Origin of the sequence: uncultured Plantibacter sp., assembly GCF_963518075.1 — a bacterium.
In the GTDB taxonomy this organism is placed as follows: domain Bacteria; phylum Actinomycetota; class Actinomycetes; order Actinomycetales; family Microbacteriaceae; genus Plantibacter; species Plantibacter flavus_A.
This window is the reverse complement of record NZ_CAUQHZ010000007.1, coordinates 113,255-169,938: the sequence shown is the minus strand read 5'-3', so window position 1 is coordinate 169,938 and position 56,684 is coordinate 113,255. Positions and strand designations below refer to the sequence as shown.

Below are 56,684 nucleotides of genomic sequence, written 5' to 3'. Positions count from 1 at the left end.
CGCCGAGGAGGTCGCCCCCGGCGTGCGGGACGGCTCGCTCCAGGTGACCGTGGTCGGGCAGGAGCCGGTCGACGCGTACAACCGGGTGCTGGTCGCCGATCACGCGGTCGGCTCGACCGGACTCGCCGACCTGACGCTCGTCAGTGCCGAGGACCTCGCCCGGGACGGTATCCGTGTCCTGCGCGGCACGACCGCGATGCAGATCGATCGCGAGACGCGGACCGTCGAACTCGACACCGGGGAGACGCTCCCCTACGACCGCATCGTCCTGGCGACGGGTGCGCGCGCGAACGTTCCGACACTCGACGGCGTCGACCGACGGAAGCGGGACATCCCGGCGCTCGAGAAGTACGGACGGTCGTTGCTGCTGTCCGACCACGACCTCCCCCGCGGCGTCTGCACCCTGCGTGACCTCGCGGACGCCGACGCCGTCGCCGAGGTCGTCCGATCGGGCGGCCGGATCGTCGTCCTGGGTGCCGGCGTCCTGGGACTGGAGCTCGCGCTCTCCGCCGCGCGCGCCGGCGCCGACGTGGTCGTCGTCCACCACGGCCCCACCCCGATGCCGCGGAACCTCGACCGCGGCGGCGGCTCCGTGCTCGCCGCGGCGCTCCGGGCAGCGGGAGTGGAGGTCATCGCACACAGCCGCGCCGAGGCGGTCGGTCATCGGGACGACCCCGCGGGCGGGAAGCACTTCGACGCGCTGATCACCGCTGACGGGAAACGGATCACCGGCGATCTGCTCGTCCTGTCGTGCGGGGTGAGCGCACGCTCCGATCTGGCGATCCTCGCCGGGGTCCGTGTCGGCTCCGGCGTGCTCGTCGGTGAAGACCTCAGCAGCTGGTCGGACGAACGGATCTTCGCCATCGGCGACTGCGCGCACGTGCTGGCGCCGACACCGGACCTGCGCCACGAACGCACCGTCCCCGGCGGCCCGTCGGGGCTCATCGGCCCAGGATGGCGGCAGGCCGAGTGGCTCGCCGCTCGATTCCTCATCGAGGCCGCGGCCGGCGGATCACCGCTCGAGCTGGGTCCACCACCGGTCGAGCGGGCGAGCACCGTCGCACTCAAGGCCGAGCGGGTCGACGTCGTCGCGGTCGGCGATGTCCAGGCCGAGCCCTGGGACGTCGAGCAGACGACCGCTGACGGGTGCAGCGTGCATCCGGCCGCTCCGCGCAGCGTCTCGGTGTGGGCGGACCCCGACCACGGCCGCTACGTCAAGATGATCACCCGTGCCGGGGTCCTGACCGCCTTCGTCTGCGTCGGTATGCCGCGCACTGCGGCCGAGCTGACGCTCCTGTACGACGGGGGCGGCGAACTGCCGGCGGATCGCTCGGTCCTCCTCCGGCTCGACGGGCCGGACGCGATCGGTGGTGTCTCCGCTGATGCGTTCGCCCCCTCGACGACCGTCTGTACGTGCAACGGCGTGACGGTCGGCAGGATCATGGATGCCGCGCAATCGGGCAGTACCACGGTCGCCTGCATTGGCAAGGCGACCCGCGCCGGTACCGGCTGCGGTGGGTGCACCGGCCGGATCGCCGCGGTCCTCAAGCGGGTCGCGGACGGTGATCGTCAGAGCGAGCCAGTGCCGGCGTGATCTGCCGGAGACGACGACGGAGGCGCCGGTTGCACGCAACCGACGCCTCCGTCGTGGGTGTTCCGAGCCGGGAGAACCGACTCGGAACGCGATCTACTGCTCCGGCTGCGACGCTCCGGTGTCGTCCTGAGCCTCGTCGGAGGCCTCGGATTCGACCGGACCGGCCGTCGTCGTCTCGGGGGCGTCGTCGGCCTCCGGGAGTTCCTCGAACAAACCGGTGGGCGGCGTGACCGTGACGATCCCGGCAGCGATGTCGACCGTGGGGACGATCGCCTTCACGAACGGGACCATGACCTCGCCGTCGCCGGTCTTCACGATCAGGAGGTCCTGAGCCGGGAAGTGGTCGACGCGGGCGACGGTACCGACGGCGACGCCGTCTCGGTGCACGGCCAACCCGACGAGCTGGTGGTCGTACCACGCGTCGTCGTCGACCGGCAGCTCGGTGGGGTCCTGCTCGACCCAGAGGATCGCCTTCACGAGGGTCTCCGCCTCACTGCGATCGGAGATGCCGACGAAGAAGGCGACCGGCTGGCTGTTGTACCAGCGCAGTTCGATGAGCTCGAGCGTCTTGCCGCGCCACTTCGATCCCGCAGGGACCTGGAGCGTGAACGTCGCGCCCGGGGTGAACCGGTGCTCCGGCTCATCCGTGTAGAGCTCGACCTTCAGGGCGCCCTTCAGGCCATGGGCTTTCGTGAGCCGACCGACCCGCAACTGGGTCTTCGGCTCCGTCTCGTCCGCCACCTACGCGCTGGCGCCGGAGGCGTCCGTGTCGACCACGTCGACTCGGACCCGCCGACCGTCTGCCAGCGCTGCCACGAGGGTGCGCAGGGCTTTGGCCGTCCGGCCGGCACGACCGATGACCCTGCCGAGGTCCTCGGGGTTCACACGAACCTCGAGGACCTCGCCACGGGCGGAGTTCTGTGCCGTGACGCGAACGTCATCCGGGTGATCGACGATCCCCTTGACGAGATGTTCGAGCGCGGGAGCGAGCAAGACTACGCCTGCTCTGCTTCAGCGGCGTCGGCAGCGGGCGCCTCGGCCTCGGCCGGAGCAGCCTTGGCCGCGGGGGCCTCGGCCTTCGGCTTGAGGACGGGCTTCTTCTTCTCGTCGGCGACGAAGGCGGCCTTCGGCTCCTTGACGCGGACGGTGCTCACGGCGTCCTTGTCGCCCTTGAACTTGCCCCAGTCACCGGTGAGCTTGAGGAGTGCTGCGACCTGCTCGGTCGGCTGGGCGCCGACGCTGAGCCAGTACTGCGCACGCTCGGAGTCGACCTCGATGAACGAGGGCTCCTCGGTGGGGTGGTACTTGCCGATCTCCTCGATGACACGACCGTCGCGCTTCGTGCGCGAGTCTGCGACGACGATGCGGTAGTACGGCGCACGGATCTTGCCGAGACGCTTGAGACGGATTTTGACAGCCACGATTCTCCTGAATGATGTGATGTTTGATGTGCTCGCTGCCGAAAGGTGGGGCCACACGCTCGACGCGAAAACTGTGGTTGCTGCGGGCGTCGGATAGAGGGTCGAACTCCGCGCAGACTCAACTCTCTATTCTGCCAGACATCGGGCGATCTGGGTAATCCGACGACACCGATACCGGATGACCCCTCCACCCCGTGTGAAGATGGGCTGGCGCGCGGCATCCGGCCGCGCCCTGCGGGAGGTCGACGCCAATGCCCATCGAGTTCGCCAGATCCGAGCGTTCGACCGTCGGCCTCGAATGGGAGGTCGCCCTCGTCGACCGCGACACCGGCGATCTCGTCGGCGCAGCGGACACCGTCCTGTCGGAACTCCGCCCGAGCGACGGTTCCGATCATCCGCAGATCACCAACGAGCTGCTCCTCAACACCGTCGAACTCGTCTCGGGTGTCCACCACACGGTCCCCGAGGCGATCGCGGACCTCGAGGGCCAGCTGGCCGAGGTGCGGGCGATCACGGATCCGATGGGCGTCGAGCTCATCTGCAGCGGTTCGCACCCGTTCGGCCAGTGGTACGACCAGCAGGTCACCGACAAGCCCCGGTATCACAAGCTCATCGACCGCACCCAGTGGTGGGGTCGCAACATGATGATCTGGGGTGTGCACGCGCACGTCGGCGTCGAGACGGTCGACAAGGTCCTCCCGATCATGAACGGGCTGCTGACCTATCTGCCCCACCTCCAGGCGCTGTCGGCGTCCAGCCCGTACTGGGGCGGGGTCGACACCGGGTACGCGTCGAACCGCGCGCTCATGTTCCAGCAGCTCCCGACGGCGGGCCTCCCCTACCAGCTCTCCGACTGGGAGCAGTTCGAGGCCTACGTCGACGACATGACGGCGACCGGCATCATCGAGGACCACACCGAGGTCCGCTGGGACGTGCGACCGTCGCCGCAGTGGGGCACGGTGGAGATGCGTGCGTGCGACGGGGCGTCGACCGTCGCGGAGTTCGGCGCCCTCGCCTCGCTCATCCACTGCCTCACCGAGCACCTGTCCGATCGCCTCGACGCCGGAGAGCGCCTGCAGACCCTGCAGCCGTGGTACGTCCGCGAGAACAAGTGGCGCGCGGCCCGCTACGGCCTGGACGCCGAGATCATCCTCGACTCCTCGGGCCACGAGCGCCTCGTGACCGACGACCTGCACGACCTGCTCGACACCCTCGCGCCGGTCGCCCGTCGGCTCGGCTGCGCCGATGAGCTGGCGAGCATCGCCACGATCATCGAGCACGGCGCGAGCTACCAGCGTCAGCTCGCCGTCGCCCACGCGAACGGCGGCAGCCTGCAGGCGGTCGTGAGCTCGCTCGCGAAGGAGTTGCGGCACGGGGTCCAGCCCTCCGCCTGACGAGGCGGCGTCACTCCGCCCGGTCGAGCGTCCCGATCCGCGTGCCGGCGTCGTCGGTCACGGTCAAACGCCCGCCGTCGTCCGAGAGCGTCGCCTGTGCGATCCCCCGCAGCCAGGTGTCGACGCCCGGGCACGCCATCAGGGTGCTCGCGACGTCGGAGACGACGACCGCGTCGTCCTTCGCACGCCAGGATCCGGAGAGACTGTTGCAGCCGTCCGAACCACTCACTCGGCCGTCGTCGGTGAACACCAGGTGCGGATCGGCAGCGCCGGTGCCCTCACCCCAGGCGCCGAGGACGCGTTCGCCCGGTGACGGCGCGGAGCACCCGGCGAGCAAGCCCACGGTCAGGACGACTGCGACGACCGAGGCCGGTGCCCTCAGCGCGCGCATACCGCCTCCGCTCGACTCAGCGACCCAGGAACTTCTGCAGCTCGGCGAGCTCCGCCTCGGTCGGGGCGGCCGATCCCGACGACGAACCGCCGCCGAGGCCGAAGCCAGCGCCCGTGGCGGCAGCCTGCGTCTCGACGGCGCCGGCGTTCTCCGCCGCGCGCTTGGCCGGGTTGCCCGAACGGGAACCCTTCTTCTTGGCCTGCGGCTTCGGTCGGTTCGTCCGCGCACCGGGGACCGGACCCATCCCGGGGATGTTCGGCACGCCACCCTTGGCGACGGTCTTCATCATCTTGGCCGCCTGCTCGAAACGGTTGACGAGGGCGTTGACCTCGGTGACGGTCATGCCGGAACCCTTGGCGATGCGCAGGCGACGGGACCCGTTGAGGATCTTCGGGTTCGTGCGCTCGGCCTTGGTCATCGACTGGATGATGGCCTCGGTCCGGACGATCTCGCGCTCGTCGAAGTTCTGGAGCTGCTCCTTCATCTGCCCCATGCCGGGGAGCATGCCCATCATCTTCTTGATGGAACCCATGCCGCGCAGCTGCTGCATCTGCTTGAGGAAGTCGTCGAGTGTGAAGGAGTCGGTCGCGAACTTCTCCGCGACCTTGCGCGCCTCCTCCTCGTCGAAGTTCTGCTGCGCCTGCTCGATGAGGGTGAGGATGTCACCGAGGTCGAGGATCCGGCTCGCCATGCGGTCGGGGTGGAACGGCTCGAAGTCGTCGAGGCCCTCACCGGTCGACGCGAACATGATGGGGCGTCCGGTGACCGAGGCGATGGAGAGTGCCGCACCACCGCGGGCGTCGCCGTCGAGCTTGGAGAGCACCACGCCGGTGAAGTCGACGCCGTCGAGGAAGGCCTTGGCCGTCGCGACCGCGTCCTGACCGATCATCGCATCGATGACGAAGAGGACCTCGTCGGGATCGACCGCCTTGCGGATGTTCGACGCCTGCTTCATGAGCTCGGCGTCGACGCCGAGTCGTCCGGCGGTGTCGACGATGACGGTGTCGTAGAGCTTCTGCTCGGCGAACCGGACGCCGTCGCGGGCGACCTTGACCGGATCGCCGACCCCGTTGCCGGGCTCGGGAGCGTAGACGGGGACGCCCGCCTGCTCGCCGACGACCTGGAGCTGGTTGACGGCGTTGGGGCGCTGGAGGTCGGACGCGACGAGGAGCGGCGTGTGGCCGTCCTTCTTGAGCCACTTGGCGAGCTTGCCGGCGAGTGTCGTCTTTCCGGCACCCTGGAGTCCGGCGAGCATGATGACGGTCGGCGGCTTCTTCGCGAACTCGAGACGCCGCTGCTGTCCGCCGAGGATCGTGACGAGCTCGTCGTTGACGATCTGGACGACCTGCTGCGCCGGGTTGAGGGCCTTGCTCACCTCGTCGCCGAGGGCGCGTTCGCGCACGCGACCCGTGAAGTCCTTGACGACGTCGAGTGCGACGTCCGCGTCGAGGAGGGCGCGACGGATCTCGCGGACGGTGCCGTCGACATCGGCCGCGGAGAGCTTGCCCTTGGTGCGGAGGTTCTTGAACGTATCCGCGAGGCGGTCAGAGAGTGTGCCGAACGTTGCCATGATCCCTCCAGTTTAGGGCAGACCGCGGGGCGACCCGGTCGATCGCCGCCACGGTCGGAAGATGAGTATTTGGACGGCGTCCAACAATGCTATCGTGGCGGCCATGACACAGCTCCTCATCGCCGGGCTCGCGCCCACGTTCGTCCCGTACCGCGAGGGTTGGGCGCTGCAGCGTCGGGTCCATGAGACGGTCGTCAACGATGACGGGCCGGAGCACCTCATCCTGTGCGAACACGAGCCCGTGTACACGGCGGGCAAGCTGACCCGCCCGCACGAGCGCCCCGACGACGGCACACCGGTCGTCGAGGTCGACCGCGGCGGCCGCATCACCTGGCACGGTCCCGGACAGCTCACCGGCTACCCGATCGTCCGCCTCCCGGAGCCGGTCGACGTCGTGGCGCACGTCCGCCTGCTCGAGGAGGTCATGCTGCAGACGATCACGGAGCTCGGTGTCACCGGCCGCCGCATCGACGGACGGTCGGGTGTCTGGGTCGACCCCGTCGCCGGCGGACCGGCCGCGAAGATCGGCGCCGTCGGTGTCCGGGTGCAGGCGGGCGTCACGCTGCACGGCTTCGCGCTCAACTGCGACAACTCCCTCGAGCCCTTCGGCCACATCGTCGCGTGCGGCATCGCCGATGCCGGCGTCACCACGATCAGCACCGAGCTCGGTCGACGGGTCACGCCGAGCGACGTCGCCGAGCGCGTCTCCGAGATCTTCGAAGCACTCCGGCCCGGCTGGACGGCCGCGTCCGCGACCACGATCGGAGCGGCCGCATGAGCGGCTGCGGCGCACCGGCACCCGCGCCCGCGCCCGCGGCGGACACCGGCGGACGGAAGCTCCTGCGGCTCGAGGTCCGGAACGCGCAGACCCCCATCGAGCGGAAGCCCGACTGGATCAAGACCCGCGCGACGATGGGACCCGAGTACCGACAGCTCCAGGCGCTCGTGCAGGAGGAGGGTCTGCACACGGTGTGCCAGGAAGCCGGCTGCCCGAACATCTTCGAATGCTGGGAGGATCGCGAGGCGACCTTCCTCATCGGCGGATCGCAGTGCACGAGGCGCTGCGACTTCTGCCAGATCGACACCGGCAAGCCGGCCGAGTACGACCGCGACGAGCCACGGCGTGTGGCCGACTCGGTACAGCGGATGCGGCTGCGCTACGCGACCGTCACCGGTGTGGCACGCGACGACCTCCCCGACGAGGGGGCGTGGCTGCACGCCGAGACCGTCCGGCGCATCCACGAGACGAACCCGGGGACGGGGGTCGAGATCCTCGCGACCGACTTCTCCGGCGACCCCGACCTCCTCGGCGAGGTGTTCGCCTCCCGACCGGAGGTGTTCGCACACAACGTCGAGACGGTCCCACGCATCTTCAAGCGGATCAGGCCCGCCTTCCGCTACGAGCGCTCCCTCGACGTCCTGACCCAGGCACGTGCGGCCGGCCTCATCACGAAGTCCAACCTCATCCTCGGGATGGGCGAGGACCGGAGCGAGATCAGTCAGGCGCTCGAGGATCTGCACGAGGCCGGCACGGACATCATCACCGTCACCCAGTACCTCCGACCGACGCCTCGGCACCTCCCCGTGGACCGCTGGGTCAAGCCGCAGGAGTTCCTCGAGATCAAGGAGGAGGCCGAGGAGATCGGGTTCCTCGGCGTGCTCGCCGGACCGCTCGTCAGATCGTCCTACCGCGCCGGACGCCTCTGGGCGCAGTCGATGACGGCGAAGGGCCGCGAGGTCCCTGAGGGACTGCAGCACCTCGCAGACGCCTCACTCGGCTTCGCCCAGGCGGTCTGAGGCCGACGCCTCGACCTGCCGGGCTCAGTCCTCGCTCGTGACCCCGGTGACCTCGCCGTCAGAGCTGTAGGCGACCATGAGCACGCCGTCGAGCTGGTCCGCGTCGAGCGAGTACTCGAAGACCGCGAACGCCTCGTCGCCGTTGTGCTGATGCGGCGCGAACCCGACGCTCAACAGCGTCATCGACCGGATGACGTCGACGTCGCGGTCTCCGGACTCGTCGACCAGGACGTCCGGCAGGGACTCCCCCAGCTCCTCGACGGCCTGGATGATGTACTCGGTCACCTCGGAGGTGCGGTCGTCGACCTCGCTCAGCATCGCCTCACGCGAGCGCAGGTCGAAACCCTCGAGGGCGAGGATCATCGCCGCCGCCAGGTCGAGCGCATCGGCCGGGATGTCGTCCTCGTCTGGGGCGCTCAACGAGATGGAGACGGACTGCTCCCCGACGTCGATGTTGTCGGACCAGTAGACGCCACCACCAGGCTCGGTCGCGATGACACCGAAGTAGTCGTGTTCGATCGCCATCAGTTGCCCACCAGGTTCTGTGCGAAGACGTGCGGTGTGAAGCCGGTGAGGTCGCCGATACCCTCACCCTGGCCGACGAGCTTGATCGGGATACCGGTCTTCTCCTGCACGGCGAGGACGAACCCGCCCTTCGCGGAGCCGTCGAGCTTCGTCAGGACGAGCCCGGTCACCCCGGCGTGCTCGATGAACGCCTGCGCCTGCGACAGACCGTTCTGACCGGTCGTCGCGTCGAGGACGAGGAGGACCTCGGCGATGGGCGCCTGCTTCTCGACGACGCGACGGATCTTGGACAGCTCGTCCATGAGCCCGCCCTTCGTCTGCAACCGACCGGCGGTGTCGATGATGACGATCTCGGTGCCGGTCCGCTTGGCGTACTCGATCGTCTGGAAGGCGACGGAGGCCGGGTCCTGTCCCTGCTGTTGGGGGCGGACGATTTGTGCGCCCGCGCGCTCCGCCCACGTCGCCAGCTGCTCCACGGCAGCGGCACGGAAGGTGTCCGCGGCCCCCACGACGACGGTGCGGTCGTAGTTGCGGAGGAACTTCGCGAACTTGCCGATGGTGGTCGTCTTGCCGACCCCGTTGACGCCGACGACGAGGACGACCGCCGGACGCTCGCTGAGCTTCAGCGTCGTGTCGAACTTCGACAGCCGCTCCTCGACTTCCTCGCGCAGCATGCGCTGGAGGTCGCGCGGGTCGGTGGTGCGGTAGCGGTCGACGGAGGCGTGCAGGCCTGTGACGATCGACTCGGTGACGTCGGGACCGAAGTCGGCGCCGATGAGCGCGTCCTCGAGGTCCTCCCAGGTGGTCTCGTCGATCGTCGGACGTTGGAACATGCCTTTGAGGGCACCGGAGAGTGACCAGGGTGTGCGTGCAGCCATGGTCTCAGCGTAGCCGTCGGCGAGGCGGTGCCGTCGCGTGGGGACGAGACCGGATCAGCTCGCGCGTTCTGCTGCCACGCGCTGACCGACGACGGCCGACACCCCGTCCTGGCGCATCGAGACGCCGTAGAGGGCGTCGGCGATCTCCATGGTGCGCTTCTGATGCGTGATGACGATGAGCTGGCTCGTCTGACGAAGGTCCTCGAAGATGGTGAGGAGCCGCCCGAGGTTCGCGTCGTCGAGGGCCGCCTCCACCTCATCCATGATGTAGAACGGGCTCGGTCGGGCTTTGAAGATGGCGATGAGGAGGGCGACCGCGGCGAGCGAGCGCTCCCCGCCCGACAGCAGCGACAGGCGCTCGATCTTCTTGCCGGCGGGCTTGACCGACACCTCGATGCCCGTGGTGAGCATGTGCTCGGGGTCGGTGAGCGAGATGCTGCCCGTGCCGCCCGGGAACAGGATCGGGAACACCTCGGTGAAGGCGGCTTCGGTGTCGGCGAACGCCGAGGCGAAGATGACCTCCATCTTCCCGTCGATGTCCTCGATGATCGACAGCAGGTCGGCGCGGGTGCTGGTGAGGTCGGCGAGCTGTTCGGTGAGGAAGCGGTGGCGCTGTTCGAGTGCCGCGAACTCCTCGAGCGCGAGCGGGTTGACCCGTCCGAGTTGGGCGTAGGTGCGCTCCGCTGCTGCGAGACGCTTCTGCTGCTCGGCGCGGACGTAGGGCGTCGTCGGCACGTCGTCCGACTCCTCGGTGGGTTCCTCCTCCGGCTCGGCTTCCGGCGTCGCGGGTCCGTCGGCACGTGCCTCGGGCGCCTCGTCCGAGTCGGGCATCGTCGTCTCGGGCGAGACCTCCGGACCGGTCTCGTCGGCCGTTCGCACAGCCGAGCGGGCGGTCGCGCGGGGTGTCGGAGGGTCGACGGGCACCGGAACCTCGGGCCCGTACTCGGCGACGAGCACGTCCTCGACGAGTCCCAGCTCCGACCCGGCGCGCTCGAGCAGACCGGACAGGTGGAGCTTCTTCTCGTAGATCTGGAGTTCGAGACCATGGACGCTCTCGGTGACGACCTGCAGCCGCTGCCGGAGCGTGTGCTCCTCGCCGCGCAGTCGTACGAGCTCGGCGTTCCGGCTGGCCCGCGTCGCCTCGGCTGCCGCGAGCGCGACGCGGGCCTCGGTGACCGACCGGTCGACCGAGTCGAGGACGGGCGGGAGCGCCTCCGTCACAGCGGTGGCGGCCGCGGCCTGGCGCGCACGGATGACCGCTCGCCGAGCCGCTTCCTCAGCCGCGGCCTGGTCGGCCTGCCGCTGCCGCTCGAGGTTCGCGACCGCGAGCTCCTCCGCCCGCACGCGTTCGCGCGCGGTCTCGAGGAGGAGGCGGTGCTGCACTTCGGCCTCGCGCGCCGCGTCCAGTTCGGCGGAGAGCCCGTCGCGTGCCGACACGTCGAGGAGCGGTCGTGGACGCGCGCGAGCGGTGTCGTGGTCCAGCTTGGCCCGCTCCACGGCGGCAGCGGCGTCGGCGACGGCCGCCTCCGCCGTCCCGGCAGCTGCGAGGAGGCGGTCGTGTTCGGCCTGTGCGGATTCGTACCGGACCGTGACCCGGTTCACGCGCTCGGCCTGTGACGCACGGTTGGCGTCGAACTCGCGGAGGGCGCTGAGCGCTGCCTGCGCGGTCTGCTTCGCCTCCTGCAGGATCGTGCGCTGCTCGGCCAGGGCGAAACGCGCCCGTTCGATGAGCGACTCGACCTCGCCGTGTCGATCGGCTGCCGCATCGCGTTCGGCCAGCAGTTCGATGCGGCTCTGCGCTCCGCCGCTCCCCCCGCGGACGATGCTGTCCGTGACGACCGAGCCGTCACGGGTCACGAGGGTGAACGCGCCAAGTGACGAGCCGAGTCGGTCGTACGCCGCGATCGCGTCGTCGAGCGAATCGACGACGAGGACCGAGGCGAGGATCCCCAGCACGCCAGGAGGGGCCTCCACCAGCTCGGCAGCCGAGGTGAACCCGGCGGGCGCGTCCGGGACGTCTCGCGCACCGTCGGCGATGACGATCTCGACCCGGCCGAGATCCTGGTCGGCCGCGTGATCGAGCGCCCGCCGTGCAGCGTGCCGGTCGACGGCGACGGCGGCCTCCGCGAGCGTGCCGAGCGCTGCGGCCACAGCCGACTCGTGGCCGGGTCGGACCTGCACCCGGTCCGCGACGATCCCCTCGATCCCCTCGATCCCGCTCGCAGCGAGTTCGGCCGAACCGGTCTTGAGGTCGAGGGCGCGCGAGAGTGCACTGGTCTTGGCGCCGAGCGAATCGCGTTCACGTTCGAGGGTGTGGAGCTGCTCGCGCAGGCCCTCGATCTCCCCTTCGGCCTCCGCCGCGCCGCGTTGGGCCGCCTCGTAGGCGTCGTCGAGCCCGGAGTCGGCGGCGTCCGCCACGGTCGGGTCCTCCTCGAGCGCCTCGTACTCCAGCCGCGCGGCGTCCAGACGGAGGGCGGCGGCGTCGATCGCGTTCTGCTGGCGCAACGCCTCGCCACGGACCGCGGCGAGTTTGGACCCGGCGGCGTCGACGGCGCCCGCGAGCTTGGAGAGCTCCAGGTCGTGTCGTGACACGAGCGCGCTCTGCGCTGCGATCTCCACGTCCACCGCGTCGAGTGCGGCGCGCTTCGCGCGGGTGTCCGCCTGCGCCTCCTGCAACGCGCGCTCCGCGTCGGCGACCGCCACCCGCAGTCCGTCGATCTCCGCGGTCGCGTCGGCGACCATCTGCTTCGTGATCCGGGGTTCGGCGGCCGTCGTGTCCGTCGACGAACCGAGGAGCGCGAGCCGCTGGTTGGCGAGCGTGTACAGGTTCCGGAGGCGCTCCTGCACGCTCTCGAGCTCGAAGGTGATCCGGCGGGCGTCGTCGACCGCGTCGCCGAGTTGTGCCTGCTCGATCCGGTTGATCCGCAGTTCCGCCTGCTCCAGCTGCTCCTGGAGGACGAGGCGCTCACTGTGGCGCTCGCTCTCCGAGCGGTTGTGCTCGTCGAGGGAGCGCCGGAGGCCCACGACGTCGTCTGCGAGGATCCGGGCGCGGGCATCGCGGACGACCGCGGCGATCGTCTGTGCCTCCCGGGCGATCTCCGCCTGACGACCGAGTGGCTTCAGCTGCCGGCGGATCTCCCCGGCGAGGTCGCTCAACCGCGTGAGGTTGGTCTGCATCGCCTCGAGCTTCCGGAGCGTCTTCTCCTTGCGTCGGCGGTGCTTCAGGATGCCGGCCGCCTCCTCGATGAAGCCGCGGCGCTCCTCGGGCGTCGCCCGCAGCACCGCGTCGAGCTGCCCCTGCCCGACGATGACGTGCATCTCGCGGCCCAGACCGGAGTCGCTGAGGAGCTCCTGGACGTCCAGCAACCGACACGTGTCGCCGTTGATGGCGTACTCGCTCCCGCCGTTGCGGAACAGGGTGCGACTGATCGTCACCTCGGTGTACTCGATGGGCAGCGCGCCGTCGCTGTTGTCGATGGTGAGCGTGACCTCGGCTCGACCGAGCGGTCCCCTGGTCGACGTTCCCGCGAAGATGACGTCCTCCATCTTGCCGCCGCGGAGAGTCTTCGCCCCCTGCTCGCCCATCACCCAGGCGAGCGCGTCGACGACGTTCGACTTGCCGGAGCCGTTGGGACCCACGACGCAGGTGACGCCCTGCTCGAACGCGAAGGTGGTGGGGTGTGCGAAGGACTTGAACCCTTTGAGCGTCAGGCTCTTCAGGTACACGCGCACCTCCTCTCCCGCGTCGCGGATGCTGTGCACTACGGTAGCGAATCCGCGGACGGACGAGGGACACCACGCTGTGCCGGCCCGCCGCGGCGGTCGTAGCATGGACCGCATCACCCAGGACGGTCTGGTGTGGGAGGGAGGCGACGATGCGCGCCACGATCGACGAGGTCGAGATCCCGGCGACCGGGAGCTCAGCGGTGTTCGACGCGGTCCAGGACGTCGCGAACACGCTCGAAGCCGAGATCTGGTCCACCGACGACTTCGCCTTGACCTCCGCGATGGCCCTTCCCGAGTACCGCGACCAGCGGTTCCAGCGACGCGTCCTGCTCGCCGCCGTCCTCGACGGGCGTGTGGTCGGTCGCGGCTGGCTCGGATACGGCACCGAGGCCGACGCGGTGACGGCCTCCCTGAACGTCGGCGTTCTCGCAGAGGAGCGGCGTCGAGGGATCGGCACGGCGCTCCTGCTGGTGTTGGAGCGACGGGCCCTCGCGGCCGGCCGCCCGACGGTGACCGCCTTCACCCAGCACGCCGTCGACGACATCCCGACCGACGAACCACTCCTCGGTGCGAGCGTCGGCGAACGGGCGATCCCCGCGAACGCCGCGGCCAGCCGGTTCATGCTCGATCGTGGATACGCCCTCGCGCAGGTCGAGCGGACCAACCGCTGCGACCTCGCCTCGATGCTCGGGGAGCTGCCTGACATCGTCGAGACGTCGACCGCCCGTGCCGGACACGCGTACCGCCTCGTGCAGTGGGTGGATCACACCCCCGACGAGCTGCTCGGCTCGCTCGCGACGGCCCGCGAACACATGGCGACCGACATCCCGGCCGCCGATCTGGAACTCGACCCCGAGGTCTGGACGCCCGAGCGGGTCCGCGCGCGCGAGGACCAGCTGGCGGCGTCTGGCGACCACGCGATCGTCGCCGCCGCTGTCCACCGCGACAGCAGCGCGGTCGCCGGGTACAGCGAGCTCGTCCTCGGCGAGGGCAAGGAACACGCGGAGCAGTGGGACACGCTCGTGCTCGCCGACCACCGGGGACACGGCCTCGGACTCTGGATGAAGGCGGCGAACCTCATCGCACTCGCCGATCAGGCACCCGAGCGGTCCCGGATCTACACCTGGAACGCCGACGAGAACGCGCACATGCTCGCGATCAACGACCGACTCGGGTTCCGCATCGTCGGCTACTCCGGAGAATGGCAGCGCCGACTCCCCCGCAGCGACTGATCGTCAGGTGCGGCGCTGGCAGACCGGACAGCGGTGCGAGCCGCGGTTCATGAACTGCTCGCGGACGATGAACGTGCCGCAGCGCGCACACGGCTTACCCTGCCTGCCGTAGGCGTTCAGACTGTGCGCGAAGTACCCTGCCTGACCGTTGACGTTCACATACTGGGCGTCGAAGCTCGTCCCGCCCTCCGCCAGGGCCTTCGCGAGCACGGCACGCACCTCATCGAGCAGCCGGCCGGCGCGACCGAGCCCGAGACGGGCGGTCTCCTGCTCGGGGTGGATGCGCGCCGCCCAGAGCGACTCGTCCGCGTAGATGTTGCCGATCCCGCTGACCAGGGTCTGATCGAGGAGCGCCCGCTTCACACCGGTGCGTTTCTCGCGCAGTCGTCGGAGGAAGCCGGCGTCGTCGAAGGCCGGGTCCATCGGGTCGCGGGCGATGTGCGCGACCTGGTCGGGCACCATCGCGACCTCGTCGCCGAACCCACCTGCAGCCCCGTCCGTCGTCGGGACGAGCGCGGTCACCGCCATGGAGCCGAAGATCCGCTGGTCCACGAAGTGCAGCCAGAGCTCGCCGTGCTCGGGATGCTCCAACTGCAAGCGGATGCGCAGGAGGCGGTCGGCGTCGTCACCGGGCGACCGGAGCAGCATCTGCCCGCTCATACCCAGGTGACCGACGATCGCCTCATCGTCGTCGAGGGGGAACCAGAGGAACTTCCCGCGTCGGACGGCCGATCGGATGGTCCGCCCCGTCAGCCGTGCGGTGAAGTCGGCGACACCACTCGCGTGGCGGCGCAGGGAGCGCTCGTCGAAGACCTCGACGCCGGCGATCGTCGCGCCGCTGACGGCGGGCTCCAAGCCGGCGCGGACGACCTCGACCTCAGGGAGTTCCGGCACTGATCCTCGACCAGGCTTCCAGGGCCGCCGCCATCTCGGCGTGCTTCTTGCTCGTACCGGAGCCCGTCGCCGTGACCGCGGTTCCCACGGTCACCGTCGCGACGAACCGCCGGTTGTGGTCGGGGCCGGAGCTGGCGATCTCGTAGACGGGCGCCGGCGCCCCGATGGCCGCAGCGGCCTCCTGGAGGCTCGTCTTCGGGTCCATCGCCGCGCCGAAGCGCTCAGGGTTCTCGAGCAGGGGGTTCACCAGTCGCAGGACGAGTGCCGTCGCCGCGTCGGGGCCGGCCGACAGGTACGTCGCACCGATGACGGCCTCCATCGTGTCGGCCAGGATGGACGCCTTGTCGCGCCCACCGGTCTGGTCCTCGCCCTTGCCGAGCTTGATCCGCTCGCCCAGTCCGATCGAACGTGCGACCTCGGCGAGCGCGATCGTCGAGACGAGGCTCGCACGTCGCTTCGCCAGCTGCCCTTCGTCGAGGTGCGGGAAGTCGCGGTAGAGCATGACGGTGACGGCCTGCCCGAGGATCGAGTCGCCGAGGAACTCGAGGCGCTCGTTGTGCGGGAGTCCACCGTGCTCGTACGCGTACGAGCGGTGCGTCAGCGCCAGGTCGAGCAGCTCGTACGAGACGTCGACACCCAGTTGCCGTGCGAAAACGACCACACCGGGATCGGTCTCCGATACGGAGCCGATTCCGGTGTGGTCGGAATGATTCGTGTTCACGCTGTTCGAACGCGGACGTTCAACGCGCGGATCAGACGTCTGCGACCTTGCGGCCCTTGTACTCGAGGTACAGGGCGGTGCCCTGCGAGTCCTCGACGACCTTGGCGCGGTGCGGCAGGCTGTACGTGACGCGGCCGTTCTCCACCGTCTTCACGAGCGTCGGCACGGCGGCCTTCCACTGCGAGCGACGCGAGCGGGTGTTCGAGCGCGAGACCTTCCGCTTCGGGGGGTTTCCAGCCATGATCTATCTCTCTTCTGTGTCTGCAGCGGCGCGCTGGGCGCTGCTGGCGTCTGTGTCAAGTACGGAGTCTGAGGACAAGCCCGCGAGCGCAGACCAGCGAGGATCTGCGACGTCGTGAGGGTGTCGTTCCGGACGTTCGGCCAGCCGCTCACCGGTCTCGGGGTCGAGTCCGGGGCAATCCGGCTGGCACACCGGCTGAAACGGTAATGCGAGAACTACCGCATCTCTGACCAGAGGTTCAAGATCCACGTGGTCGTCGTGAACCTCGAAGTCAGACGCTTCCGAATCAGGATACGCGAAAAGTTCCTGAATCTCGACTTCGACAGGCAGTTCGATGTCGCGGAGGCAGCGTCCGCACTCGCCGGTCGCCAGTGCGTCGACGTCGACGGTCACGAGGATCCCCTCGTGCACGGACTCGAGACGCACCTGCTCGGAGAGCGTCGTGCCCTCCTGGACGGCGACCAGACCCTCGCCCCAGCGCTCGGCGAGCACCACCTCGAGGTCGTGCTCGCGCATCTCCCCGGGACGGTTCACCAGATCGCGCACGTTGACGCTGAACGGCGAATTGTTCGTTCTCTTCCTAGTCACGATCGACGATTCTACGCCGAACCCGACCGGGAGGACGCCCTAGCCCTCCTGGAGGAAGGTCGCCACCACCTGCGGGACGTACGGGCTGACATCGCCACCGAGCGCGGCCACCTGCCGGACGAGTGAACTGGACACGTGCGCGTGCGCCGGATCAGGCAGGAGGAAGACCGTCTCCACGCCGGCGAGGCTGCGGTTCATGATGGCCATGGGCGTCTCGTACGCGACGTCGACCTGCGAGCGGATGCCCTTCACGAGCACGCTCGCGCCGACGTCCGTGCAGTAGTCGACGAGCAGGCCGACGTTCCACTGCGCGACGACGATGTTGTCGGGCAACCCGCCGTCGGCGATGGAGCGCTCGAGCAAGGACACCCGCTGCGGCATCGGCAGCAGCGCGGACTTGTCGGGGTTGTGCACGACCAGCACGTGCAGTTCGTCGAAGATGCGCGCCGCCCGCTCGATGACATCCAGGTGACCGAGGGTGACTGGGTCGAACGATCCGGGGACGACGGCGATCCGCTTCATGCCGCCAGCCTATCGGTGCTCAGTTCTTGGCGAGCGCGGCGCGGTCTGATTCGTCGAGGCGCCGACGGAGCGCTTCGGCCAGCACCGGGTGGTCGGCGAGGTCGGGATCGGTCTCGAGGAGCTCGGCGGCATCCGCCCGCGCCTCGATGATGACCTCGCTGTCGTGCACGACCCGGAGCAGCTTGAGCGAGGACCGCCCGCCCGACTGCATGCTGCCGAGGACGTCGCCCTCGCGCCGCAGCTCGAGGTCGACCTGCGCGAGGTCGAAGCCGTCGAGGGTCGCGGCCACTGCGTCGACGCGCTCGCGTGCGGTGCTCTCCGCCTCCGCCGCGGTGACGAGCAGACACAGCCCGGGGACGCCCCCTCGACCGACGCGTCCGCGGAGCTGGTGGAGCTGCGACACCCCGAAGCGTTCCGCGTCGAGCACGACCATCGTCGAGGCGTTGGGGACGTCGACGCCCACCTCGATGACCGTCGTCGCCACGAGCACGTCGATCTCACCAGCGGCGAAGGCACGCATCGTGCGGTCCTTCTCCTCCGCGCTCATCCGGCCGTGGAGGACGTCGATGCGTCGAGACGCGAGCAGCGGGTGGGTACGCAGCTGCTCCACCGTGGCGAGCACGGACGCGATCGGCCGCGCCGGATCGACGTCCTCCTCGAGCGCCTCGCCGGGCTCGACCTCCTTGGCGTCGATCGCCGGGCACACCACGAACCCCTGCCGCCCCTGCGCGAGTTCCTCGGCGAGTCGCTCCCAGACGCGGGAGATCCACCGCGGGTGATCGGCCAGGGCGACCACGAAGCTCTCGATCCCCTGCCGCCCGCGTGGCAGCTCCCTGATGATGCTGACGTCGAGGTCGCCGAAGACGGTCATGGCCACGGTCCGTGGAATCGGCGTCGCGGTCAGCACGAGGACGTGCGGCGGCGTGCGTCCCTTCTGACGGAGCTGGTCGCGCTGCTCCACGCCGAAGCGGTGCTGTTCGTCGACGACGACCATCCCCAGATCGGCGAAGGTCACGGCGTCGCCCAGCAGCGCGTGCGTCCCGATCACGATCCGTGCCTGGCCGGCGACGATCCGCAGCAGCGCCCGTTTGCGATCGGACGTCGGCAGCTGGCCGGTGAGCAGCGTCGGCATGAGCTCGGCCGAGAGGTCGGGGCCGAGCGAACGGACGATCGACCGCAGGTGCTGCGCCGCGAGGACCTCGGTGGGCGCCAGGAGCACCGACTGTCCCCCGCTGTCGGCGACGGCCGCCATGGCCCGGAGGGCGACGAGCGTCTTGCCCGAGCCGACCTCACCCTGGACGAGTCGGTTCATCGGATTGGGCTGCGCGAGGTCGGCCGCGATCTCCGTGCCGACCGTCTGCTGGTCGCCGGTCAGCTCGAACGGGAGCGCGGCATCGAGGCGCTCGAGGTAGCCGCCGGCTTTCGGCACGCGGGGTTCGGCCGCCAGGGCACGGGTGGCCGCACGCTGCTGGAGCAGGGCCGTCTGCAGGAGGTACGCCTCCTGATACCGCAGGCTGCGGCGACCGCGCTGCCAGTCGCGGTCGACCGTCGGGCGGTGGACGGCCCGGATGGCGGCGTCGAAGGAGAGTTCACCCCTCGCCGCCCGGACCGACCTCGGGACCGGGTCCTCCTGCGGCGGCAGGGCGTCGAGGACCAGCTCCACGGACTGCTTGAGGTTCCAGCTCGTGATCGTGCTCGTCGCCGGGTAGATCGGGATGGGCGCCTCCGACCACGCCTTCGCCTGGGCGTCCGCGAGCGCCGGTGCGTCGGCGTCATCGGGGAAGAGCTGATACTGCGGGTGCGCGAGCTGATAGCTGCCGCGGTAATCGCCGACCTTGCCCGCGAAGATGCCGCGCAAGCCCGGCCGGAGTTCGTTCGCCCGCCAGGGTTGATTGAAGAAGGTGAGGTTGAGCCGACCCTGACCGTCGGAGATGACGACCTCGAGGATGGAGCCCTTGCGTTGCTTCATCTGGCGGTCGCGGACCTCGAGGACGTCGGCGACGATCGTCACGTCCTCGCCGAGCGGCAGCTGGCCGATGACCGTCAGCTCGCCGCGCTTCGCGTAGCGACGCGGGTAGTGCTCGAGGAGGTCGCCGACGGTCTCGACGCCGAACGCCTTCTGGAGTGCCGTCGCGGTTCGTCCGCCGAGGACACCGCCGAGCTTCGTGCCCAGCTCGATCCCCGTCATGCCGTCGATTCTATTCGGGACCTCGGACACCGCGGTTCGCTCGGCTTCGCCCAGCCTGCGAGGATGGGACCATGGCCGGCATCAGGATCATCTCGGGTTTCGCCGGATCACGCACGATCCGGGTTCCGGGCAGCGGGACACGACCGACGAGCGATCGCGTCCGCGAGGCCCTCTTCTCCGCGTTGGAGGCCCGCGACGTGATCGCCGGCGCCGAGGTGCTCGACCTGTACGCCGGCTCGGGGTCGCTGGGGCTCGAGTGCGCCAGCCGGGGTGCCGCCGTGATCACCCTCGTCGACCGGGGGTCGGAGGCCGCGAAGCTGTGTCGTGACAACGCGAGGATCGTGACCTCGGCAGCGCCTCGCGGAGCGGCACCGCGCATCACGGTGCACGCCAAGTCGGTCGGCACCTACCTGTCCGGGGCGACGGTCCCGTCCGACCTCGTCTTCATCGATCCCCCGTACGACCTCCCCGAGGCGGAGCTCACGGCAAACCTCGCCGCGCTCGTCGGTCTGGTCACCGACGACGGGCTCGTGCTCGTCGAGCGGAGCTCCCGCTCACCCGAACCGACCCTTCCCGCGGCGCTCGAGGTCCTGCGGAAGAGCACCTACGGCGAGACCGTCGTCTGGTGGATCACGCCGGTCTGAGTCAGCGCGTCACGGTCACCGCGTCACCGCGTCACCGCACGGTCCTCGCGCCACGGCGGCCGGGAACACCGCTCAACCGGACGCGTCGTCCCAGTCGCGGTAGGGGTCCCAACCGGCGCGACCGTCGTAGGCCACACCGTCGACGAGGACCCCGGCACCGGTCCGGGCCGTGCCGATGGTCCGGAAGCCGGCGGGGATCGTCGTAGCGGGCGGGAACGTCGCCAGGAGGGAGTGGTCCTCGCCACCGGCGAGGGCGAGCGCCACGTCCGCACCCAGCTCCTCTGCCCGCAGGTCGATCGCGACCCCACTCGCCCGCGCGAGGCGACCGGCGTCGAGCGCGAGCCCGTCCGACAGGTCGAGCATCGCCGTGGCACCGGCGACGGCGGCGACGACCCCGGCCGCGATCGGTGGCCGTGGCGCGAGTTGTGCCTCCACCTCGACCCGGTGATCGCGTCGCAGGCCTGCCGCCGCCTCGGCCGAGGGCACGCCGTCGGCGTCGACCCCACGCGAGAAGAGGAGTCGCAGACCTGCCGCAGCCGAACCCAACTCCCCCGCGACCGCGACCACGTCGCCGGGTCGTGCCCCGTCACGACGTACGGGGGCACGACCCTCGAGGTCGCCGAACGCCGTCACCGCGATCATGAAGACGTCGGACACGGCCAGATCACCACCGACGACACCGCAGCCGGGCGCGAGTTCCGCACACGCGTCGCGCAGTCCGTCAGCGAACCCGTCGAGCACGGCGACCGGCAGGTGCTTGGGCATGGCGAGTGCGACGACGAGTGCCGTCGGACGCGCCCCCATCGCCGCGACGTCCGCCAGGTTGCTGGCCGCAGCCTTCCACCCCAGGTCGTGGGCGCTCGACCACGCCAGCCGGAAGTCCGGCCCGTGGATCATCGTGTCCGTCGTGACGACGAACCGACCGTCCGGCGCCCGGACGACCGCGGCATCGTCACCCGGCCCGAGGAGTTCGGCGTCGGCCTGCGGCAGGCGAGGGAAGATGCGCTCGAGCAGCTCCCCCTCGGCGAGGTCCCCGACACAGGGCCCGACCGTTCCGTGATCGTCGGACGCGCTCCCAGACTCGTTCATGGGATCAACGGTAGCCTGGTGGGCGATGTCCCCGATTCGTGTGCTCCTCGCCACCACCCTCGCCGCAGCCGCAACCCTGGCCCTGGCCGGGTGCGCGCCCGCCGTCGCGCTCGAACCCGCCGCCGATGCGAACAACCCGCAGTGCGCTGAGGTCACGGTGCGTCTGCCCGACGTCGTCGCCGAACTGCCCGAGCGAGGGACCGACGCCCAGGCCACCGGGGCCTGGGGCGATCCTGCGACGGTCCTCCTGCACTGCGGCGTCGCGATCCCCGGCCCGACCACGCAGCAGTGCCAGTCCGTGAACGGCGTCGACTGGATCATCGACGACACCGACGCGCCGAGCTACCGGTTCACGACCTTCGGGCGCACGCCCGCGGTCGAGATCGTGCTCGACGGCGACGCCGTCGCCAGCAGCACCGTCCTGGCGGATCTGGCGCCCGCTGTGTCCGTGCTCCCCGTCACCGGGAAGTGCACCGCGCTCGGCGACGCCGAGCTCCCGATCCCCACCGACGGCTGACCGTTCCCGGCGCCGCGCCGTTCAGGATCGGGCGCGCGCGACCTCGATCAGCTCGGTGATGAGCTCGGGGTAGCTGAGCCCCGAGGCCAACCAGCAGCTCGGGAACATCGAGATCGGGGTGAACCCCGGCATGGTGTTGACCTCGTTGACGACGAAGCCGTCCGCGGTCAGGAAGAAGTCGACCCGGGCGAGGCCCGCGCAGCCCAACGCCTCGAACGCCCGACGAGAGAGGTCCTGCATCTCCGACAACTGCTCGGGACGAAGGTCGGCGGGGCAGACGAGCTCGATACCGGGGGCGTCGAGGTACTTCGCCTCGAAGTCGTAGAAGTCGCGTCCGGTCACGACGACCTCGCCGGCAACCGAGACCCGAGGTGCTTCGCCGGGGAGGGACTCGAGGACCGCACACTCGACCTCTCGGCCCACCAGACCGGTCTCGACGAGCACGGTCGAGTCCTCGGCGAGTGCCAGTTCGATCGCCGCACGGAACGCGTCCGGCGTCGACACCTTCGACACCCCGACGCTCGAACCGGCTCGCGCCGGCTTCACGAACGCCGGTGACCCGAGCGACCCGAGCGATGCGAGTACCTCCTCGGGTGCCGTGGCCCAGTCGTGGGCGGTGAACCGCACCCACGGGGCGACGGCGATCCCGGCGGCCTGGAGCACCGTCTTCGTGAAGTGCTTGTCCATGCCGAGCGAGGACGCGAGGACGCCGGAGCCGACGTACGGGAGGTCGACGAGCTCGAGCATGCCCTGCACGGTGCCGTCCTCGCCGAACCGACCGTGGAGGATCGGGAGGACGATGTCGACGGGGCCGAGGGTGAACGGGACGCCGTCCTCCCCGACGACGGTCAACTCGCGGCTGCCGACGCGTTCAGGCCAGCGCACGGCCGGCCGCGAGGGGTCGACCTCCGGCAGGTGGGCGGGGTCGAGCGCGTACCGGCTCGGGTCGTCGACCTCGAGGACGTACGAGCCGTCGTGGGCGATCCCGACCGGGTAGACGTCGTACCGTTCGCGGTCAATCGCGGCGAGGACGCCGCCCGCCGTTGCGCAGCTGATCGAGTGCTCGCTTGAACGGCCTCCAAAGAGCACCACCACTCCGGTCTTGTGCGTCATCGTTGCTTCTCTCCCCCTGGGGTTCGTCGTCGTCGGTCGTGAGGTGCGGTGCGATGTCCTTGGGGTCGAGCGTGCCGTCGAGCACCTGCTTGACCTGTTCGACGATGGGCATCGCGACCCCCTTCGCCTTGGCCAGCTCGAGCACCGGCGCCACGGACGCGAGCCCCTCCGCGGTCTGCTGCATCTGTTTGACGACGTCGTCGAACTGATACCCCTGGCCGAGCAGACGCCCCGCCGTGTTGTTCCGTGACAGCGGCGACTGGCAGGTCGCGATGAGGTCGCCGAGCCCGGCCAGGCCCGAGAGGGTCTCCGGCTGCGCGCCGTGGGCCACCGCGAAGTCGGTCATCTCGACCAGCCCACGGGTGATGATGGACGCCTTCGTGTTCTCGCCGTAGCCGACGCCGTCGACGATGCCGATCGCGACGGCGATGAGGTTCTTGAGCACACCGCCGAACTCGGTACCGATCACGTCGGTGTTCACGAAGCTGCGGAAGTACCGGTTGCGCGCGAGGAGCGCGACCGTCTGCGCCGTCTCGAGGCTCTCCGAGGAGATCACGGCGGCCGTCGGCTGCTCGCGGGCGATCTCGAGCGCGAGGTTGGGGCCCGAGGCGACGGCGATGCGGGACGGGTCGATGTCGAGGGTCTCTCGGATGACCTCGCTCATCCGGGATCCGCTGCGACGCTCGACGCCCTTCATGAGCGAGACGACGAGGGTGCCGTCCTCGAGGTGCGGACGGAGCGCGATGAGGTTGTCGCGCAGGGACTGGCTCGGGACGGACAGGAACACGACCGAGGCACCGCGCACGGCGTCGACCATGCTCGCGGTCGCGGTCATCCGCATCGGCAGATTGATCCCGGGCAGGTAGTCGCTGTTGCGCTTGGCTTCGGTGATCTCGCGAGCGAGCTCGGGTCGCCTGGCCCACATGACCACGTCGGAGCCACCGTCCGCGAGGATCTTGCCGAACGTCGTGCCCCAGCTGCCCGCTCCGAGCACGGCGACCCTCGTGGCGGCCGGTGGTTGCGGAACGTTCCTAGGACTCAAAGCGGCCTGTCTCCTTCTGCTGGTGTTTCGAGGGATCCCAACGCTCCGCGGGAGCTTGGGCACCGCGCAGCTCCTCGCAGAGGGCGGTGATGGCCTGCATGACGACCTCGGTCGCCTCGTTCAGCGTCTTCGAGTCTAGCTGCCGCCCGATGAAGGCCGAGAGGTCCACCGGCTCGCCGATGGCGACCTCGACGCGCTTCCGCAAGGGGAACACCCGCAGCTTGCCGTACCGAGGCATGACCTCCTGTGTGCCCCAGTGCGCGGCGGGGATGATCGGCAGGCCGTGCGTGAGGGCGATCCGGACCGCGCCGGTGCGCCCACGCATCGGCCACAGACCCGGGTCGCGGGTGAGCGAACCCTCCGGGTACACGATGACGCCCTGACCGCGTTCGGTCAGGTGCGCTGCAGCGCTGACCGGGTCCATGCCGCGGGCGGAACCCTCGCGCTCGACGGGGATCTGTCCGGACTTCCGCAACAGCCATCCGACCACCGGGACCGTGAACAGACTGCCCTTCGCCATGAAGCGGGGCTGTCGCCCGAGCCGCCAGACGGCCACGCCCATGATCAGCGGGTCGAACTCGCTGTCGTGGTTGGGCGACAGGATGAACGGCCCCTCCTGCGGCAGGCGCTCGCCGTGCCGGACGTGGAGCTTGACGAGAGCACTGAACGGCGGGATCGCGATCGATGACAGCAACCAGTAGATCGACGGCCTCGACCGTTCCACCCCCACGGCGGACTACTTCGTTTCGAGGACGAAGTCAGCACCGAGCTGCTGGAGCTTCACGATGAAGTTCTCGTACCCACGGCTGATGATGCCGACGTTGCTGACCGTCGACTTGCCCTCGGCGGTGAGCGCCGCGATGAGGTGGCTGAAGCCACCGCGGAGGTCGGGTACCTCGATGTCGGCACCGTGCAACGGCGTCGGGCCGTTGATGACGGCGGCCTGCTCGAGGTTGCGCCGCGGCACGCGACGAGGCGTACCCGACAGTCCATTGGGGTGCACGACGATGTTCGCGCCCATGGTGTTGAGCGCGTCCGTGAAGCCGAACCGGTTCTCGTAGACGGTCTCGTGGACGATCGACTCGCCCGTCGCCTGCGTCAGCGCGACGATGAGGGGCTGCTGCCAGTCCGTCATGAAGCCGGGGTGCACGTCGGTCTCGATGACCACGGGCTTCAGCTCCTCCTTGCGGTAGAACCGGATGCCGTCGTCGGTGATGTCGAACCCGCCACCGGCCTTGCGGAAGATGTTGAGGAACGTCATCATGTCCTGCTGCTTCGCGCCGCCGACGAAGACGTCGCCGTCGGTCGCGAGCGCGGCCGACGCCCAGCTCGCTGCCTCGTTGCGGTCGCCGATGGCCGTGTGGTCGTACCCTTCGAGCTTGTCCACGCCCTCGATGAGGATCACGCGGTTCGGCTCGTAGGAGATGATCGCGCCCATCTTCTGGAGGACGGCGATGAGATCCATGATCTCCGGCTCGATCGCCGCACCCTTGAGCTCCGTGGTGCCCTTGGCACGGACCGCCGTGAGCAGGACCTGCTCCGTGGCACCGACGCTCGGGTACGGGAGGTGCACCGTCGTCCCGTGGAGGCCGTTCGGAGCTGAGAGACGGATGCCCTGCGGCAGCTTCTCCACGACCGCGCCGAACTTGCGGAGCGCGTCGAGGTGGAAGTCGATGGGGCGGTCGCCGATGCGGCACCCTCCGAGGTCGGGGATGAACGCCGCCCCGAGGCGGTGGAGCAGCGGCCCGCAGAACAGGATCGGGATCCGGGAGAAGCCGGCGTGCGCGTCGATCTCCTCCATGTGGGCGGACTCGACGTTGGTCGGGTCGAGGCGGAGTTCGTTCGGGTTCTCGCCCTCCGTCACGTCCACGCCGTGGATCTCGAGCAGGGAGCGGACCACCCGGACGTCGCTGATGTTCGGCACGTTGCGCAGGACGCTGACGTTCTCGCCGAGCAGCGACGCCACCATCGCCTTGGTCACGAGGTTCTTGGCACCCTTGACCTCGATGCGGCCCCGGAGCGGGATACCGCCGTTGATCGTGATGCGGTCGACATCGAGTCCGACCGACGAGCCTGCCGCCTGTGACGCCTGGACGAGTGAATTCAAACCGGTACCTACTGCCTTGCTACTTGACGGGAATGGTGCGGGGCAGCCAGTTCGGCCGCCGGGCTTCGAATGCGGTGATCTGCTCCTCGCTACGGAGCGTCAGCCCGATGTCATCGAGTCCTTCGATGAGCCGCCACCGAGTGTAATCGTCGACCTGGAACGAAACCGTGAGATCGCCGACCGTGATGGTCCGGGAGATGAGGTCGACGACGGAATCGGTGCCGGGGGCGGCCTCGATCGCAGCCCAGAGCTGCTCGAGCTCCTCCTCCGTGACCTGGGCGGCCAGGAGGCCCTGCTTGCCGGAGTTCCCGCGGAAGATGTCGCCGAAGCGGGACGACACGACGACCTTGAACCCGAAGTCCCGCAAGGCCCACACGGCGTGCTCACGCGACGAGCCGGTGCCGAAGTCGTGCCCCGCGACGAGAATGCTGGCACCCTCGTAGACGGGCTGGTTCAGGACGAAGTCGGGGTCCTGACGCCACCCCGCGAAGAGCGCGTCCTCGAAGCCGGTCTTTGTGACCCGCTTCAGGTAGACGGCGGGGATGATCTGGTCGGTGTCGACGTTGGAGCGTCGCATCGGAGCGGCGATGCCGGTGACGGTCGTGAACTTGTCCATCAGGCGTGCACGCCTTCCTGCTCGGTGGCGGCGTGTCTGCCGGGCTCGACCTCGAGGTCGCCCGGGCTGGAGAGCGTTCCACGGATGGCGGTCGCCGCGGCGACGAGCGGCGAGACGAGGTGCGTGCGGCCACCCTTGCCCTGACGGCCCTCGAAGTTCCGGTTCGACGTCGAGGCGCAGCGCTCGCCCGGAGCGAGCTGGTCGGGGTTCATCCCGAGGCACATGGAGCATCCGGCGAACCGCCACTCCGCACCGAAGTCGGTGATGATCTTGTCGAGCCCCTCGGCCTCCGCCTCGATCCGAACCCGGGCGGAACCCGGGACCACCATGACCCGCACCCCCTCGGCCTTCGTGCGGCCCTCGATGATGGATGCGAACGCCCGCAGGTCTTCGATCCGGCTGTTCGTGCAGGAGCCCATGAAGACCGCGTCCACCGGGATCTCCTTCATCGGAGTGCCGGCCTCGAGCGCCATGTACTCCAGGGCGCGCTCGGCGGCGGACCGCTCGTTCGGGTCGGCGATGGCCGCCGGGTCGGGCACGTTCTCGCTCAGCGAGACGCCCTGTCCGGGGTTGGTGCCCCACGTGACGAAGGGCTCCAGCGTGTCGGCGTCGAGGAAGACCTCGGCGTCGAAGGCGGCGCCCTCGTCGGTCGCAAGCGTGTCCCAGTAGGCGACGGCCTCGTCCCAGTCGGCTCCGGTCGGTGCGTGCGGACGACCCTGCAGGTAGTCGTAGGTGATCTGGTCCGGGGCGACCATGCCGGCGCGGGCTCCGGCCTCGATCGACATGTTGCAGATCGTCATGCGGCCCTCCATGGAGAGCGCACGGATCGCCGAGCCGCGGTATTCGAGGACGTAGCCCTGCCCGCCGCCGGTGCCGATCTTCGCGATGACGGCGAGGATGATGTCCTTCGCGGTCACCCCCGGCCGCAGCGTGCCCTCGACGGTGATCGCCATGGTCTTGAATGGCTTCAGCGGCAGCGTCTGCGTGGCCATGACGTGCTCGACCTCGCTGGTGCCGATACCGAAGGCCATGGCCCCGAAGGCGCCGTGGGTCGAGGTGTGCGAGTCGCCGCAGACGACCGTGATCCCGGGCATCGTGAGGCCGAGCTGCGGCCCGACGACGTGCACGATCCCCTGATCGAGATCGCCGAGGGAGTGGATCCGCACCCCGAACTCCGCGGCGTTGCGACGGAGGGTCTCGATCTGCGTACGGCTGGTGAGGTCGGCGATCGGCTTGTCGATCGCGAGCGTCGGGGTGTTGTGGTCCTCGGTCGCGATCGTGAGGTCGACGCGACGCAGCGGCCGGTCGGCCAGGCGAAGGCCGTCGAAGGCCTGCGGGCTCGTCACCTCGTGGACGAGGTGCAGGTCGATGTAGATGAGGTCGGGCGTGCCGTCCTCACCCTTGACGACGAGGTGGTCGTCCCAGACCTTCTCGGCGAGCGTGCGTGGATGCTCGGGAATGCTCGGGACGGACGGATCGGCGTTCAGCTGCGACATGTCGTGGAATTCCTTCAAACGATGAGTGGTCAGGCGTCAGCGACCTCCGCGACGAGGGAGCCTGGAACTAGGCCTCGTCGCGGCTGGGAAGGAGGAGCAGCCCGGACAACATTCGCCCAGCGTACCACCCGGTCCGTGGCGAAGACGTCGGTACCGTCGTCGCTCGAGGGGACGTCGGCGCCGACACCGTGCTACTTCGGCGCGTCGATCCCGACGCGGTACTGCCCCTGGTCGTTGATGACCTCGACGGCCACCGGGTAGCTCTTCGCGTTGTACGAGAACGTGCACTCGAACTGCGTCCCGGTCGTGGCCGGCTGGTCACTCGGGCACTCGACCTTCTCGACGTCCGCGAGGCCGAAGTCCTGTTTGAGCACCTCGGCCACACCGGTCTGCACCGAGGCGCGGTCGAGCATCGGCGTGAACAGGCGACCGACCGAGAGGAGGGTGAGCGGGACGGCGATGAGCGATGCGGCGACCGCACCGATGAGCACGCCGATCCAGAGCTTGCGCCCGAGCGGCCTGCGGGCGGGTTTGCGGCTCGGAGCAGGCTGCTGGCCCGCGACGCCGTATTCGGGGCCGGGACGGAACGGACCGGTCTGCTGCGGACCGGACTGCGATCCTTGCTGTTGCGGACCTGGCTGGAACGGGCCGGTCGGGTGCTGCGCCTGTCCCGGACCGAAGGGCTGTGGTCCGGCCGGGCGTGCCTGACCGTAAGGAGGTTGACCCTGCGGCCCCTGAAGCTGGTTCTGAGGCTGGCCCTGCGGCGCGCCGAACGGACGTCCCTGTGGAGCCTGGCCGGGGGCCTGACCCTGCTGAGGACCCCCGGGCGCGTGACCGGGCTGACCAGTCGATGTCGGGGGCCGGAACCCGTCCGGACCGCCTGGCCGCCCATGCTGCTGCGGCTGCTGGTTCGGGCCTGTGTTCGAGGGCCGCTGCTGCTGCACCCACGGCTGCCCACCGGGCGCGCCGGCGAACGGCGCTCCGGGCTGGGCGGATGGTTGCGGAGCAGGACCGTTGGACTGCTGCCCGGGGGCGCCTCCCTGCGGACGAGGCCCTCCACCGGTCTGACCAGGCGCGGACGGCTGAGACGGGCCGTTCTGCGACGGGGCGCCCTGCGGCGGTCCGTTCTGACCCTGCGGCGCGCCGTTCTGGGGTGCACCGTTCTGCGGCGGCGTCTGACGCTGCGGGCTTCCCGGTCCGAATTCCAGGCGGGGTGCGTTCGGGTCGGGGAATCCCGGCGGCTGCTGGTCGGGGCGCAAGGGGCCGCCGACCGGGGGCTTTCCGAGGTCCTCGGGCTTCTGGTCGTCGGTCATTTCCTCAACTCCTCGATCCGATCCCAGAACGCGGCCTGATCGGCCGCCGGGATCACCGTCACGTCGAATCCTGATGGTGCGGTCGGCAGGTCCTCGAGCGTCGACGTGCCCGACACCTCGAAGCCGGCCTGCAACTGCAGCGTCGTCTTGCTGTCGACCGTCCCGCTCAACTCCATCTTCACGAGGCCGCCCTCGGCGTTCTGGAAGATCGTCACCGGGAGGAGCGTCGCGAGGTCGTCCTCGCTGAACGACGAGACGAGGTCGTCCGGGAGGTCGAACAGCGTCCCGACGGCCAGCACGCTCTCGAGGCTCGCGCTCGTCGAGATCTGCGAGGAGCCGTCGTTGCGCATCGAGACGACGACGCTGCTGAGCGCGCCGTCCCCCGAGCTGCGAGTGGTTTCGACCGCGCTGTAGATGTCGCACGCGATGGAGATACCGGGGTAGACGCAGGCCGGCCCGAGCGAACCCTCGGCGTCCTCGTCAGCCACATACTGCGTCTGGACGGCCACCCACTCCGTGGGTGCGAGCTCCTTGAGTTCACCGCCGAGCAGCAGGAGGTCGTAGTCGACTCCCGCCTGGTGATAGATGTCGACGGTGTCGCCGTCGGCCGAGCCCTTGTCCTGGCTGAACGACGCGGTCGGGTCGCCGAAGAGCACGACCGAGTCGTTCTCGTGCGACTCGAGGTCTCCCGAGACGGCGTGGACGTATGCCGACCCGATCACGTCCGGCGCCTGGCCGATCTGGGCTGACAGCAACTCCAACCTCGCCTCGGCGAGATCCTGCATGTAGCTCTGCTGGGCGGCGGCGTCGGGGAACGCCGATCCGGGCGTCGTGCACGCGCTCAAGGCGAGCGCGGCGGTCCCGGCCAGAGCCAGGACGCCGATCCGCCGCCGGCGTCGCGTCATACTCGCGCTGGCGGTCATGACCCCTCCGCCAGAGCGTCGTTGTACAGGGTGAGTGCCCGCTGTCCGAGGACGGGGCCCTCGAGCCAGGAACCGTCGCCGCGTGAGGTGACCGAGGTGACGTACCCGGCGCCGGTGGCGGGATCCAGGCGGGTGAGCCAGCCCCCGCCCGAGCAACCCGGGGTCATGAGGCAGTCGACCCGGTATCCGGCATAGCCCTTGGTGGCGGCCTGGCTCGCGCAGTAGCGCTGCGACTGACCGTCGAACGGTGCGGCGGATGGATACCCGATCACCGTGATGCCCTCGGGCGGCGTACCGAACGAGATGCCCTGACCGCCGGTCACCTCCTGGATCTTCTGGCCTGCAGCGTTCGGGGCGAGCCGGATGAAGGCGAAGTCGTAGGCCCAGCCATTGCCGCTCGTCGCACCGCTGGCGTCCGAGGTCGCCTCACTCGTGAACTCGTCGGGGACGTAGGTGCTGACCCCGGCCCATTGCCCGTAGGGCTGGGTCTGGCCGTTGGCCGCGTCGGCCGGGATGAAGATGATGTTCTCGGCGAGCTGTTTGCCGTACGTGTCCCAGACGCAGTGACCCGCCGTTAGGACGAGGTCCATGGTCGGAGCGTTGACGACGCTCGCGGAGCAGACGTAGGTGGCGCCGCCGATGGAGAAGTAGAGACGTCCCTGCGTCGCCGCCGCCAGTCCGGTCGCCGGGTACGGATCGCCGGCCGCTGTCGGGGCGATGGCCTTGACGTCGACGTCGGGACCGACGCCGGTACTCGGGTGTACGACCACCCCGGTGGCCTGGTCACCCGTGAGCGTGTCCTCGCCCGGCTTCAGGTCCGGTGCCGTCGCTCCCCCGAACTTGTCGTCGGTCCAGTAGTCGTTGACCTCCTGGGGGCTCGCGTCGAAGTCCTTGCGCAGGGTGTCGTCGGTGCCGCCGGCCACGTCGACGACCGGGCCCGCACCGCCGGCCACGGCCTCCCCCGTCACCGGGATGGAACACCCCGTCAGCAGCGCGGCGAGGATCAGGACTGCGGCTGTCGCCGGAGCGCGGCGCTTCTGCTTCACGGTCACCCGGCCAAGCTAGCACGCAGCGGCGCTCGGCGAGATCGGTGCGGGCCCTGCCTTCCGCGCATCCTGGAGGGCCTGTGTGGACATCCCGGGGCACGCTCGAGCCGCCGAATGAACGAAGCCCCGCTCCCTGATGACTCAGGAGAGCGAGGCTTCGTTCGGTGTTGTGACCCCAACGGGATTTGAACCCGTGCTGCCGCCGTGAGAGGGCGGTGTCCTAGGCCGCTAAACGATGGGGCCGTAAGCAACGGATATGAGTATGCCATACGATTTCGAGCCGTACAAATCGAGGCCACCAGCGGCATCCGACGGGCGTGTCGCGCGGTGCTCACGGTCGGGCGGACAGGCTCAGACGAGGACGCGGAGGGCTCCGGGGACCACGTCGATCGTGACCGGCAGCGGACCGATGCGCTCCCCGTCGGCATAGGCCGTGATGCCGTCCGCGGCGATCGAGACGGAACGGACCGGCGACAGGCGCACGATGTCGAGGCCGGTGTGGGCACCCGAGAAGACCTTGGGGAACAGCCGGAGGAACCGGAACCGGGACACGGGTGCGACGACGAACAGGTCGAATCGGCCGTCGGCGAGGTCCGCCTGCGGCGCGATGAGCATGCCACCACCGATCGAGGTGTTGTTCGCCACGGCGAGGAGGACGGCGTCGACCGTCTCCGGCGTCCCGTCCACGGTCAGCTCGTACCGGCGGGGTCGCAGGGCCAGGAGCTCTCGGAGGATCGCGATCGTGTACCGACTGCGACCGCGCGGCCGTCGCATGCGGTTCGCCCGTTCGTTGACGAGGGCGTCGAACCCTGCGGACACCGCACCGACGAACCAGGTCGTCCGCTCGCCGTCCGTCACCGTGCCGGCGTCGATCACGCGCGGCCCACCCTCGAGCGCACGGAGCAGGGACGCGATCGCGGCTGCGGGATCCCCCAGCGGGATCCCGAGTCCCCTGGCGATGTCGTTGCCCGTGCCGGACGGGACCACGCCGAACGGCAGGCCCGAGTCACGCGCCGCCTCGACGGCCAGACTCACCATGCCGTCGCCACCGACGACGACGAGCGCGTCCAACCCAGCCTCGATGGCAGTCTGCACCGCGCTCCGGAGCTGCCCGACGGTCTGCTCCTGCAGGCGGACGGCGCGGTGCCCGGCTTGCTCGAGGGCGTCGAGCACCATCGGGCCGACGGCTCGGGTCGAGCCGAACGACGCGGTCGGGTTGATGGCGACGCCGATGCGTCGGGGCTGCGTGGTCACCTGCCGATTCTGACAGGCCCACGGCGGCCGGATACCCGGATGACCGGGTTGCCCCCGGCGCTCCCACGGTATTCACTCGTCCTATGAGACTCACGAAGTTCGAACATGCAGCATTCCTCCTCGAGACGGACGGCGCCAAGCTGATCGTCGACCCGGGCGCGTTCACGTCCCCGATCGCCGATGTGGAGCACACCGCGGCGGTCCTGATCACGCACCTGCACCCCGACCACTGGACCGCGGAGCACCTCGACCGCATCCTCGCCGCGAGCCCGGAGGCGGTCCTCTACGGACCGGCCGGTGTCGCCGCCGCCGCGGACGGGTACGACATCACCGTCGTCGCCCCGGGAGACGTGGTCGAAGTGGGGCCATTCACGCTCCGGTTCTTCGGCGGGACCCACGCGGTCATCCATTCGTCGATCCCGGTGATCGACAACGTCGGCGTCCTCATCAACGACCTCGTGTACTACCCCGGCGATTCCTTCGCCGTCCCCGAGGGCGTCGACGTCGACCTCCTGGCCGCGCCGGCCGGTGCACCGTGGATGAAGATCTCCGAGGGCATGGACTTCGTCACCGCCGTCGCCCCGAAGCGCGCGTTCGGGACGCACGAGATGGTGCTCTCAGGGCCGGGACAGAGCATGTCGCACGACCGCCTGCAGTGGGCGACCGAACAGGGCGGCGGGACCTACTACCCGCTCGCCCCGCTCGACACGCTCGAGGTCTGAGACCGGACGACTACCGGCGGCGGAAGTTCGCCGCCGCCGGGCAGTCGAACGGGTCGCGGGCTGAGAGTCCGACCCGGTTGAGGTACTCGATGACGATGGCGTAGGACTGCAGCAGGGTCGTCTCCGTGTACGGCACCTGCTGGGTCTCGCAGTGCTCCCGCACGATGACGCGAGCACGGGCCAGAGCCGGGCGAGGCATGCTCGGGAACAGGTGGTGCTCGATCTGGTAGTTCAGGCCGCCCATGAAGGTGGCCATGCCGAAGCCGCGGACGTTGCGCGAGGTCAGCACCTGCTTGCGGAGGAAGTCGAGCTTCATGTCCGCCGGGATGATCGGCATGCCCTTGTGGTTCGGCGCGAAGGACGCACCCATGTAGACGCCGAAGACCGCGAGCTGGACGCCGAGGAACGCGAACGCCATGCCGACGGGCAGGAAGAGGAAGATCGCGGCCAGGTACAGACCGACGCGGGCGACGATCATGCTGATCTCGGCGGCGCGGCCGTCGACCTTGCCCGGACCGAAGAGGGTCTTGAAGGACAGCGCGTGGAGGTTGATGCCCTCCAGCATGAGGAGGGGGAAGAAGAGGTAGCCCTGCTTCCGGGTGATCAGCGCCTGCAGGCCCTTGGCCTTCGCCGCGTCCTCCTCGATGAAGGAGATCGTGTCGATCTCGATGTCGGGGTCCTTGGTGACCTGGTTCGGGTTCGCGTGGTGGCGCGTGTGCTTCGTCATCCACCACGAGTAGCTGATGCCGACGATGCCCGCCGCGAGGAAGCGACCGGCGCGGTCGTTCGCCCGGCCCGAATCGAAGACCTGACGGTGCGATGCCTCGTGGGCGAGGAAGGCGAACTGGGTGAGGATGATGCCGAGCGCGCCGGCGATGAGCAACTGGAACCACGACTCGCGGAGCAGGACGAAGCCGGTGACGCAGCCGAGGAGCGCGACCACGAGGAACGAGAACGTGAGGATGTAGAACGTGCGGTGGCGGCGGAGGAGTCCTGCTTCGCGAACCGTCTTCAACAGCGACGAGTAGGAGCTGGTGACGTTCGCAGCGCCGGGCTTGCGGGGGCTCGTGGCACGAACCGGGCCGAGGATGGCTTCAGTTGACATGGGCACTCCGGAGGAATCGTGTCGACTTCCCAGCCGGGATGGTGAGCGGACGCTCGGGCGAGCATGAGCTCTGCAGATGGCCTCAGCCTACGGTCGACGGCTGGGGAATCACCGCACACCGCGAGATCCGCTGGAGATACCCAGGCATCACAACGAATGTCGGAAAAAGATGCGGAATTGGCCAATCCGTTACATGTTCGGCTGCCGTTTCGAGCCGAGATGGGCTAACGTGGATCGAAGTTGTTGTGTTGCGCAGGTATTTCAAGCCGCGTTTCCACCGATGGATACGCTGCTTTTCTGAGGAGCGAGCAAAGAACACCGCGACGAACGGGCCCGAAAGTCGGGAACGGTCACTCATGAAAGAGGAAATACATGTCAACTGGAACTGTGAAGTGGTTCAACGCCGAAAAGGGCTTCGGATTCATCACTCCTGACGACGGCAGCGCCGACGTCTTCGCACACTTCTCCGCCATCGCGACGAGCGGCTACCGCTCGCTCGAGGAGAACCAGAAGGTCGAGTTCGAGACCAACCAGGGCCCCAAGGGCCTGCAGGCCGAGAACATCCGCCCCCTCTGATTCTCTGATCAGTCGGAGCTGACGATCCGAGCGGCCGGTCATTCCAGCCCTCGCGTCTGAGACACCGGGAACCGCCCCTGACGTTCGCGTCAGGGGCGGTTCTGTGTCTCCAAGGCCGGTGCCGTGTCTCCAGGCCAGTGCTGAGCCTCCGGGGCGGTTCCGTTCCGTGTCTCCGGCCGACTCTCCTGCGGCTACTCCTGGACGGGGAGGATGAGCTCCGGTCCATCGCCCTGCAACGGCGCCACCCGGTGGGAGACGAGCTGCTCGGCGACGTCGGTCGCTGCGGACACCATCTCGTCGACCTCGTCCTGGTCGGCCTCGTGGTGCGGGTCAAGCCAGGCGTCCCAGCATTCCGGAGGCAGCGTCACGGGCGTCCGTGGGTGCAGCTCCTGCAAGGGACCGACCGCCGGCCGCGTGAGGATCGTCGCGCTCAGCACCCAACGCCGCGGGTCGTCGTCCGGTCGCGAGCGGTCGCGCCACCACGAGTAGAGGGCCGCGAAGACGATCGGTTCACCACCAGCGGTCTGCACGTAGTACGGGGTCTTCGTCGCGCCCTCGGTGTGCCACTCGTAGTACCCGGCGGCGGGGACCAATGCGCGCTTCTGTTTGACCGATGGCGCGAACGTGGGCTTGGTGGTGACCTCCTCCGCGCGAGCGTTGAAGGTCGGGTACTGACTCTTCAGCTCGGTGGCGAACGACGGCACGAGTGACCACCGCGCCGATTCGAGCCGGCGGACCGCCGGCCCCGTCTTCACCGAGTCGAGGATGATCGGGATCTGCTCGGTCGGGCGCACGTTGTACGAGGGCCCGGGCAGCTCGGCAGCCGCGTGGTCGATGTCGAAGAGCTCGATGAGTTCCTCGGTGGATTCGGTCACGACGAAACGTCCGCACATGGGCCCAGCGTACCGGGCGCCGCCGACACCGCGGACCGCGTGTCGGTGGGATGCCGGACCATGGTCGAGTCATCCGTCAGTCGTCGTCGAGACCGGATCGAGCCGGTTGACTTGTTCGAAGATATGTTCGAATATTGAGCCATGGCCCTCCGCGCACTCGTCGACTCCCCCGTCAGGGCGGACACCGCGACCGAGCTGCACGAACTCCAGGGGCGCATCAAGCGGATGCAGGGGACGCGCCTCGACACCCGATCCCTGCCGACCGCTCCTGAGCTCTCCCGGCTCCTGCCCGGTGGCGCCCTCCAGGCCGGAGGCAGCTACTCTGTGCTCGGCTCCACGGCGCTCGCCATGTCGCTCATGGCCGGGCCGTCAGCAGCCGGGACCTGGTGCGCCGTCATCGGTCTCCCGTCGTTCGGCGTGGAGGCGGCGGCCTCCATGGGCATCGACCTCGAACGACTCGTCCTCGTCCCCCAGCCCGGTCCGGACTGGCTCACGGTCACCGCGGCCATGGCCGACGTCGCCGGCGTGCTCATCACAGCGCCTCCCGGACGGATCGCCCCGAGCGACGCCGCCAGACTCGCGGCTCGCCTCCGGCAGCGCGAGGCCGCACTGATCGTCCTCGGTTCCTGGCCGCAGAGCGATGCGACGTTGCGCGTGACCGAGAGCTCCTGGAGCGGCCTCGGGGCGGGGCACGGACATCTCCGGCATCGGCGACTCACCGTCAGCTCGATGCTCGGCCAAGGGGCTGCGGGCCGGCCCAGGACCGCGCACCTGACGCTGCCCCTGGGATCGACCGAGGGTCGCACCGCACCGCTCGCCGGCTCCGGCCTCCTCGACGACGACACGGTCGTCCGGCTCCCGATGGTCGTGAACCGATGACGACCGAACCGCCTGCGGGACAGGTCGAGCGCACCATGGTCCTCTGGTGTCCTGACTGGCCGATCGTGGCGGTACGACTCTCTGGAACGCTGTCCGAGGACACGGCCGACGCTCCGCTGGCCCTGGTCGAGCATGGTGAGGTCCTGGCCTGCGACGCCAGCGCACGTCGAGCAGGAGTGCGGCGTGGACTCCGTGTCCGCGAGGCCGAGGCCCGCTGTCCGGAACTGGCGACCGCCGACTACGACCCGGTCGTCGACACCCGCGCCTTCGAGCCGGTCCTCCTCGGCATCGAGGAGCTCATGCCGGGCGTCCAGCCCTTCCGGGCCGGGCTCTGCGCCATCCGATCCCGAGGACCGAGCAGATACTACGGCGGCGAGTCGGCTGCGGCGGAGGTCCTCCTGACCCGCCTCGACGAGCTCGGTGTCCCCGATGCACGGATCGGCATCGCCGACGGCCCCTTCGCCGCGGAGCAGGCCGCGAGGTCCACCGCGTTCCAGCAGGACGGTTCCCGGATCATCGCCATCCCCTCCGGAGCCTCTCCCGCCTTCCTGGCCCCACTCCCCCTGTCCACCCTCGGGCGCCCCGAACTCAGCTCACTGCTGCACCGGCTCGGGATCAGCACCCTGGGGGCGTTCGGCGCATTGCCCGCGACCGAGGTCCGCGACCGCTTCGGAGCCGACGGCGCCCGAGCGCACCGCCTCGCAGCCGGCGCGGACGCCCGAAGCGTCGTCCCCCGCGTGCCACCCACCGAGCTGGCCGTGTCGATCGCCTTCGAGCCCCCGCTCGACCGCATCGACCAGCTGACCTTCGGGTTCCGGCAGTCCGCGGAACGGTTCATCACCGGCCTAGCGGAGGCCGGCCTCGTGACCACCGCGATCACGATCAGCATGCGGAGCGAGCGCGGGGAGCGCTCCACCCGCACCTGGCTCCACCCACGCTGGTTCACCGCCGGCGACGTCCTCGATCGCGTGCGTTGGCAGCTGCAGGGCGCGTCCGACATCGATCACGGACTCGCCTCCCCCGTCGAACTCGTCGAGGTCGTCCCGGAGACCCTCGACGACGCCGCGGAACACGAGGAAGGGCTCTGGGGCAGCGGACCGGACGAACGCATCCACAGCGGACTCGCCCGCGTCCAGAGCATGCTCGGTCACGACGGCGTCGTGACCGCGGTGCCGTCCGGCGGACGCCTCCTCCTCGACCGCCGCATCCTCGTCCCCTGGGGCAGTGTTCCACCGGGTGGTGAGGCGGCCGTGGCCGAACGCCGGAACCGGCCGTGGCCCGGGACCATCCCGGGGGCGGCTCCGTCGACCGTCTTCGACACCGCCGTGCCGGTCGAGGTCGTCGACGCGACGGGTCAGACTGTGGCCGTCGACGAGCGCAGCACCGTGAGTGCAGCACCAGCACGGTTCTTCGCCCTCTCGGACTGGCACGTCATCCACGGTTGGGCCGGTCCCTGGAGCATCGACGAACGCTGGTGGGACGCCGACGGCCACCATCGCGTCCACCGTCTCCAGGTCCTCGACGATGCGGGTGACGCCTGGCTGCTCCTGTTGGAGGAGCAGCACTGGAGGGCCGAGGCCCGCTACGACTGAACCGCATCACGTCCGCACCACACCGCATGACGAAGGAGCCCAGCATGGGATGGAACAACCCCCCGGTCTCATGGTCGGAGTTCGAGCGCCGTCTGTCCGACGCGAGCCGTCCGGCCACCCTGCCGCTGGGAGCCGACGGTGGGGACAGCCCGGCCTGGTCGCGGAAGCGTCAACCGTACGTCCCCGAACCACCGGAGCAGCGCCCGTCGACGACGCGGGTCCCCTATGCGGAACTCCACGCGCACTCGAGCTTCAGCTTCCTCGACGGCGCGAGCCCGCCGGAGCGGCTCGTCGAAGAGGCTGCGGCACTCGGCCTGCACGCGCTCGCGCTCACCGACCACGACGGTTTCTACGGTGTCGTCCGGATGGCCGAGGCGGCGGAACGGTTCCCCGACCTCCGGACGGTCTACGGTGCCGAACTGTCCATCGGCCTGGACCGGCCGCAGAACGGCGTCCCCGACCCCGTCGGGCATCATCTGCTCCTGCTCGCCCGTCGAGCAGAGGGGTATCACCGCCTGGCCGGCGCGATCACGGACGCACAACTCGCCGACGGAGCCGAGAAGGGCCACCCGATCTACGACCTCGAGCGGCTCGCCGCCTCCGTCGCCGGCCACGTGACCGTGCTCACCGGGTGCCGTAAGGGGTTCGTCCGCACCGCGCTCCGTGAGCATGGTCCGGAGGCCGCCGCCGCCGCGGTCGACCGACTCGTCGCCCTGTTCGGTCCGGAGCACGTCGTCGTCGAGTTGAGCGACCACGGCCACCCGGAGGACTCGGCGGAGAACGATGCACTCGCCGAGATCGCGGCGTTGCTCGACCTCACCGTCGTCGCGACCGGCAACGTCCATTACGCCACGCCCGAGCAGCATCGACTCCAGACCGCGCTGGCGGCCGTCCGAGCACGACGCAGCCTCGACGAACTCGACGGATGGCTTCCCGCGGCCGGAACCGCGCACCTGCGGAGCGGAGCCGAGATGGCGGACCGGTTCGCAAGATACCCCGGAGCGGTGGCACGGAGCGTCGAGCTGGCGGATGAACTCGCCTTCAGCCTGCGGGCGGTCCGCCCGAAGCTCCCGCGACAGCGCGTGCCGGAGGGCCATACGCCCATGAGCTGGCTCCGGCATCTGGTGCTCGAAGCCGTCCCCGTCAAATACCCCGACGCCACTCCCGAACACCTCCGACGCATCGAACGGGAACTCGAGGTCATCGAGCAGAAGGACTTCCCCGGGTACTTCCTGATCGTGCACGACATCGTCAGTTTCGCCCGCGGCCGTGGCATCCTCTGCCAGGGACGCGGTTCCGCCGCGAACTCGGCCGTCTGCTACCTGCTCGGGATCACCGCGGTCGACTCGATCTTCTACGAGCTGCCGTTCGAACGGTTCCTCTCCAGTATGCGGGAGGAGGAGCCCGACATCGACGTCGACTTCGACTCGGACCGGCGCGAGGAGGCCATCCAGTACGTCTACGAGACCTACGGACGCCGCAACGCCGCTCAGGTCGCGAACATCATCAGCTATCGGCCGAAGTTCGCCGTCCGCGACACCGCCAAGGCGCTCGGGTACAGCCCCGGTCAGCAGGACGCCTGGTCGAAACAGGTCGAGCGTTGGGGCGGGGTCATGTCGAGCACCGACCACGACATCCCCGAGCGCGTCGTCGGCCTCGCGCAGCAGATGCTCACCCTGCCCCGGCACCTGGGCATCCACTCGGGTGGCATGGTCCTGACCGATCGCCCGGTCGGCGAGGTCTGCCCGATCGAGCACGGGCGCATGGACGGTCGCACGGTCCTCCAGTGGGACAAGGACGACTGCGCCTGGATGGGTCTGGTCAAGTTCGACCTCCTGGGTCTCGGCATGCTTTCGGCCATCCAGTACTGCTTCGACCTCGTGGCCGAGCACACCGGGGAGCGCTGGACCCTCGAGACCATCCCGAAGGACGAAGCAGGGGTCTACGACCAGCTCTGCCGGGCCGACACCATCGGGGTCTTCCAGGTGGAGAGCCGCGCGCAGATGGGCATGCTGCCACGTCTGCTCCCCCGCCGGTTCTACGATCTCGTCATCGAGGTCGCCATGATCCGCCCGGGGCCCATCCAGGGCGGCGCGGTACACCCCTACCTGCGCCGGAAGACCGGCCAGGAGCCCATCACCTACCTCCACCCGAGCCTCGAACCGGTCCTCGAACGCACGCTCGGCGTGCCGTTGTTCCAGGAGCAGCTCATGCAGATGGCGATGGCCGTCGGTGGGTGCTCGGCCGAGGATGCGGACCTCCTGCGCCGGGCGATGGGATCGAAGCGTGGCGAGGAGAAGATCGAGAGCCTCAAGGACACGCTGTACCTCGGCATGGCCGGTAACGGCATCGTCGGTGCGGACGCCGATGCCGTGTACGCCAAGATCCAGGCCTTCGCCAACTTCGGCTTCGCCGAGAGCCACTCCCTGAGCTTCGCCCTCCTCGTCTACGTGAGCGCCTGGCTGCGCCTGCACTACCCGGGGGCCTTCCTCGCGGCCCTGCTCCGCGCGCAGCCCATGGGGTTCTATTCGCCGATGACGCTCGTCGCCGACGCCCGCCGACACGGCGTCTCCGTCCTGCGTCCCGATCTGCATCGCTCCGGCGCACAGGCAGGCCTCGAAGCGCTCGACCCGGAGGCCACCCCCGGCGCCCCGGTCGCTCCCGGCGGGCGCACGCGCTGCCTCGAACACGAGCAGGGACCGACCGGGCTCTTCGATCCGCTCCTTCCCGACGATTCGGCAGGACACCGGCGCGACGGCGCACTCGCCGTCCGGCTGGGACTCTCCTCCGTCCAGGGGATCGGTGAGGAGCTCGCGAAGCGGATCGTCGCCGAACGGGAGTCCGGAGGGCTGTTCACCAGCCAGGCCGACCTGGCCAGGCGGATCGGCCTGAGCTCCTCGCAGTTGGAGTCGCTGTCGGCGGCGGGCGCCTTCGACGGATTCGGCCTCACCCGTCGTGAGGCGATGTGGGGCGCAGCGCAGGCCAGTCGGCATCGTCCCGACCAGCTCGAGGGGACGTTCACGACCGTGCAGCCGCCGTTGCTCCCGGTTCCGACGGCCGCCGAACAACTCATCTCCGACATCTGGTCGACCGGGATGTCGACCGACGACCATCCGATCCGCCACGTCCGAGCCGAACTCACACGCCGAGGGGCGTTGCGGTCCGACGAACTCCTGACGGCGCAGACGGACCGTCGCGTGGAGGTCGGGGGTGTCGTGACGCATCGGCAACGGCCGGCCACGGCGAGCGGCATCACCTTCATGAACCTCGAGGACGAAGCGGGTCTCGTCAACGTGATCTGCAGCGTCGGCGTCTGGAACCGGTATCGCCGCGTGGCCAGGGAGGCCCCGGCGATGGTGGTCCGCGGCATGCTCGAGCGATCCCCGGAAGGCATCGTCAATCTGGTGGCGGATCGGTTGGAAGCGCTCCGGATCGGGGCGAACACCCGTTCGCGGGACTTCCAATGACCCGTCACGACCAAACCGCGGCGGGCTCCCCCTCCGAACACCCTCTACAGCACAGCACGAGACTCATGGGATTCCCAGGCAGGCCCCGGGAAGGAATGACCGGGAGCCATCCGGCGTTGTCCCCAGTGTTGAGTAGACCAGAAGGGGGTCACCCATGGCGAGAGTGTACGAAGAGATCGAAGGCCGGACCGGCGAGGTGGAACGGTACCGTCACCACCCGAACGGCAAGGGCATGGTCGCAGCTCGTGCACTGATCGATCCGTCGGCGTTCATCGAACGCACCACCTTCGTGGAGGCTGACGCGGACATCCGTGCCAACGCCTGGATCGGTGCCGGAACCTGGATCGACCGGTCCGCGGTGATCGGCGAAGGCGCCTTCATCGGCGCGAACGTCCACATCGGGGAGCGCTGTGTCATCGGACGCGGAGCACGAGTCGGAAGCGACGCCCGTCTCGGCGCCGACGTCCAGGTCGCCCACGGCGCGAGCGTCGATCGGGACGCCAGGGTCGCAGACCGCACCGTGGTCGGCAGCGAACGACCGGTCATGACCGAGCCGACGGTCCGTCAGACGAACCGCGCCCCGCGCCGACCTCGTGCGAACGGCACCGACCGGTTCGGGAAGGCCGCCTGACCGGCAGACCGCCCCACCACCGCCACGCAGGGCCCGGACTCGTGAGTCCGGGCCCTGCGTCGTCTCCGCTGCGCGAGAGGCACATGCCAGACGACTAACATATCAGGATGGACCTGAAGGACTACCTGCGCATGCTCCGCCATCGCTGGCTGCTCATCGTCGCGATCACCGCGGGAGCAGCGGCGCTCGCCCACGGGTACACCCTCGTCACCCAGCCCGTGTACCAGTCGACGGGCCAGCTGTTCGTCGCCGTCACCGGCGGCGACACCGTGGGCGACCTCAATCAGGGCAACGCCTTCGCCCAGAGCCGCGTCGCCTCGTATGTGATCCTCGCCACCGGTTCGACCGTGCGGTCCACGGTGGCGGAGCGCCTCGACCTCGACCCCGCGTCGCTCGTCGGGACGATCTCAGCGTCCAATCCTGCACAGTCGGTCCTGATCGACATCTCCGCCGTCGACAGCGATCCGGTCGCGGCAGCCCGCATCGCGAACACCGCAGCCCAGGTGCTCGTCGACCTCGTCGACGACGTCGAGAGCGCCAACGAGGTGGACGCCGCCGGTGCACCGGGCGATCCGACCCCGGTCGGACTGACGATCGTCGAACAAGCGTCTCCACCCCGATCCCCTGTCGCACCCAACGCACTGCAGAACCTCACGGTGGGTGTCCTCATCGGCCTCGCCCTGGGCGTCGGGATCACACTGCTCATCGAGGTCCTCGACACCCGTCTCCGCGGACGCGCGGCGATCGAGAAGCTCACGGACACGAGCATCCTCGGCGCCTTCCACACGGAACCCGCCGACACGGCCCAACTCATCCTCGGATCGACGGAGAGCTACAGCCGTCGCGCCGAGAGCTTCCGGCAGCTTCGGACGCACCTCCAGTTCGCCTCCATCGACGGCGGACTCCGCAGTGTGATGGTCACGTCCTCGGTCCCGGGCGAGGGGAAGAGCACCACCTCGGCGAACCTCGCGCTCGTCCTCGCGGAGGCGGGGAACTCCGTCCTCCTCGTCGATGCGGATCTGCGCCGACCCCGCCAGCACGAGATGTTCGGTCTCGAGGACGCGGTCGGGCTCACGACCGTGCTCACCGGCAGGATCAGCCTCGGCGATGCGGCGCAAGCGGTCGACGGCGCGGGACGCCTCGCCGTCCTCACCTCCGGCGAGCTGCCGCCGAATCCGAGCGAACTCCTCGGATCAGCGGCGATGGAGCGCGCGCTCTCGGAGATGGAACGCGCGTACGACGTGGTGATCATCGACACGCCCCCACTCATCAACGTCTCGGACCCGACAGCGTTGTCGACCCTTGCGAGCGGCGTCCTGCTCGTGGCGTCGGCCGACGGGCGACTGCACCGCGACCAGCTCCGGCAGTCGCTCGAGAACCTCAGCTTCGTCCAGGCGAAGCTCCTCGGAGTCGTCCTCAACCGTGTCGAGGTGGCTCGGGGAGAACAGTCGTCGTCCTACGCGTACTACCACCGGACCGACCCGACGCGTCGACCAGGGCGGACCACGGCATGAACACCCCGCTCGATCCGCCTCCGACCCGGATCCTGATCGTCTGCACCGGCAACATCTGTCGATCCCCGTATGCCGAGTTCCTCCTCACGAGCGGGTTGGCGGAGGTCGAGGCGTGCGGCTTCGAGGTGCGGAGCGCCGGGACCGGCGCGCTGCGCGGACACCCGATCGACGCTTCGAGCGCGGCGCTGCTCGGTCCACTCGCCGCGACGGCAGCCGGCTTCGCCGCGACGCAACTCACCGCGGGCCTCGTCACTCGACAGGACGTCGTCCTGACCATGACGCGGGAGCATCGCGGCGCCGTCCTCAGGTTGTGCCCGGAGGCGCTGCGTCGGACCTTCTCCCTGCGTGAGTTCGCCCGGCTCCTCGACACCGTCGAGTCGGGACGGCTCCCCCGTTCGCGAGCAGAGCGCTGGAAGCGTCTCGGCCCCGAACTGGCGGCCAACCGGACGGGCGCACGACTCCCGGATCCGGCCCAGGACGACGTCGTCGACCCGTTCGGCCAGGGACCGCAGGTCTTCCGTCGGATGGCCTCACAGATCGTCCCGGCCGTCGAGCGCATCATCGCGTTCGAGCGCACTGCCGTCCAAGAGATTTCCGGACTGCGGTGAGGACGTCGGCGTGCCTCTGCGTCCACCGGCCAACGGATGGGCTGATCACGCCGGAAACGACGAAGGCCCGCGATGATCGCGGGCCTTCTTCGTGATGTTGCTGTCTGGCTGGGGTACCTGGACTCGAACCAAGAACAACTGAACCAGAATCAGTCGTGTTGCCAATTACACCATACCCCACTGTCAGAACCGAAGCCCCGACCGAAGAACAACACTAGCCTACGGAAGCGGCCGTCTCAAATCGACGCGTCCCGGGCGCGTCGCGGGTCCCTCAGCTGGGGACGCCAGCGAGGTCACGGTTGAGTGCTCTGGACACCCGAGCGCCGTTCCCGGCCGCGACGATGAGCTGCTGCGGACCGGGAGGCGTGATGTCGCCGGCGGCGTACACGCCCGGCACGGACGTGCGACCCCAGGCGTCGACCACGACGTACCCGTCGGTGTCGCGATCGAGGGCGAGCCGTTCCAGATATCCGAGGGGCACGGCCCACTGCGGCCGGACGAAGCCGCCGGAGCGTGGGATGAGCACACCGTCGGCGAGGCGGACACCGGTGAAGCCGTCGCGACCGCCCTCGAGCTCCGCGATCACACCGCGCTCGACCCGGATGCCCGCGGAGGCGAGCGCGGCCTCCTCCGGGCCGGTCACGGTGTCGGTCCCGTTCGTGAAGACGATGAGGTCCGACGACCACTGTGCGACGAGGATCGCCCATTCCGCCAGGTCCGCCGTCTCGCCGATGAGCGCGAGCGGCGCGTCGGCCTTCTCGTACCCGTCGCACTCGACGCAGCTGTGCAGATCCGTTCCGTAGAAGGCCCGCAGATTCGTGACCTTCGGCAGCGTCTCCGTGAGACCGCTCGCGACGACGACCGTCCGGGTCACGACGTCGCGATCCGGCTCGCCGCGAACCCCCTGAGCGACGACGTGGAAGCCGTCAGCAGTCGGCTCGATCGACTGCACGGACGCGAACTGGACCTCCGCGTTCGCGTACGCCGCGACCTCCTCGCGCCCCATCCGCCGGAGATCCAGCGGAGCGATGCCGTCGCGGGTGAGGAAGCCGTGCGAGCGCAGCGTCGCAGCGTGCCGTGGGCGATTGCCGTCGAGCACGAGGATGCGCCGACGCGCGCGCGCCAGGTTCAGCGCGGCCGAGAGCCCCGCGGGTCCCGCGCCGACGACGACGACGTCGTACGAGTCGCTCATGACGCGAGGTGCGCGGAGAGCCGATCGAGTCGCGTGATCGATTCCGTCTTCCCGAGGATCTCGAGCGACTCGAAGAGCGGCGGGGAGATCCGACGCCCGGACGCGGCGACACGCAGCGGGCCGTAGGCGATACGGGGCTTCAATCCGAGGCCCTCGATGAGCGCGCCGGCGAGCGCGTCCTGGATCGAACCGGCCGCCCACTCCGACTCGGGGACGAGCTCGAGGGCACCGATGGACGCGGCGAGCACCTCGCCGGCGTTCGCCGGAAGACCCTTGAGCGCGTCCTCCTGGTACTCGAGCTCCGCGGCACCGCGGAACAGGAAGCCGAGGAGCGCGGGGACCTCACCGAGCAGCGCGATGCGCTCCTGGACGAGCGGGGCGGCCTGCTCGAGCACGGCCTGCTGCGCCTCGGTGACCGGCTCGCTCACCACGCCGGCCTCGACGAGGTACGGCGTGATGCGGCCGAGGAAGTCGGCCGGCTCCAGCAGTCGGATGTGGTCGCCGTTGATCGACTCCGCCTTCTTGAGGTCGAAGCGGGCCGGGTTCGGGTTGACGTCGACGACGTCGAACGCGGCGATCATCTCGTCGATCGAGAAGACGTCGCGGTCGCCGCTCAGCGACCACCCGAGCAGCGCGAGGTAGTTGATGAGCCCCTCCGGCACGAAGCCGCGGTCGCGGTGGTGGAAGAGGTTCGCCTCCGGGTCGCGCTTCGAGAGCTTCTTGTTGCCCTCGCCCATGACGTACGGCAGGTGACCGAACCGTGGGACGAAGGTCGTGAGGCCGATGTCGATGAGCGCGTGGTACAGCGCGATCTGCCGCGGCGTCGACGGCAGCAGATCCTCACCGCGGAGGACGTGGGTGATCTGCATGATGGCGTCGTCGACGGGGTTCACGAGCGTGTAGAGCGGCTTGCCGTTCGGGCGCACGAGGACGAAGTCCGTGAACGACCCGGCCGGGAAGGTGATCTCACCGCGCACGAGGTCGTCGAAGCTGAGGTCGTCGTCCGGGACCCGCAGACGGAGCGCCGGCTCGCGGCCCTCGGCTCGGAACGCGGCGCGCTGCTCGTCGGTGAGGTCGCGGTCGAAGTTGTCGTACCCGAACTGCTTCGGCCGGCCAGCCGCCTCGTTGCGGGCGTCGATCTCGTCGGCGTTCGAGAAGCTCTCGTAGAGGTGCCCGGCAGCCGTCAGCCGCGCGATCACGTCGGCGTAGATGTCGCTCCGCTCGGACTGCCGGTACGGCGCGTGGGGTCCGCCGACGCCGACGCCCTCGTCCCAGTCGAGCCGCAGCCACGTGAGCGCGTCGACGAGCTGCTCGTAGCTCTCCTCGCTGTCGCGAGCGGCATCGGTGTCCTCGATGCGGAAGACGAGCTTGCCCCCCGTGTGCCGGGCGTACGCCCAGTTGAACAGCGCCGTGCGGACGAGACCGACGTGCGGCGTGCCGGTCGGCGACGGGCAGAACCGGACGCGGACGTCGGTGCCGGAAGCCGTGGAGAAGGGGTGCGTAATCGTGTCAGACATCGCCTGTCATCTTAGTCGCGCCGCCCAGGGACGCGGCGATCCGCAGGAGTGCAGCGACGGCGGGGATGCGGTCCGCGTGCTCGGCGCTGACGAGGTGGAGCGCCCGGTCGTCGTCGTTGCGCGTCGGCAGCACGACCACCTCGGTCGGCAGCTGCGCGGCCGCGAGCGCGAGCGTTGGTAGCAGGGCGACGCCGAGCCCGGCCGCCACCAGGGCGGTGACCGCGATCGCATTGTCGGTCTCGTGCGCGATGACGGGCTCGAAGCCGCTCGACCGGCAGAGGCCGAGGAGATGACCTCGGCAGCGCGGACAACCCGCGATCCAGCGCTCGCCGGCGAGCGCCGCGAGGTCGACCTGTCGGTCACCGGCTCGAGCGTGGCCGACCGGGAGCACGAGACGCATCGGGTCGGTTCCGAACCGGCGCACGCGGAGCCCGGCCGCGCTCTCCCGATGCGGGTCGTCCGGGTCGTCCGGGTAGCTGAAGGTGATCGCGACGTCGGCTTCACCGGCACGGACCGCGGCGACGGCCTCCGGCGGTTCGGCCTCGACGAAGGAGACCCCGATCCCCGGATGCTCGTCGGCCAGGCGAGCGAGGAGCTGCGGCACGAGCATCGACGACGCCGAAGGGAAGGCGACGAGGCGCACCCGACCATTCCGCAACCCCGCGAGTGCCGCGACCTCCTCGGAGGCCGCGCGGACCGCTCGGTCCACCGCCACCGCGTGTCCGGCGAGGATCGCACCGACCTCGGTGAGGCGGACGCCCCGACCGACGCGCTCGACGACCGGCATGCCGAGCCGCCGCTCGAGCCGGCGGAGATGCTGGCTCACCGCTGGTTGGCTCGAGCCGAGCGCGTGCGCGGCGGCCGTGATCGACCCGGTCGAGGCGATGGCGCCGACGACGAGGAGGGAACCGGCGTCGAGGGCCGAAGACGAGGGCGGAGGTGAGAGGGTGGACATCCTCGAAGGATAATCCTTCGTTATGGTTCTCATCGAGAGCCGGTCCTTGTCGCATGGATACCCGGCGAAGAGACTGGATGCATGAGCACCCTCAGCCTCCAGGAAGCCAGCGGATCCTTCCCATCCGCACCCGGCTACCTGGCCGCCTGCACGCTGGGACTGCCGACCATCGGCACGACGGACGCCGTCATGGCCGACCTCTCCGCGTGGCAGGCTGCTCGAACCGATGCAGCCGCCTACGGCGCCGTCGTCGAGCGCGTGCGCTGTTCCTTCGCCGAGCTGGTCAACGTACCCCTCCGCTCGGTCGCGATCGGATCCCAGACCTCCGCCATGGTCGCCATGGTCGCGGCATCGGTGCCGGACGGCGCCGAGATCCTGTGCGTCGAGGGCGACTTCAGCTCGCTCGTCGCCCCGTTCCTCATGCAGGCGCACCGCGGCGTGCGTGTCCGCCACGCACCGCTCACCGAACTCGCCGCCCACATCGACGCCTCGACCTGGCTCGTCGCCTACTCCGCGGTGCAGTCCGCGACCGGAGCGGTCGCCGACGTGGTCGCCATCCGTGAGGCGGCGGCCGTCCACGGCGCGCTGACGCTCAACGACCTCACCCAGGCCGCGGGGTGGCTCCCCGTCGACGCCTCGGCCGATGACATCACCGTGTGCCACGCCTACAAGTGGCTCTGTGCGCCGCGAGGTGTGGCGTTCATGACGGTGCGCGACGCGGTGTCGGACCGCCTCCGGCCGAGCCAGGCCGGTTGGTACTCGGGCGACGACGTCTGGTCGTCCTGTTACGGACCGTCGTTGCATCTCGCCGAGAGCGCTCGACGGTTCGACGTCTCCCCCGCTTGGCAGGCCTGGGTCGGCGCCGAGCCCGCCATCGCCCTCTTCGCGGCGGTCGACGCCGTCGCCGTGTACGAGCACGACACCCGGCTCGCAGCATCGCTCCGGGCGGGCATCGGCGAGAGCCGGTCGCTCCTGACGGGAACGGCCTCGGCGATCGTGACGTGGACGGACCCCGATGGACACGACCTCCGGGCGCTGCAGTCGGCCGGGATCACCGCATCGGGTCGCGCGGGCCGTGCGAGGGTCGCGTTCCATCTCTGGAACACCGACGACGACGTCGCCGCTGCGCTGACCGCTCTCGGCCAGCGCAGCTGACGCGGGTCAGGGCCGGCGGCCGGTGTTCCGGAGGATGCCGATGCCCGAGACCTCGACCTCGACGACCTGCCCGTCGGTGAAGGGTCCGACGCCGGCCGGGGTCCCGGTCAGGATGACGTCGCCCGGGAGGAGCGTCCAGACGGCGGACGCGTACTCGACGATCGCACCGATGGAGTGCACCATGTCGGAGAGCGGGGCGTGCTGGCGGACCTCACCGTCGACTCGGGTCTCGATCGTCGCGCCGTCGAAGGAGAACTCCGTCTCGATGTAGGGGCCGAGCGGGCAGAACGTGTCGAAGCCCTTCGCCCGGGCCCACTGACCGTCGGACTCCTGGAGGTCGCGGGCCGTGACGTCGTTCGCGATCGTGTAGCCGAAGATGACCTCGTCGGCACGCTCCGCGCTGACGTTCTTGGCGACGCCGCCGATCACGATGGCGAGCTCACCCTCGTAGTCGATGCGCTCGGACTGCTTGGGAAAGACGACGGCGTCTCCCGGCCCGACCACGGAGGTGTTGGGCTTCAGGAAGAGCAGCGGCTCGGTGGGAGCCTCCCCGCCCATCTCGGCTGCGTGATCGTGGTAGTTCTTGCCGACGGCGACGACCTTGGAGCGAGGGATGACCGGCGCGAGCAGGACCGCATCCGCGAGCGGGACACGCTCCCCCGTCGGTTCGAAGCCCGAGTAGAGCGGATCGCCGTCGAGGACGACGAGATCCGCATCGTCGATGATGCCGTAGCGGATGGCCTGATCGTGACTGAAGCGAGCGATTTTCACCAGCCCAGCCTATCCCGAGGTGCCCCGGCGACACGGAAGCCCCGCACGAGGTGCGGGGCTTCCCAGGCTGCTCGGAGGCTACTCCGCGTCGAGCCGCGTCATCCACCCGTGACGGTCGGGCAGGCGGCCGTACTGGATGTCGGTCAGTTCCTGACGCAGCGACATCGTGAGTTCGCCCGCCGGAGCGTCGGCGTCGCCCACGGTGAAGTCCTTGGCCTTCAGCTGCGCGATCGGTGTGACGACCGCAGCCGTCCCGCAGGCGAACACCTCGACGATGTCGCCGCTCTCGACGCCTTCGCGCCACTCGTCGATCGTGACCCGACGGCACTCCACCCGGTGTCCACGGTCCTCCGCGAGCTGCAGGATGCTGTCGCGGGTGATGCCCTCGAGGATCGAGTCCGACTCCGGCGTGACGAGCGTGCCGTCGCGCTTGACGAGGACGACGTTCATCCCGCCGAGCTCTTCGATGTAGGTCGCCTCCTGTGCGTCCAGGAAGAGCACCTGGGCGCACCCGTGCTCGTACGCCTCGGCCTGCGGGAGCAGGGAGGACGCGTAGTTGCCGCCGGTCTTCGCCGCCCCGGTGCCGCCCTTGCCCGCACGGCTGTAGTCGGTGGACAGCCAGATGGACACGGGGGTGACGCCGCCCGTGAAGTACGCGCCGGCCGGGCTGGCGATGACGTAGTAGTTGACCTTCTTCGCCGGGCGGACGCCGAGGAAGGCCTCCTTGGCGAACATGAACGGTCGCAGGTACAGGCTGGTCTCCGGCGCGGACGGCACCCAGGCGCCGTCGACGGCGATGAGCTGCTTGATCGACTCGACGAAGTACTCGACCGGGAGCTCAGGCAGCGCGAGCCGCTTGGCCGAGCGCTGCAGGCGGCGGCCGTTGGCGTCGGGGCGGAACGACCAGATGGAGCCGTCGGCGTGACGGTACGCCTTCAGTCCTTCGAAGATCTCCTGGGCGTAGTGGAGGACGGCGGCGGCCGGGTCGAGCGAGATCGGACCGTACGCCTGGACCCGCGGGCGGTGCCATCCACCGCGCTCGGACCAGCAGATGTCGACCATGTGGTCGGTGAAGTGCTGCCCGAAGCCCGGATCGGCGAGGATCACGTCGCGCTCGGCGTCGGGGACGGGCTGCTCGTTGGGGGTCACGGTGAAGGCGAGCTCGCGCTGCGCCATGGGGAGGTTGATCGTCATGATGGTGTCTTCCGTCGTGATCTGCGTGTCTGGTGGGCGTCTACCGGTTCGCCGCGAGGGCCGCGATCGCATCGCCGACCTCGGTCGTCGTGCGTGCTGCGCCGGTGCGGGCGGCGATGTCGGCGGTGACGGCAGTGGCGACTCGCGCCGCCTCCGTCTCGAGCCCGAGATGCGACAGCATCAAGGAGACGGAGAGGATGGCGGCGGTCGGGTCGGCCAGCTGCTTCCCGGCGATGTCGGGCGCCGATCCGTGGACGGGCTCGAACATGCTCGGGTACGTGCCGTCCGGGTTGATGTTTCCCGAGGCCGCGAGTCCGATGCCGCCGCTGATCGCGCCGGCCAGATCGGTGAGGATGTCGCCGAAGAGGTTGTCCGTGACGATGACGTCAAATCTAGCAGGATCCGTGACGAGGAAGATGGTGGCCGCGTCGACGTGCAGGTAGTCGACCGCGACGTCGGGGAACTCCGCGGACACCGCGTCGACGACACGCTTCCAGAGCGACCCGGCGAAGACGAGGACGTTGGTCTTGTGGACGAGGGTGAGCTTCCCCCGACGCGCGGCCGCGGCGGCGAACGCATAGCGCACGACCCGCTCCACCCCGTACGCGGTGTTGACCGACACCTCGTTCGCGATCTCGTGCGGCGTGCCCTGGCGGATCGCTCCGCCGTTGCCGACGTACGGCCCCTCCGTGCCCTCGCGGACGACGACGAAGTCCACGTCGCCGGGCTCGCTCAGCGGGCTCGGGACGCCCAGGTACACGACGGTCGGGCGCAGGTTGACGTAGTGGTCGAGGCTGAACCGGAGCTTGAGGAGCAGCCCTCGCTCGATGTTCGCGTTCACGAGCCGGGGGTCGCCGGGCACGCCGCCGACCGCTCCGAGGAGGATGGCGTCGTGCGAGGCGATCGCGGCGAGGTCCGCGTCGGTCAGCACGTCGCCCGTCTCGAGGAACCGGCCGGCGCCGAGCGAGAAGGGCGTCTGCTCGAACCGGACGTCGCCACCCTGCACCGCCGCATCGAGGACCTTGAGCGCCTCGCCGACGACCTCGGGACCGATCCCGTCGCCGGGGATGACTGCGAGCTTGACGGTGCGGGACATGCGACTCCTGAGGATGCGACGACGGTGTGCGCCCAGCTTAACGCCTCCGACCTCGGGCGGATCGTGCCACCCGTCTCCGGGTGGCACGATCGACAGAGCGCTACCGGACCCGGCGCAGACCGATCGCCGCGACGAGCATGGCGGCCACGATGAGGCCGACGCCGATCCACGCTGCGACACCGACACCGCTGTCGAAGGCGTGCCGCGCGGAGTCCATGAGTGCACCCGCGAGGTCGCCGGGCAGCTGCGCGGCGACGTTCGCCGCACCACCCAGGGTCTCCCCCGCCGCCTGCTGCTGCGCAGCGGTCAGTCCGTCCGGCAGGACGACCGACGATCGGTAGGAGGCGGTGAGCACGGTGCCGAGCGTCGCCGTGCCGAGCACCGCGCCGAGCTCGTACGCGGTCTCGGAGACACCGGACGCCGCGCCGGCCTTCTCCGGCGGCGCACTCGCGATCACGAGTTCGTTCGACACCGTCTCGGCGGACCCGATGCCGAGCCCGAGGGCGACGAACGCGAGACCGATCCCGAGGGCCGACACGTCTCCCCCGGTGATCGCGATGGAGGCGTATCCGACGGCGGAGACGACGAGTGCGATCGGGACCACGATGCCCGGACGGACCCGCTTGGAGATCGGCACGATCACGAGGCCGGCGATGATCATCACGATGAGCCCGGGGAGCAGGACGAGCCCGGCGTCGAGCGGCTGCAGGCCCAGCACCAGCTGCAGGTGCTGCGACACGAAGAACAGCCCACCGACGAGCGCCGTCACGCTCAGCAGGTTGATGACCACGGCGCCGCTGAACGAGGCCCGCCGGAACAGGCTCAGGTCGAGCAGCGGGTGCTCGAGGCGGAGCTGACGACGGATGAAGAGGACGCCGCTGACCACGCCGACGACCATCGAGACGACCGTGAGCACGTCGAAGCCGGCTTCCGCCAGGTGCTTGATGCTGAACACGAGTGGCGTCATGGTCAGGAGGATGAGCAGGATGCTCGGGACGTCGATGCGTCCGGGGTTCGGGTCCTTCGACTCCGGGATGAGGAAGGGCGCGAGGACGACGAGCGGCAGGAGGACCGGTACGGCGAGGAGGAACACCGCACCCCAGGCGAAGTGCTCGAGGATGATCCCACCGACGATCGGCCCGAGCGCGCTGCCGGCGGCGAACCCGCTGGCCCAGACGGCGATGGCGAACCGTCGCTGGTCGCGGTCGAGGAAGATGTTCCGCAGCAGCGAGAGCGTCGACGGCATGAGCATCGCTCCGAAGAACCCGAGCGCCGCCCGAGCCGCGATGAGGAGCTCGGCGCTGGGCGCGAACGCCGCGGCGACGGAGACGACACCGAATCCGACGGAGCCGATGAGCAGGAGGCGACGACGACCGATACGGTCGCCGAGGCTGCCCATCGACACGAGCAGGCCGGCGAGGACGAGCGGGTAGACGTCGACGATCCAGAGCAGCTGCGTGCCGGTCGGGGTGAGCGCGCTCGAGATCGCGGGCAACGCGAAATTGAGGACGGTGTTGTCGACCGACACCAGCAGGACGGGGAGCATGAGGACGGCGAGCGCGAACCAGGCTCGCCGGCCGGCACGGGGAGCGGCGACGGCGGTGGGTTCGGTGGCGGTGGACACGGGGACCTCTTTCACAGCGTGGAGAACGGCGCCGGTCGGGCGCCGCCTGCTCGACTATACCGTCCAGCCGGTATAGTATCAATCCGAATCCGACGAGCCGAATACGATGGAGCCATGGCGAAGCAGACCGCAGCCCGAGAACGCGTCCTCGACGCCTTCGCCGAACTCCTCATCGAGCAGGGTGAACGCGCCGCCACCCTCGACGCCGTCGCCGCGGCGGCCGGCGTCTCCAAGGGCGGTCTGCTCTACCACTTCGGCAGCAAGGAGGCCCTCGTCGACGGCCTCATCGAGCGGCTCTCAGACATGAGCGAGGCCGACACGGCGCGGATGCTCACGGCCCCGGAGGGTGTCGTCGAGTACTTCGTGCGGACCTCCGTCGACTGCGGCACCCCGTTCGACCGGACGATCATCGCCGTCGCGCGGCTGGCGCAGGGACAGCACGCTCAGGCGAGCGAGGCGATGGCGGACATCCGCCGGAGCTGGTTGCGCACGGTGGAGGACGCCGTCGGCGATCCCGACACCGCCCGCGCGATCGTGTTGATGTCCGACGGCCTCTACGCCAACACGGCGCAGCTCGGCATGGGGGTCAGCGATCCCGATGAGGGCAGCGACGAGTCGATCGAGCGGCTCCTGGCCGTCATCGCGCGACTGCTTCCCGCCGGCGGTCGCTGAGCCGCGACCCCCGCCGGGCGTACCGAAGCGGCGAAGGCGTCTCGGCGTCGGCGTCTCGACCTAGCGACGACGATGCCCCGCACCGGTCGGCACGGGGCATCGGGTCGCAGCGGCGGTCGGGCTACTGCTCGGTGATGTCGATCTCGCGGAGCAGCGTCGCGTCGATCGTCTCGCGGATGACCTCGAGGACGTCGTCTGCGACCGGTGAGTCGACCGTCAGCACGCTCAGCGCAGGGCCGCCGGCCTCGTGACGGGCGATCTGCATGCCCGCGATGTTGATGCCCGCCTCGCCGAAACGCTGACCGTAGACGGCCACGATGCCGGGCCGGTCGGTGTAGACCATCACGATGTGGTGCTTCGCGAACGGCACCTCGACGTCGTAGCCGTTGATCTCGACGATCTTCTCGGTCTGCTTCGTGCCCGTCAGCGTGCCCGACACCGAGATCTGCGATCCGTCGCTGAGAGCTCCGCGCAGCGTGATGACGTTGCGGTACTCCTCGCTCACCTCGTCGGTGAGCAGGCGCGTGACGACACCGCGCTGCTCGGCGAGCAGCGGAGCGTTCACGTACGAGACCGTCTCGCTGACGATGTTCGTGAAGATCCCCTTGAGCGCGGCCAGCTTCAGCACGCTGACGTCGTACCCGCTCAGTTCGCCGTGGACCTCGACGTCGACGCTCGTGAGCGATGAGGTCGACAGCGCGGCGAAGACCTGCCCGAGCTTCTCGACGAGCGGGATGCCGGGACGGACGTAGGGGTCGATCACACCGCCGGCGACGTTGACCGCGTCCGGGACGAGTTCGCCGCCGAGCGCGAGGCGCACGGACTTGGCGACCGAGACGCCGGCCTTCTCCTGCGCCTCATCGGTGGAGGCACCGAGGTGCGGCGTCACGATGACGTTCTCGAGCCCGAGCAGCTTCGTGTCGGTGGGCGGCTCGCTGACGAAGACGTCGAGGCCGGCACCGGCGATGACGTTGTTGGACAGCGCCTCGTACAGCGCGTCCTCGTCGATCAGGCCGCCTCGGGCGACGTTGACGACGTAGGCCGTCGGCTTCATCAGCGCGAACTGTGGGCCGGCGATCATGCCCGTCGTCTCCGGCGTCTTCGGCATGTGGATCGTGATGAAGTCGGACTGTGCCAGCAGCTCGTCGAGCGTGACCAGCTGCACCCCGAGCTGCTGCGCGCGAGCGGACGTGATGTAGGGGTCGTACGCGATGACGTTCGTGCCGAACGCCTGCAGACGGGCCGTGATGAGGGCACCGATACGGCCGAGGCCGATGATGCCGATGGTCTTCTCGTACAGCTCGGTACCCGTGTACTTGGACCGCTTCCACTGCCCCTGGGCGAGCGCTGCGTGCGCGGCCGGGATGTGGCGGGCGAGGCTCAGGATGTGCCCGACGGTGAGCTCGGCCGCGGAGATGATGTTCGAGGTCGGCGCGTTGACGACCATGACCCCGGCCGTCGTGGCCGCCTTGATGTCGACGTTGTCGAGACCGACACCCGCGCGCGCGACGACCTTCAACCGGGTGGCCGCCTGGATGGCCTCTTCGTCGACCTTGGTCGCGGATCGGACCAGGATGGCGTCGGCGTCGGCGATCGCCGCGAGCAGAGCCGGGCGGTCCGTCCCGTCGACGGAGCGCACGTCGAAGTCGGGCCCGAGGGCGTCGACGGTGGCTGGTGAG

At 69.6% G+C, this 56,684-nt stretch carries 52 protein-coding genes and 2 tRNA genes (2 of these 54 running past the window's edge); 17 read left to right on the top strand and 37 right to left on the bottom strand.

Annotated features, from left to right (window positions below; genetic code table 11):
• Window positions 1-1,594, top strand: the 3' portion of a protein-coding gene (locus RWN05_RS10680) for an FAD-dependent oxidoreductase (RefSeq protein WP_079002248.1). 68 nt of this gene lie to the left of the window's left edge; the window shows 1,594 of its 1,662 coding nt (coding positions 69-1,662); its start codon lies off the left edge, out of view; its stop codon occupies window positions 1,592-1,594.
• 93 nt (window positions 1,595-1,687) lie between these two features.
• On the opposite strand, the gene rimM is transcribed toward RWN05_RS10680, so the two are convergent.
• Genes rimM through rpsP form a run of 3 tightly spaced genes read right to left on the bottom strand, consistent with a single transcriptional unit; the run spans window position 1,688 to window position 3,015 of the window.
• The gene (gene rimM / locus RWN05_RS10675; RefSeq protein WP_240043911.1) at window positions 1,688-2,335 is read right to left on the bottom strand and encodes a ribosome maturation factor RimM; all 648 of its coding nucleotides are present in this window, start codon (window positions 2,333-2,335) and stop codon (window positions 1,688-1,690) included.
• Window positions 2,336-2,587 (bottom strand): RNA-binding protein, encoded by a 252-nt coding sequence (locus RWN05_RS10670; RefSeq protein WP_064296312.1) that lies wholly within the window; start codon window positions 2,585-2,587, stop codon window positions 2,336-2,338. It lies immediately after the preceding gene.
• Window positions 2,588-2,589: 2 nt separating this feature from the next.
• Window positions 2,590-3,015, bottom strand: a complete 426-nt coding sequence (gene rpsP, locus RWN05_RS10665; RefSeq protein WP_064296311.1) for a 30S ribosomal protein S16 — start codon at window positions 3,013-3,015, stop codon at window positions 2,590-2,592.
• A 251-nt stretch (window positions 3,016-3,266) separates the two neighbouring features.
• Between rpsP and RWN05_RS10660 the strand changes: the two genes are divergently transcribed.
• Window positions 3,267-4,409 carry a glutamate--cysteine ligase gene (locus RWN05_RS10660; RefSeq protein WP_079002246.1) on the top strand — a complete coding sequence of 381 codons (1,143 nt, stop codon included), beginning with the start codon at window positions 3,267-3,269 and terminating at the stop codon, window positions 4,407-4,409.
• A gap of 10 nt (window positions 4,410-4,419) precedes the next feature.
• Here RWN05_RS10660 and RWN05_RS10655 read toward each other — a convergent pair whose 3' ends face one another.
• Window positions 4,420-4,800 carry an META domain-containing protein gene (locus tag RWN05_RS10655; RefSeq protein ID WP_064296309.1) on the bottom strand — a complete coding sequence of 127 codons (381 nt, stop codon included), beginning with the start codon at window positions 4,798-4,800 and terminating at the stop codon, window positions 4,420-4,422.
• 16 nt (window positions 4,801-4,816) lie between these two features.
• The gene (gene ffh, locus RWN05_RS10650; RefSeq protein WP_079002242.1) at window positions 4,817-6,370 is read right to left on the bottom strand and encodes a signal recognition particle protein; all 1,554 of its coding nucleotides are present in this window, start codon (window positions 6,368-6,370) and stop codon (window positions 4,817-4,819) included.
• A gap of 103 nt (window positions 6,371-6,473) precedes the next feature.
• On the opposite strand from ffh, the gene lipB reads away from it, so the two are divergent.
• Window positions 6,474-7,148 carry a lipoyl(octanoyl) transferase LipB gene (gene lipB, locus RWN05_RS10645; protein ID WP_314139481.1) on the top strand — a complete coding sequence of 225 codons (675 nt, stop codon included), beginning with the start codon at window positions 6,474-6,476 and terminating at the stop codon, window positions 7,146-7,148.
• Entirely contained in the window at window positions 7,145-8,167 is a 1,023-nt protein-coding gene (gene lipA / locus RWN05_RS10640) for a lipoyl synthase (protein WP_314139480.1), read from the top strand. The genes lipB and lipA overlap by 4 nt, the downstream gene beginning before the upstream one ends.
• A gap of 24 nt (window positions 8,168-8,191) precedes the next feature.
• Here lipA and RWN05_RS10635 read toward each other — a convergent pair whose 3' ends face one another.
• Genes RWN05_RS10635 through RWN05_RS10625 form a run of 3 tightly spaced genes read right to left on the bottom strand, consistent with a single transcriptional unit; the run spans window position 8,192 to window position 13,296 of the window.
• Window positions 8,192-8,692 carry a DUF2004 domain-containing protein gene (locus RWN05_RS10635; RefSeq protein WP_064296305.1) on the bottom strand — a complete coding sequence of 167 codons (501 nt, stop codon included), beginning with the start codon at window positions 8,690-8,692 and terminating at the stop codon, window positions 8,192-8,194.
• Entirely contained in the window at window positions 8,692-9,570 is an 879-nt protein-coding gene (gene ftsY, locus RWN05_RS10630; protein ID WP_314139479.1) for a signal recognition particle-docking protein FtsY, read from the bottom strand. The genes RWN05_RS10635 and ftsY overlap by 1 nt, the downstream gene beginning before the upstream one ends.
• Window positions 9,571-9,624: 54 nt before the next feature.
• Window positions 9,625-13,296 carry an AAA family ATPase gene (locus RWN05_RS10625; protein WP_314139478.1) on the bottom strand — a complete coding sequence of 1,224 codons (3,672 nt, stop codon included), beginning with the start codon at window positions 13,294-13,296 and terminating at the stop codon, window positions 9,625-9,627.
• Between the two features lie 149 nt (window positions 13,297-13,445).
• Here RWN05_RS10625 and RWN05_RS10620 point away from each other — a divergent pair, with 149 nt between their 5' ends.
• Window positions 13,446-14,528, top strand: coding sequence for a GNAT family N-acetyltransferase (locus RWN05_RS10620; protein WP_314139476.1), 1,083 nt, complete (start codon window positions 13,446-13,448; stop codon window positions 14,526-14,528).
• A gap of 3 nt (window positions 14,529-14,531) precedes the next feature.
• Here the strand turns inward: RWN05_RS10620 and mutM are convergent, their stop codons facing one another.
• The 6 genes from mutM to RWN05_RS10590 form a co-directional block, all read right to left on the bottom strand.
• Window positions 14,532-15,422, bottom strand: a complete 891-nt coding sequence (mutM, locus tag RWN05_RS10615; protein ID WP_064296303.1) for a bifunctional DNA-formamidopyrimidine glycosylase/DNA-(apurinic or apyrimidinic site) lyase — start codon at window positions 15,420-15,422, stop codon at window positions 14,532-14,534.
• Window positions 15,406-16,083, bottom strand: coding sequence for a ribonuclease III (gene rnc / locus RWN05_RS10610; protein ID WP_086473824.1), 678 nt, complete (start codon window positions 16,081-16,083; stop codon window positions 15,406-15,408). Before rnc ends, mutM begins: the two co-directional genes overlap by 17 nt.
• Before the next feature lie 91 nt (window positions 16,084-16,174).
• Complete coding sequence (gene rpmF, locus RWN05_RS10605) at window positions 16,175-16,384, bottom strand: 50S ribosomal protein L32 (protein ID WP_056006932.1); 210 nt, start codon at window positions 16,382-16,384, stop codon at window positions 16,175-16,177.
• A gap of 3 nt (window positions 16,385-16,387) precedes the next feature.
• Window positions 16,388-16,900 (bottom strand): DUF177 domain-containing protein, encoded by a 513-nt coding sequence (locus RWN05_RS10600; RefSeq protein ID WP_071261222.1) that lies wholly within the window; start codon window positions 16,898-16,900, stop codon window positions 16,388-16,390.
• Window positions 16,901-17,011: 111 nt separating this feature from the next.
• Window positions 17,012-17,494, bottom strand: a complete 483-nt coding sequence (gene coaD / locus RWN05_RS10595) for a pantetheine-phosphate adenylyltransferase (protein WP_064296302.1) — start codon at window positions 17,492-17,494, stop codon at window positions 17,012-17,014.
• Between the two features lie 19 nt (window positions 17,495-17,513).
• Window positions 17,514-19,682: an ATP-dependent DNA helicase RecG gene (locus RWN05_RS10590; protein WP_314139473.1), complete on the bottom strand. Its 2,169-nt coding sequence runs from the start codon at window positions 19,680-19,682 to the stop codon at window positions 17,514-17,516.
• A gap of 71 nt (window positions 19,683-19,753) precedes the next feature.
• Between RWN05_RS10590 and RWN05_RS10585 the strand changes: the two genes are divergently transcribed.
• The gene (locus RWN05_RS10585; protein ID WP_121290189.1) at window positions 19,754-20,326 is read left to right on the top strand and encodes an RsmD family RNA methyltransferase; all 573 of its coding nucleotides are present in this window, start codon (window positions 19,754-19,756) and stop codon (window positions 20,324-20,326) included.
• 72 nt (window positions 20,327-20,398) lie between these two features.
• On the opposite strand, the gene thiL is transcribed toward RWN05_RS10585, so the two are convergent.
• The gene (gene thiL, locus RWN05_RS10580) at window positions 20,399-21,415 is read right to left on the bottom strand and encodes a thiamine-phosphate kinase (protein ID WP_314139470.1); all 1,017 of its coding nucleotides are present in this window, start codon (window positions 21,413-21,415) and stop codon (window positions 20,399-20,401) included.
• 25 nt (window positions 21,416-21,440) lie between these two features.
• Here thiL and RWN05_RS10575 point away from each other — a divergent pair, with 25 nt between their 5' ends.
• A complete protein-coding gene (locus RWN05_RS10575) occupies window positions 21,441-21,932 on the top strand; it encodes a DUF3515 family protein (protein WP_064296298.1) in 492 nt (163 codons plus the stop codon).
• Between the two features lie 21 nt (window positions 21,933-21,953).
• Here RWN05_RS10575 and RWN05_RS10570 read toward each other — a convergent pair whose 3' ends face one another.
• The 11 genes from RWN05_RS10570 to RWN05_RS10520 form a co-directional block, all read right to left on the bottom strand.
• On the bottom strand, window positions 21,954-23,045 hold the full coding sequence (locus RWN05_RS10570; RefSeq protein WP_314139468.1) for a D-alanine--D-alanine ligase family protein: 1,092 nt from the start codon (window positions 23,043-23,045) through the stop codon (window positions 21,954-21,956).
• Window positions 22,948-24,087, bottom strand: coding sequence for an NAD(P)H-dependent glycerol-3-phosphate dehydrogenase (locus tag RWN05_RS10565; protein WP_085510610.1), 1,140 nt, complete (start codon window positions 24,085-24,087; stop codon window positions 22,948-22,950). Before RWN05_RS10565 ends, RWN05_RS10570 begins: the two co-directional genes overlap by 98 nt.
• Window positions 24,077-24,817 (bottom strand): 1-acyl-sn-glycerol-3-phosphate acyltransferase, encoded by a 741-nt coding sequence (locus RWN05_RS10560; RefSeq protein ID WP_153303416.1) that lies wholly within the window; start codon window positions 24,815-24,817, stop codon window positions 24,077-24,079. Before RWN05_RS10560 ends, RWN05_RS10565 begins: the two co-directional genes overlap by 11 nt.
• Before the next feature lie 6 nt (window positions 24,818-24,823).
• Entirely contained in the window at window positions 24,824-26,194 is a 1,371-nt protein-coding gene (gene murA, locus RWN05_RS10555) for a UDP-N-acetylglucosamine 1-carboxyvinyltransferase (RefSeq protein WP_064296294.1), read from the bottom strand.
• Between the two features lie 19 nt (window positions 26,195-26,213).
• A complete protein-coding gene (gene leuD, locus RWN05_RS10550; RefSeq protein ID WP_079002227.1) occupies window positions 26,214-26,810 on the bottom strand; it encodes a 3-isopropylmalate dehydratase small subunit in 597 nt (198 codons plus the stop codon).
• Window positions 26,810-28,306 carry a 3-isopropylmalate dehydratase large subunit gene (gene leuC, locus RWN05_RS10545; RefSeq protein ID WP_064296292.1) on the bottom strand — a complete coding sequence of 499 codons (1,497 nt, stop codon included), beginning with the start codon at window positions 28,304-28,306 and terminating at the stop codon, window positions 26,810-26,812. Before leuC ends, leuD begins: the two co-directional genes overlap by 1 nt.
• 191 nt (window positions 28,307-28,497) lie before the next feature.
• Window positions 28,498-28,797, bottom strand: coding sequence for a DUF4333 domain-containing protein (locus tag RWN05_RS10540; RefSeq protein ID WP_314139464.1), 300 nt, complete (start codon window positions 28,795-28,797; stop codon window positions 28,498-28,500).
• 818 nt (window positions 28,798-29,615) lie between these two features.
• Window positions 29,616-30,542 (bottom strand): hypothetical protein, encoded by a 927-nt coding sequence (locus RWN05_RS10535; RefSeq protein WP_314139463.1) that lies wholly within the window; start codon window positions 30,540-30,542, stop codon window positions 29,616-29,618.
• Window positions 30,539-31,594, bottom strand: coding sequence for a hypothetical protein (locus RWN05_RS10530; RefSeq protein WP_314139462.1), 1,056 nt, complete (start codon window positions 31,592-31,594; stop codon window positions 30,539-30,541). The genes RWN05_RS10535 and RWN05_RS10530 overlap by 4 nt, the downstream gene beginning before the upstream one ends.
• A 164-nt stretch (window positions 31,595-31,758) precedes the next feature.
• Window positions 31,759-31,831 (bottom strand) — tRNA-Glu (locus RWN05_RS10525).
• Between the two features lie 108 nt (window positions 31,832-31,939).
• Complete coding sequence (locus RWN05_RS10520) at window positions 31,940-32,842, bottom strand: diacylglycerol kinase family protein (protein WP_314139461.1); 903 nt, start codon at window positions 32,840-32,842, stop codon at window positions 31,940-31,942.
• An 83-nt stretch (window positions 32,843-32,925) separates the two neighbouring features.
• Here RWN05_RS10520 and RWN05_RS10515 point away from each other — a divergent pair, with 83 nt between their 5' ends.
• On the top strand, window positions 32,926-33,564 hold the full coding sequence (locus RWN05_RS10515) for an MBL fold metallo-hydrolase (protein WP_314139460.1): 639 nt from the start codon (window positions 32,926-32,928) through the stop codon (window positions 33,562-33,564).
• Between the two features lie 10 nt (window positions 33,565-33,574).
• On the opposite strand, the gene RWN05_RS10510 is transcribed toward RWN05_RS10515, so the two are convergent.
• On the bottom strand, window positions 33,575-34,669 hold the full coding sequence (locus RWN05_RS10510) for an acyl-CoA desaturase (protein WP_314139459.1): 1,095 nt from the start codon (window positions 34,667-34,669) through the stop codon (window positions 33,575-33,577).
• 372 nt (window positions 34,670-35,041) lie between these two features.
• Here RWN05_RS10510 and RWN05_RS10505 point away from each other — a divergent pair, with 372 nt between their 5' ends.
• A complete protein-coding gene (locus RWN05_RS10505; RefSeq protein ID WP_056006986.1) occupies window positions 35,042-35,245 on the top strand; it encodes a cold-shock protein in 204 nt (67 codons plus the stop codon).
• A gap of 191 nt (window positions 35,246-35,436) precedes the next feature.
• On the opposite strand, the gene RWN05_RS10500 is transcribed toward RWN05_RS10505, so the two are convergent.
• Window positions 35,437-36,138 carry an SOS response-associated peptidase gene (locus RWN05_RS10500; RefSeq protein ID WP_314139458.1) on the bottom strand — a complete coding sequence of 234 codons (702 nt, stop codon included), beginning with the start codon at window positions 36,136-36,138 and terminating at the stop codon, window positions 35,437-35,439.
• A gap of 141 nt (window positions 36,139-36,279) precedes the next feature.
• On the opposite strand from RWN05_RS10500, the gene RWN05_RS10495 reads away from it, so the two are divergent.
• The 6 genes from RWN05_RS10495 to RWN05_RS10470 all read left to right on the top strand — a co-directional run bounded on the left by RWN05_RS10495 (window position 36,280) and on the right by RWN05_RS10470 (window position 44,829).
• Window positions 36,280-37,017, top strand: coding sequence for a hypothetical protein (locus RWN05_RS10495; protein WP_193555816.1), 738 nt, complete (start codon window positions 36,280-36,282; stop codon window positions 37,015-37,017).
• Window positions 37,014-38,609, top strand: a complete 1,596-nt coding sequence (locus RWN05_RS10490; RefSeq protein ID WP_314139456.1) for a DNA polymerase Y family protein — start codon at window positions 37,014-37,016, stop codon at window positions 38,607-38,609. The genes RWN05_RS10495 and RWN05_RS10490 overlap by 4 nt, the downstream gene beginning before the upstream one ends.
• A gap of 44 nt (window positions 38,610-38,653) precedes the next feature.
• Window positions 38,654-42,076 (top strand): error-prone DNA polymerase, encoded by a 3,423-nt coding sequence (locus RWN05_RS10485; RefSeq protein WP_121290167.1) that lies wholly within the window; start codon window positions 38,654-38,656, stop codon window positions 42,074-42,076.
• Window positions 42,077-42,230: 154 nt separating this feature from the next.
• Complete coding sequence (locus RWN05_RS10480) at window positions 42,231-42,707, top strand: DapH/DapD/GlmU-related protein (protein ID WP_079002213.1); 477 nt, start codon at window positions 42,231-42,233, stop codon at window positions 42,705-42,707.
• Between the two features lie 107 nt (window positions 42,708-42,814).
• A complete protein-coding gene (locus RWN05_RS10475) occupies window positions 42,815-44,221 on the top strand; it encodes a polysaccharide biosynthesis tyrosine autokinase (RefSeq protein WP_314139455.1) in 1,407 nt (468 codons plus the stop codon).
• Window positions 44,218-44,829: a low molecular weight phosphatase family protein gene (locus RWN05_RS10470; RefSeq protein WP_314139454.1), complete on the top strand. Its 612-nt coding sequence runs from the start codon at window positions 44,218-44,220 to the stop codon at window positions 44,827-44,829. The genes RWN05_RS10475 and RWN05_RS10470 overlap by 4 nt, the downstream gene beginning before the upstream one ends.
• A 105-nt stretch (window positions 44,830-44,934) precedes the next feature.
• Here the strand turns inward: RWN05_RS10470 and RWN05_RS10465 are convergent.
• From RWN05_RS10465 to RWN05_RS10450, 4 genes are all read right to left on the bottom strand, one after another.
• Window positions 44,935-45,009, bottom strand: a tRNA-Gln gene (locus tag RWN05_RS10465).
• A gap of 91 nt (window positions 45,010-45,100) precedes the next feature.
• Entirely contained in the window at window positions 45,101-46,021 is a 921-nt protein-coding gene (locus RWN05_RS10460) for an NAD(P)/FAD-dependent oxidoreductase (protein WP_314139453.1), read from the bottom strand.
• Window positions 46,018-47,538 (bottom strand): glutamate--tRNA ligase, encoded by a 1,521-nt coding sequence (gene gltX, locus RWN05_RS10455; RefSeq protein WP_064296263.1) that lies wholly within the window; start codon window positions 47,536-47,538, stop codon window positions 46,018-46,020. The genes RWN05_RS10460 and gltX overlap by 4 nt, the downstream gene beginning before the upstream one ends.
• The gene (locus RWN05_RS10450) at window positions 47,531-48,493 is read right to left on the bottom strand and encodes a LysR family transcriptional regulator (protein ID WP_314139451.1); all 963 of its coding nucleotides are present in this window, start codon (window positions 48,491-48,493) and stop codon (window positions 47,531-47,533) included. Before RWN05_RS10450 ends, gltX begins: the two co-directional genes overlap by 8 nt.
• Window positions 48,494-48,574: 81 nt before the next feature.
• Between RWN05_RS10450 and RWN05_RS10445 the strand changes: the two genes are divergently transcribed.
• On the top strand, window positions 48,575-49,648 hold the full coding sequence (locus RWN05_RS10445) for an aminotransferase class V-fold PLP-dependent enzyme (protein WP_314139450.1): 1,074 nt from the start codon (window positions 48,575-48,577) through the stop codon (window positions 49,646-49,648).
• Between the two features lie 6 nt (window positions 49,649-49,654).
• Here RWN05_RS10445 and RWN05_RS10440 read toward each other — a convergent pair whose 3' ends face one another.
• The 4 genes from RWN05_RS10440 to RWN05_RS10425 form a co-directional block, all read right to left on the bottom strand.
• Window positions 49,655-50,419: a fumarylacetoacetate hydrolase family protein gene (locus tag RWN05_RS10440; RefSeq protein WP_314139449.1), complete on the bottom strand. Its 765-nt coding sequence runs from the start codon at window positions 50,417-50,419 to the stop codon at window positions 49,655-49,657.
• Between the two features lie 78 nt (window positions 50,420-50,497).
• Entirely contained in the window at window positions 50,498-51,613 is a 1,116-nt protein-coding gene (locus RWN05_RS10435; RefSeq protein ID WP_399542930.1) for a branched-chain amino acid aminotransferase, read from the bottom strand.
• A 40-nt stretch (window positions 51,614-51,653) separates the two neighbouring features.
• On the bottom strand, window positions 51,654-52,709 hold the full coding sequence (locus tag RWN05_RS10430) for a 3-isopropylmalate dehydrogenase (RefSeq protein ID WP_314139448.1): 1,056 nt from the start codon (window positions 52,707-52,709) through the stop codon (window positions 51,654-51,656).
• 100 nt (window positions 52,710-52,809) lie between these two features.
• On the bottom strand, window positions 52,810-54,333 hold the full coding sequence (locus RWN05_RS10425) for an MFS transporter (RefSeq protein ID WP_240555727.1): 1,524 nt from the start codon (window positions 54,331-54,333) through the stop codon (window positions 52,810-52,812).
• A gap of 114 nt (window positions 54,334-54,447) precedes the next feature.
• Here RWN05_RS10425 and RWN05_RS10420 point away from each other — a divergent pair, with 114 nt between their 5' ends.
• Window positions 54,448-55,005 (top strand): TetR/AcrR family transcriptional regulator, encoded by a 558-nt coding sequence (locus RWN05_RS10420; RefSeq protein WP_079002204.1) that lies wholly within the window; start codon window positions 54,448-54,450, stop codon window positions 55,003-55,005.
• Between the two features lie 121 nt (window positions 55,006-55,126).
• Here the strand turns inward: RWN05_RS10420 and serA are convergent, their stop codons facing one another.
• A protein-coding gene (serA, locus tag RWN05_RS10415; protein ID WP_071260923.1) for a phosphoglycerate dehydrogenase crosses the window boundary here: on the bottom strand, window positions 55,127-56,684 show its 3' portion. Its footprint extends 35 nt past the window's final position; the window shows 1,558 of its 1,593 coding nt (coding positions 36-1,593); its start codon lies off the right edge, out of view; it ends in the stop codon at window positions 55,127-55,129.

Bases quoted from the DNA above. Each gene is read 5' to 3' on its own strand.
- thiL (WP_314139470.1), bottom strand. From the start codon at position 21,415: ATGAACGAGTCTGGGAGCGCGTCCGACGATCACGGAACGGTCGGGCCC.
- RWN05_RS10515 (WP_314139460.1), top strand. From the start codon at position 32,926: ATGAGACTCACGAAGTTCGAACATGCAGCATTCCTCCTCGAGACGGAC.
- RWN05_RS10420 (WP_079002204.1), top strand. From the start codon at position 54,448: ATGGCGAAGCAGACCGCAGCCCGAGAACGCGTCCTCGACGCCTTCGCC.
- RWN05_RS10600 (WP_071261222.1), bottom strand. From the start codon at position 16,900: ATGCGCGAGCACGACCTCGAGGTGGTGCTCGCCGAGCGCTGGGGCGAG.
- RWN05_RS10485 (WP_121290167.1), top strand. From the start codon at position 38,654: ATGGGATGGAACAACCCCCCGGTCTCATGGTCGGAGTTCGAGCGCCGT.
- RWN05_RS10570 (WP_314139468.1), bottom strand. From the start codon at position 23,045: ATGACGCACAAGACCGGAGTGGTGGTGCTCTTTGGAGGCCGTTCAAGC.
- RWN05_RS10510 (WP_314139459.1), bottom strand. From the start codon at position 34,669: ATGTCAACTGAAGCCATCCTCGGCCCGGTTCGTGCCACGAGCCCCCGC.
- RWN05_RS10460 (WP_314139453.1), bottom strand. From the start codon at position 46,021: ATGAGCGACTCGTACGACGTCGTCGTCGTCGGCGCGGGACCCGCGGGG.
- lipB (WP_314139481.1), top strand. From the start codon at position 6,474: ATGACACAGCTCCTCATCGCCGGGCTCGCGCCCACGTTCGTCCCGTAC.
- RWN05_RS10535 (WP_314139463.1), bottom strand. From the start codon at position 30,542: ATGACCGCCAGCGCGAGTATGACGCGACGCCGGCGGCGGATCGGCGTC.
- RWN05_RS10435 (WP_399542930.1), bottom strand. From the start codon at position 51,613: ATGACGATCAACCTCCCCATGGCGCAGCGCGAGCTCGCCTTCACCGTG.
- RWN05_RS10655 (WP_064296309.1), bottom strand. From the start codon at position 4,800: ATGCGCGCGCTGAGGGCACCGGCCTCGGTCGTCGCAGTCGTCCTGACC.
- ftsY (WP_314139479.1), bottom strand. From the start codon at position 9,570: ATGGCTGCACGCACACCCTGGTCACTCTCCGGTGCCCTCAAAGGCATG.
- rpmF (WP_056006932.1), bottom strand. From the start codon at position 16,384: ATGGCTGGAAACCCCCCGAAGCGGAAGGTCTCGCGCTCGAACACCCGC.
- RWN05_RS10505 (WP_056006986.1), top strand. From the start codon at position 35,042: ATGTCAACTGGAACTGTGAAGTGGTTCAACGCCGAAAAGGGCTTCGGA.
- RWN05_RS10590 (WP_314139473.1), bottom strand. From the start codon at position 19,682: ATGACGGGGATCGAGCTGGGCACGAAGCTCGGCGGTGTCCTCGGCGGA.
- RWN05_RS10575 (WP_064296298.1), top strand. From the start codon at position 21,441: ATGTCCCCGATTCGTGTGCTCCTCGCCACCACCCTCGCCGCAGCCGCA.
- leuD (WP_079002227.1), bottom strand. From the start codon at position 26,810: ATGGACAAGTTCACGACCGTCACCGGCATCGCCGCTCCGATGCGACGC.
- gltX (WP_064296263.1), bottom strand. From the start codon at position 47,538: ATGTCTGACACGATTACGCACCCCTTCTCCACGGCTTCCGGCACCGAC.
- RWN05_RS10620 (WP_314139476.1), top strand. From the start codon at position 13,446: ATGCGCGCCACGATCGACGAGGTCGAGATCCCGGCGACCGGGAGCTCA.
- RWN05_RS10500 (WP_314139458.1), bottom strand. From the start codon at position 36,138: ATGTGCGGACGTTTCGTCGTGACCGAATCCACCGAGGAACTCATCGAG.
- RWN05_RS10445 (WP_314139450.1), top strand. From the start codon at position 48,575: ATGAGCACCCTCAGCCTCCAGGAAGCCAGCGGATCCTTCCCATCCGCA.
- RWN05_RS10480 (WP_079002213.1), top strand. From the start codon at position 42,231: ATGGCGAGAGTGTACGAAGAGATCGAAGGCCGGACCGGCGAGGTGGAA.
- leuC (WP_064296292.1), bottom strand. From the start codon at position 28,306: ATGTCGCAGCTGAACGCCGATCCGTCCGTCCCGAGCATTCCCGAGCAT.
- RWN05_RS10450 (WP_314139451.1), bottom strand. From the start codon at position 48,493: ATGTCCACCCTCTCACCTCCGCCCTCGTCTTCGGCCCTCGACGCCGGT.
- RWN05_RS10475 (WP_314139455.1), top strand. From the start codon at position 42,815: ATGGACCTGAAGGACTACCTGCGCATGCTCCGCCATCGCTGGCTGCTC.
- RWN05_RS10490 (WP_314139456.1), top strand. From the start codon at position 37,014: ATGACGACCGAACCGCCTGCGGGACAGGTCGAGCGCACCATGGTCCTC.
- coaD (WP_064296302.1), bottom strand. From the start codon at position 17,494: ATGAAGCGGATCGCCGTCGTCCCCGGATCGTTCGACCCAGTCACCCTC.
- RWN05_RS10430 (WP_314139448.1), bottom strand. From the start codon at position 52,709: ATGTCCCGCACCGTCAAGCTCGCAGTCATCCCCGGCGACGGGATCGGT.
- RWN05_RS10635 (WP_064296305.1), bottom strand. From the start codon at position 8,692: ATGGCGATCGAACACGACTACTTCGGTGTCATCGCGACCGAGCCTGGT.
- RWN05_RS10585 (WP_121290189.1), top strand. From the start codon at position 19,754: ATGGCCGGCATCAGGATCATCTCGGGTTTCGCCGGATCACGCACGATC.
- ffh (WP_079002242.1), bottom strand. From the start codon at position 6,370: ATGGCAACGTTCGGCACACTCTCTGACCGCCTCGCGGATACGTTCAAG.
- RWN05_RS10470 (WP_314139454.1), top strand. From the start codon at position 44,218: ATGAACACCCCGCTCGATCCGCCTCCGACCCGGATCCTGATCGTCTGC.
- RWN05_RS10495 (WP_193555816.1), top strand. From the start codon at position 36,280: ATGGCCCTCCGCGCACTCGTCGACTCCCCCGTCAGGGCGGACACCGCG.
- lipA (WP_314139480.1), top strand. From the start codon at position 7,145: ATGAGCGGCTGCGGCGCACCGGCACCCGCGCCCGCGCCCGCGGCGGAC.
- RWN05_RS10660 (WP_079002246.1), top strand. From the start codon at position 3,267: ATGCCCATCGAGTTCGCCAGATCCGAGCGTTCGACCGTCGGCCTCGAA.